The sequence below is a fragment of the Streptomyces sulphureus DSM 40104 genome, assembly GCF_000381025.1.
Taxonomy (GTDB): domain Bacteria; phylum Actinomycetota; class Actinomycetes; order Streptomycetales; family Streptomycetaceae; genus Streptomyces; species Streptomyces sulphureus.
The window spans coordinates 1-53,645 of record NZ_KB905829.1; the positions used below are offsets into that span (position 1 = coordinate 1).

A 53,645-nucleotide genomic window follows, 5' to 3' on the forward strand; every position below is an offset into this window, starting at 1 on the left:
CTCGGGGCTCGGGGCTCGGGGCTCGGGGCTCGGGGCTCGGGGCTCGGCGACGAGTGTGAGCACCCCAGCCCCGCATGGCCAAGGCCCAGCACTCACGCGCCCGACCCAACCCAAAACCCGGCGACCAGCGCCGATCACTCCCCCTCCCACACCTCCACACCGCCCAACGCCTCCCGATACACCTCCCCCACGAACTCCCCCGCCGCCTCCGCCACCACAGTCGCCGTCGACAGAGCAACCGCCTCGACAAGCGCCTCACGCCAGCCCCGCCCCCGCACCACCCCGAGCAGCAACCCCGCCACGGCCGAGTCCCCCGCCCCCGTCGGGTTCCCGCCGAGCCGCCTGGGCGGCCGGGCCCTGCGCGTACCGTCTTCCGTCACGAGCACCATGCCGTCCGCCCCCAACGACGCGGCGACCGCCCGTGCTCCACGGCGGCGCGCGTCCCGCGCCGCCCCCACCGGGTCCGTGCTCCCGGTGATCTCCACCAGCTCCGCCAGGTTCGGCTTGACGAGGTCGGGCCGAGCGGCAAGCCCTCGGCGCAGCGGTTCGCCGCTGGTGTCGAGGAGCACCGGGACCTGCGCAGCGCGCGCTTCCCGCACCAGGCCGGCATAGGCCCCGACGGGCAGCCCCGGTGGAAGGCTGCCGCACAGCGCAACGGCCTCTGCTTCACCGAGCAGCCGCCGGTACGCGTTCCGGAACGTCGCCCACTCCTGGGCCGATATCTCCGGCCCGGCCTCGTTGAACTGCGTGGTGTCGCCCGTGGTCTCGTCGACCACGGCCAGTGTGCGGCGAGTGCCGCCCTCGACGGTGACGAGTTCGTCCCGCACGCTGCGATGGTGCCCTCGTTCGGCGTCGAGCAGGGCGCGGACGGCCCGGCCCGTGTCGCCGCCGACGAAGCCGGTGACCGCAGTCGCGTACCCGAGCGCAGCGAGCACCCGGGCGACGTTGAGGCCCTTGCCGCCCGGACGCTCCGTCGCCGAGCGCACCCGGTGCGTTCCGTGCGGGTCGAGGCGGGGCACTCGGTAGGTGACGTCAAGGGCAGCGTTGAGCGTGACCGTCAGTATCACCGGACTCCCTCCCGCCGGCCGTCGGAACGGTGTGATCAAACCATCCGACCGACGCCCATGACGAGTCCCCGACAACAACCAGCCCGGCCCGCAAGCCTGTTGACGAGCCGTTTCACGCGCCCGTACGCACCCCCGGCTCGCGGACCCATGCGCCCCGCCTCATCACGCCGACGACCTCGAACTCCGCGTCGAGCACCACGAGGTCCGCGTACTTCCCGACCTCCAACGACCCCACTCGGTCCTGCATCCCCAGCAGCCGTGCCGGGGTCGCCGAGAGCGCGGCGACGACGTCCGGAACGGGCAACCCGTCCACCGTGACCGCGCGGCGGAACGCCCTGTCGAGAGTGAGCGTCGAGCCGGCGATCGACCCGCCCTCGACGAGGCGTGCGACACCGTCGCTCACCTCCACCTCGAGCGGGCCGAGCGGGTACCGCCCATCCCCCATCCCCGCCGCACCCATCGCGTCGGTGATGAAGGCGACCCGTCCAGGACCGGCGTCGCGGAATGCGAGTTCCAGGGCCGCGCGGTGCATGTGCGTGCCGTCGTTGATGAGTTCGACGGTGACGCGGTCGTCCTCGAGGAGCGCGGCGACCGGGCCCGGCGCGCGGTGGCCGAGCACCGGCATGGCGTTGAAGAGGTGCGTGGCCACGGTGGCGCCCGCCTCGACGGCGCGTCCGACCGTCTCGTAGTCGGCGTCGGTGTGCCCGACGGCGGCCCGGACGCCGAGGTCGGCGAGGAGGCGTACGGAGTCGATTCCGCCCGGAAGTTCGGGGGCGAGCGTCAGCATGACGGCGGTGCCCCGTGCGGCGTCGACGAGCCTCCGCACGTCGGCCGGGTCCGGATCGCGGAGCAGCGAGGTGTCGTGGGCGCCGCAGCGCTGCAGCGAGATGAACGGCCCCTCGAAGTGGACCCCCGCGAGGTCGCCCTGTTCGACGAGTTCACTCAACACCCGCGCCTGCTCGGACAGATCGTCGAGGGTGCCCGTGACCGTCGAGGCGACGGTCGTGGTCGTGCCGTGCGCGCGGTGCGTGTGAATGGTCCGCAGGGCTTCCTCTGCCGTGCCGGCCGAGAAGGAGGCGTTCCCGCCGCCGTGCACGTGGACGTCGACGAAGCCCGGAACGACCCAGTGGCCGGTCAGGTCCACGACCGTCGCCTGCTCATCTTCAGGGTCGACTACGGACGGACGCTTGGTGACATGGGCGATCGTGCGGTCCTCGATGGTCAGTCGGCCGCTCTCGTGCACCCCGTCAGGGAGTACGAGGCGCGCTCCGGACAGCACCGTTCGCTTACTCATCGACGTGAAACCTCCGCGGAGAGAAGATCCCAGGCGAGGAGCCCCGCGCCCAGGCAGCCGGCGGCGTCCCCGAGGGCCGCGGGCACGATTGTGGGGGGATGTTGGAACGTGACGCGGTCGCGCACCGCGTCACGCAACGGAGCGAAGAGGGTCTCACCGGCCTCGGCGAGACCTCCGCCGACGATCAGTGTGCGCGGGTCGAGCAGCGTGCAGGCCATGACGAGACCGCCGGCGAGACGATCGACCGCCTTCTGCCACACCGCCAGCGCACGCACGTCACCCGACGCGACGGCCTTCGCCGCGTCCGCCGCTGTCGCCGCGGGGTTTCCGCAGACGGCAGCCCAGTCGCGACCGACCGCGGCGGCGGAGGCGAGCGCCTCCAGACAGCCCCGCTGGCCGCAGCCGCACTCCGGACCTTCCGGATCGACGACGACGTGGCCTATCTCTCCGGCTCCTCCGTGCGCCCCCGGTTCGACCCGCCCGTCGATGCCGATCGCCCCGGCGATTCCGGTACCGATCGGCACGAAGAGAAAACGATCCGTTCCCTCGCCCGCGCCGAGCCGTCCCTCGGCGAGGCCTCCGGTGCGTACGTCGTGCCCGAGGGCGACGGGCATGCCGAGCCGCTCCACGAGGAGGGAACGCAAGGGCACTTCGCGCCAGGCGAGGTTCGCGGCGAAGGTGACGGTGCCCGTCGCCTCGTCGATCACGCCGGGCACGGCAACTCCGGCGGCGACCGGGGGTGTTGCGTACTTCTCGACGCCGGTGCGCCGCAGGTCCTCGGCGAACTCGAGTACCTCGTGGAGTACGGCGTCGGGGCCGCGTTCGGCGTGCGTGCGGCGGCGTGCCTCGTGGAGCGGTCTGTTGTCGCTGTCGATCAGGGCGGCCTTCATGCCGGTGCCACCGATGTCGAGGGCGATGACGTATTGCCGTGGGCTCACTGCACTTCTCGCTGTCGGGGCTGGGCCGGCTGCGGGCCGGCCTGGGCTGGCGGTGTGCACGTCGCGCTCGTACGCAAAGTGCCTCGGATAATCGGTCGGTTGACGCCCCACAGTCTCCCGCGAGACTGCAGAATAGGTCTAGTCCAGTAGCGGATCTTTGTCGTAGTGCGACCTGCGCGGTCCCTGTCGTGCGAGGCTGGGTTTTCTTCAACTCCTCGCTGTGGCAGGTGGGTTGTGCCGGTGGAGAGGCTGTAGTGAGGTAGGCGGCGCAAGGTGGGAAGCGGAACGGCCTGGGAGAGCTGCGTCCGCGTCACGCTGTTCTGCTCGGGGGGAGCGTGCCCAGAACGGTCGTACCGTTCGCGCACGTGGCGACCGCTCTGCATGCCCGAGCTCTCGAACGTCAGCACAGCTCGGCATGGAGGAGAGTCAGCAAGTGGAACGAAGACGGTTTTTGCGTGCGGCCGTTGCGGGCATGGGCGCGGCCTCCACGGGGGCTGCAACGACGGGCTGCGGCATCGGCGGGCCGGGCGAGACGACGCTGCGCCTCGTAGCCGCCGACTACGGTTCCCCCTCCGCGGGAGACAGCTCCCGCGGCTACTGGCAGCGTCTCGCCGACGCGTTCCAACGCGCGCACTCCGACATCAGCGTCGACGTACGGGTGTTGAGCTGGAACACCATCGAGAAGAAGGTCGCCGAGATGGTGGCCGACGACGACGCACCCGACATCGCGCAGATCGGCGCCTACGCCGACTTCGCCGGAGCGGGCAAGCTCTACAAGGCGAGCGACCTGCTGCCCATACCCGTCCAGGCCGACTTCCTCGCGAACCTGGCAGAAGCCGGGCAGGTCAACCGGGTCCAGTACGGTCTTCCCTTCGTCACCAGCACGCGGCTCTTCTTCTACAACAAGGCGCTCTTCGAAAAGGCCGGGCTCGACCCGGAGAAGCCTCCCCGCACATGGAGCCAAGTGCGCAGCATGGCGGAACGGCTCAACTCCGCCGGCGTCAAAATTCCGTACGGGCTTCCCCTTGGACCCGAGGAGGCGCAGGGCGAGGCCCTCATGTGGATGCTCGGCGCAGGCGGCGGATACACGGACAGCGTCGGGACGTACTCCGTCAACGCCGAAGAGAACGTACGCGCCCTCCGCTGGCTCCGGGAGAACCTCGTCCGGCCGGGGCTCACCCAGCCCGCTCCCCACAAGACCAACCGTGCGGAGATCTTCGAGGCGTTCGCCGAAGGGGAGGTCGGCATGCTCAACGGCCATCCCACGCTGATGCCGCAGGCGAAGCGGGGCAAGGTGGACTTCGGGATGGCCCAACTGCCGGGCGAGAAGGGGCCGGCCGGCTCCACGCTCGGAGTGGCGGACTGGATGATGGCATTCCGCCAGCACGGGAACCGCGAGGCGATCGGCACCTTCCTCGACTTCGTCTACTCGGAGAAGAACCACTACTCCTTCGTCGACAGCTACGACCTGCTGCCCGTTACCACTTCGGCCTCCGAACGCATGCGCAAGGACCGCGACCACCGTGACCTCTGGCGGTTCCTCGACCAGTTGCCGTCGGCCGACTTCTATCCGCTCGGCAAGGTCTCCTGGGCAGCGGTCAACGCGGATCTGAAGGGCAACATCGGCAAGGCGATGCTCGACGCGACCGATCCGGAGGCGCTGCTCACGGGGATGCAGCGCAAGGCTGAGGCGGAGGAAGGACAGGAGTAGTCGGTACCTTGGAGCCATGGGTACCAATGGCTCGGACGGGGCGGAGACGGGCGCCGGCGAAGCCTGTCGCCGGGCGCCGGGCGAGGAAGGGCTCGGGCCCCGGGGCGAGCCCGCCGTGAGGGAAAGCCCCGACGGTGGCCTCCGTCCGGCAGAGAAGGGCGACTTCGGCGAACTGACGGAGCTGGAGCGGGAGGTGCTCGCGTTCGAGCGCCGCGGATGGCCGAGCCCCGGGAAGAAGGAGCGGGCGATCCGGGAGCGGCTCGAGCTCTCGGCTCCGCGCTATTACCAGTTGCTCAACGCGCTACTTGACGACCCTCGGGCGTGGCGGCACGACGCGGGCACCGTGAAGCGCTTGCGCGAACGCCGGGATGCTCAGCGTCAGTTGCGTTGAGTCACGTGGTAGGGACGGTGGCTCGGGGCTCGGGGCTCGGGGCTCGGGGCTCACCCCCGACACACCACCTCCCCATGAGGCACCACAAACCACCCGTCCTCATCCCCCGCCCAGTCCAGCCAGGCCCTCCCCATCCGCCGCAACTCCTCGGCCGAGGCGTGCCCACCATCCACCGCCGACCTGGCGAAATTCGATTCCACGATCCGCTCGGCCCACAACTCCCCCCACCACTGACGTTCCTCGGCCGACGCATAGCACCAGGCCCCGGCAGAGGCACCGACCTCACGAAACCCCGCCTCCCGTGCCCAGGCGTGGAGCCGCCTCCCGGCATCCGGTTCGCCCCCGTTCGCGCGCGCCACTCGCTGATAGAGATCCCGCCACGCGTCGAGCCCCGGAAGCTGCGGATACCAGAACATCCCTCCGTAATCCGCGTCCCGCGCAGCGACGACCCCTCGACCTGTCCGCACCCGCCGCATCTCCCGGAGCGCGGCCACCGGTTTCCCGACGTGCTGCAGCAACTGATGCGCGTGGACGACATCGAACGCACCGTCCCCGAACTCCAACCTGTGCACGTCCCCAACCCGGAACTCAATATTCCGTAGCCCGCGCCCACCGGCTGCCACTTCTGCCTCACCAAGGACGGTGGAGGAGGCGTCCACCGCGACGACATGCCCGCTCGGAACAGCCTCGGCGAAGTCCGCGCTGATCGTCCCCGGACCGCACCCGATGTCGAGCACGGCGGCATCCGGCGCGATCTCTTCCAGCACGTACGCGGCCGAGTTGGCCGCGGTGCGCCAGCGGTGGGAGCGGAGTACGGACGCGTGGTGGCCATGTGTGTAGAAGGCGGTCTCTCTTCCCATGGCAGCACCGTAAGCCTGCCGCTCGCATTGCGGACAGTACCGTCTCACAATTCGATCGGCAGTGTGCGGGCCGTACCGCAGTAAGCCCGTTCGTCCACCGACGGCTACTGCGCTACCCGTTTGCATGAAGACCGCCCTGCAGAAACGGCCAACCGGCCCGCGAGGAAGGAGACTGGTCCCGACGCCCGAACCACTTCCCCGGTTCGGAACGTGCTGTGGGCGAACGACGCGAACCCGGTGGCGAAGGGCTGGAGATCATGGGCATCGATCCGAGTGAACTCACCGATGCGCAGCTAGTGAAGGAGCTGGAGACCATCCACCGGACGCGCCACGACACACTCCTGCACGGCTCGGCCGACGCCCTGAACGCACACACGGAACGCCTGCGACAACTGGAGCAGGAGTACCTGCGCCGCCACCCGGACCGCCCCGTCTCCTCCGGCAGAACCCGCGAGGGCGCACGTTCACGCACCGAGTGAGCAGAGTGATCGATCCCCACTCTGTCGCCCTTGATTCGGGCGATTCGGACGACCACCTCACCGACCGGAGCGCTGCCGCCAGGACGGTCGGAAAACCGTTGGCGCCGGCGAGAGAGCGCGCGTAACATCACCCTCTCTCCTCCCCGCCCAGCCGCGGGGACGCCGCCGCACGGAAACCGGTCGGCCCTCGGTAGCACCGCCGAGGCACCATCCCAGCCATTCGCCAGCACGGCGCCTGCTGCCCCGATCTCCGCGCGCGGCACAGGCGCGCCGTCGTGCTGCGCACGCACACCCCGGAGGCAACACCGTGAGCGCGCCCGAGATCGCACCCCCGGACGACGACGACCGAGCAGCGGCGCGGCAGCCCGACGAAGACCAGGCCCAGCCGACGCCAACCGGGACCGCCCCGCATCCGGTGGCCGACGAGCGAACTCTCACGCCTTCGACCGATGCCCTGTCGCATGAGCGAAAGCACCTCGCCCGCGCCCGCGCCGCACTGCGCGCGATGCGCCAGGACACCGAGTCGCTGAACATCTCGGACGTGGCAACCAACTGGGTCAACGCCGCCGTCCTCGCACGCGACATCGACGCCCGAGTCGCATCGCTCGCCGACCTTCCCGGCTCACCGCTCTTCTTCGGCCGCCTCGACTTCCTGCACGGCTACGCCGACATCGGCGACAGGTTCTACGTCGGCCGCCGCCACGTCCACGACACCGACGGCGACCCCCTGGTGGTCGACTGGCGCGCCCCCGTGTCCCGTCCCTTCTACAGCGCCTCCAAGACCGATCCGCTGGACGTCGCCATGCGCCGACGCTTCGGTTACACCAATGGCGACCTGTCGGCGTACGAGGACGAACACCTCACCGACCCCTCGGAGTCCGCACGTTCGAGTGCACTGTTGCAGGCCGAGATCGAACGTCCGCGCGTGGGTCCGATGCGTGACATCGTGGCGACGATCCAGCCCGAACAGGACACCATCGTCCGCGCGGACGTCGACGACACCGTCTGCGTCCAGGGTGCCCCGGGGACGGGTAAGACCGCCGTCGGACTGCACCGCGTCGCCTACCTCCTCTATGCACATCGCAAGAGGCTGGCGCGGACGGGCACGCTCGTCGTCGGGCCCAACGACTCGTTCCTCCACTACATCGCCCAAGTCCTGCCCTCCCTGGGCGAGTCGGAGGTACGGCAGGCCACGGTCGACGAGCTCACCCAGCACGCCCTCCTCACCTCCGGCGGCAAGCTCAAGGGAACGGAATCGGCTGCGTCGGCGAAGCTCAAGGGCGATGCGCGGATGGCCGAAGTCCTGCGCCGTGCCGTCTACTCCGGCGTCCGGAAGCCCGAGGAACCGCTCGTGGTCTCGCGTGGGATCCGCCGGTGGCGCATCCCCGTCGAGGAGCTGAGCAGGTTCGTGGACGAGCTCCTCGAACGAGGCTTCCACTACAACGCCGGACGGGAGGCGCTGCCGCTCCGCGTCGGGCATGCGATCCTCACCCGGGTCGAGAAAACCGGCGAAACGGCCGACAGCACGATGGAGAGGACGGTCACGAAGAACGTGGCCGTCAAGGCATTCGTCAACTCCTGCTGGCCGGCCGTCGATCCTGCCAAGCTCGTCCTCAGGCTCCTCTCCGAGCCGGAGTTTCTCGCCGAGCACGCGGACGGCATCTTCACCGCGGAGGAGCAGGAGGAGCTCCTCTGGAAGACGCCGGGCAGAGGGGTGCGCTCGGCGAAATGGTCCCGTGTCGACGCGGTACTGGTGGACGAGGCGATGTCACTCGTCGCCCGCTCCGCCTCCGTCGGCCACCTCGTACTGGACGAGGCACAGGATCTGTCCGCAATGGAGTACCGAGCCCTGGGCCGACGGTGCGCCACAGGCACGGCGACCATCCTCGGCGACCTCGCCCAGGGCACCACGCCCTGGGCGACGACGAGTTGGGAGGAAGCCATGCACCACCTGGGCAAACCGGACGCCGTGGTCGAGGAGCTGACGGACGGCTTCCGCGTACCGCGGGAAGTGATCGCCTACGCCTCCAGGCTCCTTCCGCAGATCGCCCCGACTCTCAAGGAAGCCACGTCGATCAGGGACGCCGCCGGACGGTTCGCAGTGCGGGAGCGAAGCGCCGATAAACTCGACGCCGCCGTCGTGGAGGCATGCAGGGAGGCCCTGGCTCACGAAGGCACCGTCGGCCTCATCGCTTCCGACGACCGCATCCCCGCCTTGACCACGGCCCTGCGTGCAGCCGGACTCGCCCATCTGGCTCCCGGAGAGGACACCTCGCCGCAGACGAGGCTGACCCTGGCGCCGGCCCCGCTGACCAAGGGCCTCGAGTACGACCACGTCGTACTCGACGAACCCGCAGCTGTCGTCGCAGCCGAGCCCGATCCCTGGACCGGCCTCAGGCGCCTGTACGTGGCGTTGACCCGTGCTGTGTCCGGGCTGACCGTGGTCCATTCCGCGCCGCTGCCGGAGGCACTCCGGTAGGGCTCGGGGCTCGGGGCTCGGCGACAAGCTACACACCGCCAGCCCCCACCCTCACCCGCCCAGCAACCCCCGCCACACACCGACCTCCCCCGGATCAACCCTGCCCGACCATCCCCCTCTCCGAGCAGCACCACCGATATGGAAGGCATCCAGCCCCTCCGCCAACAGCTCCGGCACATGCCGGAGCTGGAGCCCACCCCCGACCATCAGCCGCGGCCCGTACCCCGGTTCCCCCGTCCGCGACCGGCGCGCTTCACTGCGGAGCACATCCAACCCGCTCCCCACACCGTCTGCCGAACCCGCCGTCAGGTAGGTATCGAGCCCCGGGAGGTCGCCGAGAGAGGCGAGCCGTTTCCGCAGACCATCCCTGTCGGCAGCCCGGTCGATGGCTCGGTGGTAGGTCCAACGACAGCCCGCGACAGCCTCGTTCAAAGCGGCGAGCACCGGGATGTCGGGGAGCCCGGCCTCATCGAGGTACCCGAAAACGAACTCAGACGCTCCCTCTTCGCGCAGGGCACGGGACTCCGCACACAGGCTCTCGAGCTCCCGCTGCCCGGCCATCCGGAAGCCGTTGGCGGGCCGGAGCATCACGCGAACGGGAATGTCGACAGCAGCGACGACACGGGCGACCGTCTCCCTGCTCGGCGTGAGTCCGTCCTCCTCGATCGCCGAAACCAGTTCGAGGCGGTCCGCCCCTCCGGCCTGCGCAGCACGCGCATCCTCGGCGTCGAGCGCGATCACCTCAAGAATTGGTCTAGACATATACCACAGAGTGCCATACCCCGAGTTTCCCCGGAAGACAGCACCGCGCCCGACGACGACAATTGGCCCGTGAGCTCCACAGAACCGGAAGACGACGCCGTTCCCCAGCCGACCGACGACCTTCTCGCCGCCTGGACGGCCCTCCTCATCAGCGCTCGCGGCGGCACAGCACATCCAGACCCGACGCCGTACGGAGCCGACCTCCTGCAACGCTGGTCAGAACCGCAACGCCATTACCACTCAACTACGCACCTCCGCACCGTCCTTGATCAGGTGGCCCTGCTGGCCCCGGAGGACCCGCGGCGCGAGGGGAGCCCCTTCGACCGGGACACCGTGCTCCTGGCGGCCTGGTTCCACGACGCCGTCTACCGCCCCGACCGCAGCGAGAACGAGGACCGCAGCGCCCGCCTGGCAGAACGCGCCCTCCCGGAAGCGGGCGTCGACGCATCCCGTACAGCGGAGGTCGCCAGGCTGGTCCGGCTCACCACCTCGCACGCCCCCTCGCCCGACGACGCGGCAGGCGCCGTCCTCTGCGACGCGGACCTGTCCGTACTCGCAGGCCCGCCCGAGGCGTACGCCCGATACGCCGCACAGATCCGGCAGGAGTACTCGTTCGTCCCGGAAGCCGTCTTCCGCACGGCCCGGTCAGAGGTGCTAGCTCAACTCCTCGCACTTCCCAGAGTGTTCAGCACCCCCTACGGCGCGGAACACTGGGAGGAAGCCGCACGACACAACGTACAAACGGAACTCGACCTACTGGCGGCCTGACGACAGGTTCCAACTTCGCGGGGAATGCAGCACGTTGATCGGCCGGTTGGCCTCACCTGCCCGCGGACATCACGCCGGCTGACGGAAACAGACCCGATACACCCTCCGGAGTGCCTGCCCAGCCTCCAAGCGGCCAGGCCGCTCCCGTAGGCAGACGTCGCATGCCCCTCGCCGTGTACGTGCTGGGGATGTCCGTCTTTTCGCTGGGTACCTCGGAGTTCATGCTCGCGGGCATCCTCCAGCCCATAGCCCGCGATCTCGGCGTCTCGATTCCCCGAGCAGGACTTCTGATCTCGGCGTTTGCGATCGGCATGGTCCTCGGCGCGCCACTTCTGGCGGCCGCGACACTACGGCTTCCCCGACGCGCCACGCTTCTCACCTTCCTCTTCGTCTTCGTACTCGGACAAGTCGCCGGAGCCTTGGCTCCGACGTACGAGGTGCTCTTGGCTCACGTCTCGTCAGTGCACTGGCGTGTGCGGGTTCCTGGGCTGTCGGCACAGCCGTGGCGGTGTCGCTCGTCCCGGACGGCGTCAAGGCGCGTGCCTTGGCCGTGATGGTGGGCGGGTTGAGCGTCGCCAATATCGCCGGGGTGCCGGCGGGATCGTTCCTCGGCCAACACGCGGGGTGGCGTGCCTCGTTCTGGGGCGTCGCGATACTGGCCGGACTCGGCATCACGGGCGTCGCGCTGCTGGTGCCTCGGACGGCTGCACACGTCGGGACGGAGGCTCCGAGACTGCGCCGTGAGGCACGCATCCACCGCGACCGCCGGGTCTGGCTCGCAGTCGGCACCATCGCATGCAACGCCGCGGCGACCTTCGCCCTCTTTTCGTACCTCGCGCCGCTGCTCACCGAAGTGTCGGGGTTGGTTGGGGCGGCGTCCCGACCGTGCTCGTCCTCTTCGGGATCGGCAGCCTCATCGGCACTCTTCTCGGCGGCCGCACTGCCGATTCCCACCTCTTCGGCACGATGTACGCCGGTATCACTGCCACTGCGGCGGCCCTCGCGCTGCTCGCAGCGCTCGCTCCGTCCACGTACGGGGCCGCCGCGCTCACACTCGCGCTCGGGGTCGCTGCCTTCACGACGGGACCGGTCTTCAACGCCCGGATATTCGATGTCGCCTCCTCGGCGCCGACGCTTGCCGGAGCTACGGCCACCTCGTCTTTCAACCTCGGCAACACCGCAGGTCCCTGGCTGGGGGGGACTCGTCATCGGCGCCGGGCTGGGGTACCGGACGGTTGCCCTCACCGGGGGCGTACTCGCGGCGGGCGCCGTGCTCCTCACAGTCCTGGCGGCCCGAACGGATCGTTGTGGTGGCCGCGGATGAAATCGGCCGGCCTCAGGAGCGGCACGGCGACGGCTGCTCCGACTGCCGGGTTCCTTCGGCTTGCGGGCCGCGGCGCTTCGGTCGTCGCAAACCGGCTTCCGTGAGACGGCGGAGCAGTTCCTTGCTGCCCACTTCCCGGGCTCCTGCTGCGACGGCTGTCTCGTACCGGGCACTGGGCAGGTCGTAGTGGTCGCGGTCGAAGGCCCGACGCGGGCAGCCGAGCGCTTCAGCGAACGCGTGCAGCTCTTCGTAGGAGGCGTCGCTCACCAGGTGCGACCACATACGGCCGTGGCCTGGCCAGGTCGGGGAGTCGATGTAGATCGTCACGTCAGCGCCTCGGGATGCGCTCCGAGCCCTGAGCCCCGAGCCCCGGGGCACAGCGCTCCGAGCCCCGAGCCTCGAGCCCCGGAAAAAAGAGCCCCCAGCGCCGAGCCCCGAGCTCCGGGCCCCGGGAGGCGACGCCAGGCCGCGCGAACGCAACTGAGCCCCGAGCCCCGACCCCAAGAAAGCTCAAAGCCGAGCCCCCAACTGCCCGATCCGTGCCACAGCAGTGGACGTCTCCGAACAGACCCACTGCGGGTCCTCCCCGAGCTCCGGCTGCACATCGAGAGCATGGGGATCTCCACCACCGCACACGGGACACAGGGGCCACCGTCCGTACCTGTCCAACAGGGCATCCTGAACGTCCTGCGCAACCAGCCCCGCAACGAAAACGACACCTTCCGGCCACTGCTCGACCCACCATCGACGGTGCGACACCGCCTCCTCCACCAGCGAGACGATGTCGGCCTCCGCAACCCTGCTCGCATGCAGGTCGGCCAGAATCAGGGCCCGCGCAACGTGAAGCCCCCTCTCCAACGAGGACGGTTCGCTCGCGGACTGCCCGAATGCCGGTTCATGGTCTTCCATACCTTCCATTGCACCAAACCGAGGAACCGAACGGCCCGCACGGACAGCCGGAGAGCCGTACACGTCATGCACCGTTGACGGAAAGCTCCGCAGAAAATATCTTCCGTCTGTGGCCGGAAATCTGAAGGAAAATTTCACCAGCGTTCCGAAGCAGGTCTCGGCTGCCCCGCCCGTCCGCGGCCGATCGGAAACGGACCGCTCCCCGAGCCCTCCCGCCCCGGAGGCCCTGGCAGCCAAGGTACGAACCATGGCTCCCACCATGACCCGCTCCATGCAACGCGTCGCCGAAGCGGTGGCCTCCGACCCGGCAGGGTGTGCCCGACTCACCGTCACAGGTCTCGCCGAACGCACCCGCACCAGCGAAGCGACCGTCGTCCGCACCTCCCGGCTGCTCGGCTACCCGGGCTACCGCGACCTCCGCCTCGCCCTCGCCGGCCTCGCCGCCCACCTGCAGTCGGGAGCGGCCCCCTCGGTCACCGCCGACATAGCCGTCGACGACTCGATGGCCGAAGTGATCGCCAAGCTCGCCCACGACGAACGCCAGACCCTCGCCGACACCGCCGCATGCCTCGACGCGTCCCAACTCGACGCAGCAGCGACGGCCATGGCAGCAGCCGGAAGGGTGGACGTCTACGGGGTCGGCGCTTCATCCCTGGTCGGCCAGGATCTCGCCCAGAAGCTGCTGCGCATCGGCCTCATCGCGCACTCCCATACGGACCCGCACCTGGCGGTCACCAACGCCGTCCAGCTCCACCCCGGAGACGTCGCCGTGGCGATCACGCACTCGGGGCGAACCGGCGACGTCATCGAGCCGCTGCGGACCGCCTTCGAGCACGGCGCGACCACCGTCGCCGTGACCGGTCGCCCGGACGGCGAGGTCACGCAGTACGCCGACTACGTACTCACCACCTCGGCAGTCCGAGAGAGCGAGCTGCGACCGGCTGCCATGTCGAGCCGGACGGGCCAACTCCTCGCCGTCGACTGCCTTTTCGTCGGCGTCGCGCAACACACCTACGAGACGGCGGCGCCGGCCCTGTCCGCCTCGTACGAGGCGCTGGCGCACCGGCACGTTCCGCCGACCAGACCCCGTTGAGCGTTCTTGCCCCATCCTTCGGCCCGAACCGTGCACAGAGAGAGCCGCGCACCATGAGCACCGAACCTCCAGCAGCCCCTACCGACAGCGCTTCCGACTCCCGGCCGACCGGCGCGCTCCAGGAGCAGCTGGCCCACCTGACAACCGAGGCATACCGCAGCGAACTCGCCGAGATCGACCGGCTGCCGACCCTCGACATCGCGAAGCTCATGAACACCGAAGACGGATCGGTCCCGACCGCCGTAGCGACGCAGCTCCCGACGATCGCCGCAGCCATCGACGCCACCGCCGAGCGGATGTCGCAAGGAGGCCGACTGATCTACGCGGGCGCCGGCACCGCCGGGCGCCTCGGGGTCCTCGACGCGAGCGAGTGCCCACCGACCTTCAACACCTCGTCCGACCAGGTCGTCGGCCTCATCGCCGGCGGTCCCGGTGCTCTGCGGACGTCCGTCGAGGGGGCGGAGGACAGCCCGGAACTGGCCGACGCCGACCTTGAGCAGCTTGCGCTGGGGAGTCGGGACACGGTGGTGGGCATCTCCGCATCCGGGCGCACTCCGTACGCCGTCGGAGCTGTGCGGTACGCGCGCTCCCAGTACGGCGCGCTCACCATCGGCCTCTCCTGCAACGCGGGCTCACCGCTTGCTGCCGCCGCCGACCACGGAATCGAGGTCGTGGTCGGTCCGGAGCTGCTGACCGGCTCGACGAGACTGAAGGCCGGGACGGCGCAGAAGCTCGTCCTCAACATGATCTCCACGCTCACGATGATCCGCTTGGGCAAGACCTACGGAAACCTCATGGTGGACGTGCGCGCTTCGAACGAAAAGCTCCGCGCCCGCTCCCGACGCATCGTGGCCCTGGCCACCGGCGCGGAGGACGAGGAGATCGAAAGGGCGCTGTCCGCCACGGACGGCGAGGTGAAGAACGCCATCCTGATGCTGCTCGGCGATGTCGACGCCACGACAGCGACGCGCCTCCTCACCTCCTCAGGCGGCCACCTGCGCAAGGCACTTGAAGCCGGACGCGTCTGAACAACAGCGCCACGAGCGCGAGGCCCACCTCTGCCGTCTGCATGACGCGCCCGCACGTGCACATGCAGCTTTGTCCGCCGCTGCCACCCGGATGCCATGAATTCGGCAGGCCGACCTGCGTTCCGCGGTCCGCCGCCGCACCATCGGCAGCACCGGCCACGACGGTCGGCGTCCCACGACCAAGGACGCCAGCATGAGCAAAGACGAGAACCGCGAGCTAGCCGAAAAGATCCTCCCTCTGGTCGGCGGAGCTCGGAACGTGACATCCGTCAGCCAGTGCATGACGAGGTTGCGTCTGAGCCTGGACGACAGGTCACTCGTGCAGGACGCCGAGCTGCGCATGTTGCCGGGGGTTCTCGGAGTGGTCGAGGACGACACGTATCAGATCGTTCTCGGCCCCGGGAAGGTCGCGCGCGTGACGCCGGAGTTCGAGCGTTTGGCCGCCGGGAGTGCCCAGTCGACGGTGACGCGGAAGGGGCGTCGAGGGAAAGACGTCGCGGAAGAACCGAACTCCGGGCCTCAAACCCGGAACTCCGAGCCCCGAGCCCCGACGCCTCAGCTCCGAGCCCCGGGCCTCGGCCGAGACTCCAGTTCCCCCGAGCCCCGAGCCTCGAGCCCCGGTTCCGATGCTCTGGCGGCGGAAGGCGAAGCCATCCGTACTGCCCAGAAACGAAGGAACGCCACCCCGCTCAAACTGATGCTCCGAAGGATCGCGAACATCTTCGTGCCACTCATCCCGGCACTCATCGGCTGCGGCATCGTCGCTGGCTTCAACGGACTTCTGACGAACCTGGGTTGGGCCTCGTCCGTGACGCCCGCCCTCACAGCGATATCAAGCGGTTTCATATCGCTCCTAGCCGTGTTCGTGGGGATCAACACCGCGAGGGAGTTCGGTGGCACCCCAGTGCTGGGTGGGGCAGCCGCCGCAGTCATCGTCTTTCCTGGAGTCACCGACGTCTCGGCCTTCGGCCACAAACTGGCCCCCGGGCAGGGAGGCGTTCTGGGCGCTTTGTTCGCGGCCCTCCTGTCCGTCCAAGTCGAGAAGTACACCAGACGATGGGTCCCTGAGGCCCTGGACGTGCTGGTGACCCCTACCTTGACGGTCCTCGTATCCGGCCTCGTCACTCTCTTCGGTCTCATGTACGTGTGCGGCGAGTTGGCGACGGGCATCGGGCACGCCGCGAACTGGTTGCTGGCACACGGAGGCACCGCGGCGGGGTTCGTTCTCGGCGGGCTGTTCCTGCCCCTGGTAATGCTAGGGCTGCACCAGGCACTGATCCCCATCCATACGACACTGATCGACCAGCAGGGGTACACAGTGCTCCTCCCGGTACTCGCGATGGCGGGCGCCGGCCAGGTCGGAGCGGCAATCGCCATCTACTACAAGCTCCGCCGCAACTCATCGATCAGGACGACCATTAAGTCCGCACTTCCCGCGGGGTTCCTCGGCATCGGCGAACCGCTCATTTACGGCGTCTCCTTGCCTCTCGGCCGCCCCTTCGTAACGGCGTGCATCGGCGGCGCTTTCGGCGGCGGAGTGGTCGGCCTCTTCTACCAGCTCGGGACCTCGGTGGGGTCTGCTGCGATCGGCCCTTCGGGATGGGCACTCTTCCCTCTGCTCAAGGGGGACCACGGCCTCGGACCGGTTGCAGCGGTCTACGCGTTCGGACTCACTGTGGGTTACGTGGCGGGATTCGTCGCCACATACCTCTTCGGATTCAGCCGGGCGATGCTGTCGGATCTCAACGCCGAGCCGACGCCCAGTTCCGCGGAGAACACTTCGACCGTCGAGAAGTCCACGTCACCGAGCACAGCCCACGTCACCGAACCAACGTACGGCGACGAAGGGGACACAGGCACGGAGGGCCCCGAGCCGGAAGGACCGGAAGGAGATCAACCACAGCCCAAAGCTCCAAGCCCCGTGTAACGGGCACGAGGAGCGTCGGGAACCACGGGCTGCAGATCCTGACCGGGCCCCACCGCGGCAATGCCGAAGCAGCCGACCGGCTCCGCTATTGCCTGCTCACGATGACCTCGCCTCGGCACATACGTTCCGCCTGGCCGGCAAGGATGGCTGCCCGTGTGCGAGCGCGGCCGCGCTAGCCCTGCTCAGGCCCTCCGCGCTCTCACAGCATGTTGACGATCTAGAGGAAAGCCAGAAATCGAACTTCCATCTTGACCACGCTGGCGGGCTTGCACTTCAAACGCAAGACCTTCTGCCTCACATACCTTGAAGAGGCGGCACAACCGCTGCGGCATCAAGTAAGCGCTTGGCCAACCACGTTGTCGAACAAGGCGCGAGGGCTCGGTTAGCCCCTGCAGTTCGGAAAATTTCTCCGGTCCGCGTTCACCCCTGCGGGGGAGAGCCGTACCGTGAAGCCCGGGAGGTGTGGGAGTATTCCGGAGGAGGCGCTCCGGAGACGGAGTTCCTCAATATCCCTCCGGGGAAGCCGTGTCCGCCTTTTGGTAGTACATCACGGGGGTTCGACCACAGGGCGGGCACGGCATAATTACTCCGGAACTTGGATGACTTCCAAGTCCGGCTGGAGATCGACTCCCGGCTGAACGAGGGGCGTAGCGCTCGTTTTCGACAGCGCCCAAAATAATTCCCCCGTTGTGTGCTGCTGCGGTTTCGGTCCGCAGCACAGCAGACGTCCGTTGCGGCACCGCCGCAAGGAATCCAAGCCGGAAGTCCGATGACCCGTACCCCGCCTGAATGGGAAGCCCAACGACCGGAGCCTCGTCCGGTAGGAAAAAGCAAGGGCCTGCGTTGGGCCTTCGGAATGCCGATGGCCGTTCTCAATCTCGTTGCATGCGCGACCTGTTACCAGGCCGTGAGTGCATCTCCTCATGAACAGCGTGGCGACTTTATCCTCACTCGCATCGAAGGCATGTGCTGTATGACCTTCGCGTGCGCAGCACTGGCCATCTGCCTGTCGTGCGTCCCACTCGCGCGTCAGGTCGTGAGCAGGTGGTGGATGGCAGCTCCTCTGACGCTGGCCCTGATCGCAGCCACTCGATGGGCTTCACTGTTTCAGCCCTACTCCGAGTCAAGCGGAATGTGAACGACATCCGGTTGAGCGACAGCTTGAGGACCATGGAAATCGAACCGACGTCTCTGGCCAGGCGATTTGCCTGGATCAAAGCGTAAGTTACAGCGTCCCCACCGCCGACGTCGGTTCGGTGAAAGGCTCGACCGGCGTGCGGCAACCGCCTTGTCACAACGTGCGACTTCGGGTTAGCTGACGAACTTCGTACGGGTCCCTCACGGTCGTAGTGACGGCAGCCGCACGACCACAGTCACGGAGGAGGAACAGCGGTGAGGCAGTCCGGCACGCCCATCCCTGACCATGAGTGTATTCATCACCATCCTATGGCCCCTCGGGGATACGGAAAACGTAACGCTCCCGGCCAACAAGGCCGCAGCACGGGCGATTTCAAGCATCTCCCCGAGAGAGAAGCGAGCCTGGCGGCGTTCATCGACGCGCTTCCAGTTGGTGCCGCAATGGGATACAAGACCCTGGCGAAAGCACTGCCGGCGCTGGGGCAGGCTGCATGCCGCACTGCACTGCGTGAGCTGTCGCGCGCCGGACACCTCCGTCGATACCTCGAAGCAGTAAAGCCGAGCATCACCAACGGTCTGCGCTGGGTCACAAGAACCTTCTTCTCACGGAGCCCGCGCGACCAGACGTGGTGGGAATCGTTCCGCATCAGGAACGGCCTGTTGCCGCTGAACAACGAGAGTCGGCAAAATGACCGCGCAACGAATCCAGTCACACGTCCATCTCGAACTGATCTCGACGTCCGACTCGTTCGCCCTTGCCGAAAGGTGGGGTTCGAGACCTTGGAGAGCAGAAGAAGGACAGACGCAGACCAGGAAAGGCCGCCTATCCCCTTCCTGACAAGGCACGAAAGCGCTGTCCCGCCAACTGTCGGGGAGCAGTTGGAACTACCCTTGCCGGGGCAATGCGTTCAACGCGGCGGGCGCATTACCCACCCTGGGCGACGAGCGGCCAGACACAGCTCCGGTCCAACTAGCCGTCCCGCTGGACGTCGGCCCAAACCGCCGCCCAACAGCCGCGCGGGAGCGGGTAGAGCGCACCATGCCGGCAGTTCCCACCGCCTACAAAGCGCTCGGGAGTCACTCGAAGCAAAGGGATGCCCCAAGCAACACGACCGCTCGGCACGAACCATTCTGGGCAAAGCGTTTTTCACAATTCGTGATTGGTTCTTCCCCACCAACTAAACCTAGCTTGGGGCGACTTCAGCAAAGAAGAGCCAGCCACTCCTCCACGAGCCCACACTCGACCACTACTTTTTCTCGGGCAGACACCCTTGCCTTGGGCGTGTCACCAAAGCCCGCCAGAAACTCCGCCCCGAGCCCCGAGCCCCGAGCCCCGACGACCAACGCCCGAGGGCGGGCACCCGTTTCGGGTACCCGCCCTCGTGTCGACTCCCAACACCGGCCCTTCCGGACCGCCCGACGAACGTCGGATCAGAAGTCCATGCCGCCCATGCCACCGGCAGCAGCAGCATCCGCACCGGCTGCAGCCTTCTCCGGCTTGTCGGCGATGACAGCCTCAGTGGTGAGGAAGAGCGCCGCGATGGAGGCAGCGTTCTGCAGCGCGGAACGCGTGACCTTCGCCGGGTCGATGATGCCCTCGGAGACCATGTCCACGTACTCACCCGTGGCGGCGTTCAGCCCGTGGCCCACCTTCTGGTTGCGGACCTTCTCGACGATGACGCCACCCTCGAGACCGGCGTTGACCGCGATCTGCTTGAGCGGAGCCTCCAGCGCGAGCTTCACAGCCTGCGCACCGGTGGCCTCGTCGCCCTCGAGGTCCAGCTTCTCGAAGGCCGACGTCGCCTGCAGCAGAGCCACGCCACCACCGGCGACGATGCCCTCCTCGACAGCCGCCTTGGCGTTGCGCACCGCGTCCTCGATGCGGTGCTTGCGCTCCTTGAGCTCCACCTCGGTCGCGGCACCGGCCTTGATGACGGCGACGCCGCCGGCCAGCTTGGCCAGACGCTCCTGAAGCTTCTCGCGGTCGTAGTCCGAGTCCGAATTGTCGATCTCGGCACGGATCTGCGCGACGCGGCCTGCGACCTGGTCGCTCTCGCCCGCACCGTCGACGATGGTGGTCTCGTCCTTGGTGATGACGACCTTGCGGGCACGGCCGAGCAGCTCCAAGCCGGCGTTCTCCAGCTTGAGGCCGACCTCCTCGGAGATGACCTGACCACCCGTGAGGATGGCGATGTCACCGAGCATGGCCTTGCGACGGTCGCCGAAGCCGGGGGCCTTCACCGCGACGGACTTGAAGGTGCCGCGGATCTTGTTGACGACGAGCGTCGACAGCGCCTCGCCCTCGACGTCCTCCGAGATGATCAGCAGCGGCTTGCCCGACTGCATGACCTTCTCAAGCAGCGGAAGGAGGTCCTTCACGTTGCTGATCTTGGAGTTGACGATGAGGATGTACGGGTCCTCGAGCTCCGCCTCCATGCGCTCCATGTCGGTGGCGAAGTACGCGGAGATGTAGCCCTTGTCGAAGCGCATGCCCTCGGTGAGCTCCAGCTCGAGCCCGAAGGTCTGCGACTCCTCGACGGTGATGACGCCTTCCTTGCCGACCTTGTCCATCGCCTCGGCGATGAGCTCGCCGATCTGGGTGTCAGCGGCGGAGATGGAGGCGGTGGAGGCGATCTGCTCCTTCGTCTCCACGTCCTTGGCCTGCTCCAGCAGAGCGGTGGAGACCGACTCGGTGGCCTTCTCGATACCGCGCTTCAGAGCCATCGGGTTGGCTCCGGCCGCGACGTTCCGCAGGCCCTCCTTGACGAGCGCCTGGGCCAGGACGGTCGCGGTGGTGGTGCCGTCACCCGCGACGTCGTCGGTCTTCTTGGCGACCTCCTTGACCAGCTCAGCGCCGATCTTCTCGTAGGAGTCCTCCAGCTCGATCTCCTTGGCGATCGAAACGCCGTCGTTGGTGATGGTGGGGGCGCCCCACTTCTTCTCCAGAACGACGTTGCGGCCCTTGGGCCCGAGGGTGACCTTGACGGCGTCGGCGAGCTGGTTCATACCGCGCTCAAGGCCGCGCCGCGCCTCCTCGTCGAACGCGATGATCTTGGCCATGTGGTGTGGTCCTCCCTGGGTTCCCCATGCATGGCAAGGGAAGGGTTGGATTTCTCCGGACCGCGCTGGCGCCCGCGACGGACGGCCTGCGACCTGACGGCTCCTTGCTCCGCCAGGACCCGGACCTCACCGACCCGGTCCTTCTTGTGCTGCTCCCGCTCGGGAGAGCGGGCTGTCACTCTCATCGCGAGAGTGCTAACGCCCATAATTAGCACTCGACCCCTGTGAGTGCAAGCGGCCCAACAGCTTCCGTTCGTCCCGGCCCTGGGAGCTACCCACGACGTGTCCGGACACGCGCGAGGGGCCGCACCCGTAGATGCAGCCCCTCTTGAAGTCTGCGCAGTGTGGTCGGCGTGCTCGGTGCTCAGCCGGTCACACGGACCATGTCCGCCTGCGGCCCCTTCTGACCCTGAGAGATCTCGAACTCGACCCGCTGCCCTTCATCCAGGGTGCGGTAACCGTCCATCTGGATCGCGCTGTAGTGGACGAACACGTCCGCACCACCGTCGACCGCGATGAAGCCGTATCCCTTCTCCGCGTTGAACCACTTGACGGTGCCCTGAGCCATTCCTAACTCCCCTATTACTGGCCCTTGCGCGGGCCCGCACTTCGCGAACCCGGGTCAGAACTCACCTCAAGAACCCCGGCATGCGAGGCCCGGAAGTGTGCGCCGGAACGCGTCGACCGACGCTGAATGTATCTGCCCGGACGCCCTGTGCAACAGGTCAATCAGACGAGAAATGAGGAGCCGACAAAAGGGGCATTGAGGCTCAACTCATGCTTTACCGGAGCAAGTTACACTGCTCAAGCCGGTACGACTCCGACAAAAAGCACCGGTGAATCCGCATGCAAGGACGGCGCTTCCTTCAGGTGCGAAGCGCTCGAAAGCGGGGTACGTGACCACCCTACCGCCTCCTCAAACATCGAATCGCCCGCCCCGGTTCGAAGAGCCGGAGCGGGCGATTCGGCGATGCGCGGCCAGTGTTGTCAGCAGCCGCCTGCCACTGCCGGGATGATCGAGACGCCTGCGCCGTCCGGAGTCGGCGTCTCCAGTCCCTGCTCGAACCGGACGTCGTCGTCGTTGACATAGACGTTGACGAAGCGACGGAGCTTACCCTCGTCGTCGAGCACGCGGGCGCCGATGCCGGTGTGGTTCTTGTCCAGGTCGCTGAGGACCTCCGAAAGGGTAGCCCCCTCAGCGGACACCTCGGACTGACCGCCGGTGTAGGTACGGAGAATGGTCGGGATGCGGACCTTGACGCTCATGGGTTGCCTTCCGTTGCGCAGGGGCGGTTCAGATGTGGTCACTTCACGCAGCCGGACTCAGGCCAGCCCGGCCGCGTGGAACGATTCGAGGTTCGGCTTGATGACGGCGGTCGGCCCGGTGGTGGACGCGACCGCGTCCAAGGTCTTGAGGCCGTCACCGGTGTTCAGCACGACGGTCGTCAACGAGGGGTCCAGACGACCGTCCTCGATCAGCTTGCGGGTCACGCCCACCGTGACGCCGCCGGCGGTCTCGGCGAAGATGCCTTCAGTCCGCGCGAGCAGCTTGATGGCCTCGACGATCCGTTCGTCGTCGACATCTTCGACGGCGCCGCCGGTGCGGCGTGCGATGTCGAGGACGTACGGGCCGTCGGCGGGGTTACCGATCGCGAGCGACTTTGCGATCGTGTCCGGTTTTACGGGACGCACAACGTCGTGGCCCTCCTTGAAGGCTCGGCTGACCGGAGAGCAGCCCTCCGCCTGGGCGCCGAAGATCCTGTAGGGGCGGTCCTCGACAAGGCCGAGGTTGATCAGCTCTTGCAACCCCTTGTCGATTTTGCTCAGTTGTGAGCCGGAAGCGATGGGAACGACAAGCTGGTCGGGGAGCCTCCACCCCAGCTGCTCACAGATCTCGTAGGCGAGCGTCTTGGAACCCTCGGCGTAGTACGGCCTCAGATTGACGTTGACGAACCCCCACCCCTCACCTGCCGGGTCTCCGATCAACTCCGAGCAGAAACGGTTGACGTCGTCGTAAGTCCCTTCGATGCCGACCAGTTCGCCGCCGTAGACGGCCGCCATGACGACCTTGCCCTGTTCGAGGTCGTGCGGGATGAAGACACAGGAGCGAAGGCCGGCCCTCGCCGCGGCGGCACCGACTGCTCCCGCAAGGTTGCCCGTGGAGGAGCAGGAGAGGGTGGTGAATCCGAAGGACCGAGCCGCTTCGACGGCGATGGCGACCACACGGTCCTTGAACGAGTGGGTCGGGTTGCCCGAGTCGTCCTTGATGTGGAGTTCACCTGTGACGCCGAGCTCCTGGCCGAGGCGCTCGGCACGGACCAGCTTGGTGAAGCCGGGGTTGGTGCTCGGTTTGTCGGAGACATCCGCAGGGACGGGCAGCAGGGGCGCGTACCGCCAAATGCTGTTCGGCCCCGACTCGATCTGCTCACGCAAAGCCTGCGCGTCGCCCGCGGGGTGGTCGTAGGCGATCTCAAGCGGACCGAAACAGACCTCGCACGCGAAGATCGGACCGAGAGGGAAGCGCTCTCCGCACTCACGGCAGGAGAGTGCGGCGGCGGGGCCGAGATCCGGTCCGGAGGAACCGCTCGTAGTGCTGGTCGTTGCGGAATCCGTCTGCACAGCCATGGAGGCGAGGCCCTTTCTCCTCATCTTCCCCGGGACGTATCTCGCCCCAGGCCGGAATTGGCACCATCTCCACGGCGGCCTCGCAAGGAATGAACTCTGCGATCTGCGCGTTTTCCGAAAAACGCAACGCCGGGAGGGTTGCCGGGGCTTCAACGGGCCGTTCCCTCTGCCCCTCTGGATGAGCTGCTCTATGGCACCGGCCTTGGGACGACCGGGCGTTTGTCAACGCACCCCGGCCTGCATCGGCCGGATGCGCTGTTCAAGACTGTAGCTGAAGCCCCCGGTGATCGAGATAGCCGTCCGATGCGCGAGATCGATCACAGACGTCGAGCTTCGGCCTGGCAGTTGTACCGAGCTGGTCGGTTGCTTGCATCCCCGGTCCAGGACGGCCGTAGCACGTCGCCGAAGGTTCCCGTACCCGCTCAAAGGTGGGCGCGGCATGGACTGAAGGAGTACAGGTGCTGGACGAAGTGAGCCGCTGGCTGTCGCGGCGCTCCCTCCGTGCTGCTGACTACCCGATCGAGGACCTCGTGGCCGCGAAGCGCTCGCCGACGCTCGGCGACGGCACAGGGGCAACCACTGTCAGCGTCGTGCTTCCGGCGCTCGACGAGGAGGACACCGTCGGCGACATCGTCACCGTCATCCGGGAACAGCTGATGCGCCCCGAGCTTCCGCTCGTCGACGAACTGGTGGTGATGGACTCGGGCTCGACGGACCGCACTGCGGAGGTGGCCGCCGGGGCCGGAGCCAAGGTCGTCAGGCGGGAAGAGGTGTTCCCCGGGACGCCGGTTCTTCCGGGGAAGGGCGAAGTGCTCTGGCGCTCGCTGGCGGCTACACACGGTGACATCGTCTGCTTTGTCGACGCCGATCTCAGATCCTTTTCACCCGACTTCGTCTCCGGGATCGTGGGGCCTTTGCTCGTCGACCCGGAACTGCAACTCGTCAAGGCGATGTACGACCGGCCACTCGGCGACGTCCCGGGAGAATACGGCGTCCCCGCCGCGATGGGGGGCGGTCGGGCCACGGAGCTCGTCGCGCGTCCGCTGCTCAACCTGCACTTCCCGCTGCTTTCGGGCTTCGTGCAGCCGCTCGGTGGCGAGTACGCCGCTCGACGTGGCCTTTTGGAGCGGCTGCCCTTCCCCGTCGGTTACGGCGTCGAGATCGGGTTGCTGATCGACGCGCTGCGAGTCGCCGGCCTCGATGCGCTGGCCCAGTCGGACGTGGGAGTGCGGTATCACCGGCACCAGGACGCGCAGGCGCTCGGGCGGATGGCCACGGCGATATACGAGACGGTCGAGCAGCGCCTGGGGCGGTCCGAGCGTAGGGGGTGGGCGGGGAACGAAGGAGGCGTGGAGCTCGTCCAGTTCGAACGGGCGACGGGCGGGGGGTTCTTGGCACGGGGGCACGTGGTTGATGCGCGTTCGCGGGCAGCAGTGGTCGATCAGTCTGAGTACCGGAGTGGGGAGCGGCGGGAGGAGTGATGTCGGGGCTCGGAAACCTTCGTAGCCCCGAGCCCCGAGCCCCGAGCCCCGAGCCCCGAGGCTCACCCCTCTCCGAGCAGCTCCTGTGCGTCCGTGATGCGGTATGCGTAGCCCTGCTCGGCGAGGAACCGCTGGCGGTGCGCGGCGAACTCCTGGTCGACCGTGTCCCGGGCGACGACGGAGTAGAAGCGCGCCTCGTGCCCGTCGGCCTTCGGCCGGAGGACTCGCCCGAGACGCTGCGCCTCTTCCTGCCGCGACCCGAAGGTGCCGGAGACCTGGATGGCCACGGTCGCCTCGGGAAGGTCGATGGAGAAGTTGGCCACTTTGGAGACCACGAGGCAGTCGATCTCGCCCTCGCGGAAGGCACTGAAGAGCTTCTCGCGCTGGACGTTGGTGGTGTCGCCCTTGATGACCGGGGCGCCCAGGTGCTCGCCGAGCTCGTCGAGTTGGTCGATGTACTGCCCGATCACCAGCGTCTGCTCCCCCTGATGCTTTCTGACCAGGGCTTCCGTGACGTGCTGCTTGCTGGCGGTCGTGGCGCAGAACCGGTACTTCTCGTCGGATTCCGCTGTCGCGTAGGCGAGCCGCTCGGAGTCCGTGAGATTGACCCGTACCTCGACGCAGTCGGCCGGTGCGATGTAGCCCTGCGTCTCGATCTCCTTCCACGGGGCGTCGAAGCGCTTCGGCCCGATCAGCGAGAAGACGTCGGACTCCCGGCCGTCCTCCCGTACGAGGGTGGCGGTGAGGCCGAGGCGGCGGCGTGCCTGAAGATCCGCCGTGAACTTGAAGACGGGAGCCGGCAGCAGATGCACCTCGTCGTAGACGATGAGACCCCAGTCCCGGGAGTCGAAGAGCTCCAGGTGCGGGTAGACGCCCTTCCGCTTGGCCGTGAGTACCTGGTATGTCGCGATCGTGACGGGGCGGATCTCCTTCCGCGTCCCGCTGTACTCGCCGACCTCCTCCTCGGTCAGGGAGGTCCGTCGCACCAGTTCGTGCTTCCACTGGCGTGCGGAGACGGTGTTGGTGACGAGGATCAGCGTCGTCGCCTGCGCCTCGGCCATGGCCCCTGCACCGACGAGCGTCTTCCCGGCTCCGCACGGCAGTACGACGACTCCGGACCCGCCGTGCCAGAAACCCTCCACCGCCTGCCGTTGGTACGGACGGAGCTGCCACTCGGTTTCGTCCAGGGCGATGGGATGGGCCTCTCCGTCGACGTAGCCGGCCATGTCCTCGGCCGGCCAGCCGAGCTTGAGGAGGACCTGCTTGATCTGCCCGCGCTCCGACGGGTGGACGGCGACGGTGTCCGGATCGATGCGCGTACCGACGAGGGGCTGGATCTTCTTGGAGCGGAGGATCTCCTCCAGCACGGGACGATCGGTTGTTTCCAGTACGAGACCGTGCGCGGGGTGCTTGTTGAGCGTCAGGCGACCGTAGCGGCCCATCGTCTCTGCGATGTCGACGAGCAGTGCGTGCGGGACGGGGTAGCGGGCGTACTCGACGAGCGCGTCCACGACCTGCTCGGCGTCGTGACCGGCCGCACGGGCGTTCCACAGTCCGAGCGGCGTGACGCGGTAGGTGTGGATGTGCTCGGGCGCCCGCTCCAGTTCGGCAAAGGGCGAGATCGCCCGGCGGCACTCCGCGGCCTGCTCGTGGTCGATCTCGAGCAGGAGCGTCTTGTCGCTCTGAACGATCAATGGGCCACCTGGCACGTGCTTCTCCTCCGATCACGGACGGTTCGAGGCCGCCTCGCCTTTCGAAGCGGTGCACTCGGGGCTCGGGGCTCAGGACCCCGGGGCTCGAAGCTTCAGGCACCCGGGGCTCGGGGTCCCGCACCGAACCCGGAGCCTCGGCTCCGGTCCCCGGAGCTCGGGGCTCAGACCCCGGACTCACGGCTCACGGAACCGGAGCTCGGGGCTCGGAGCTCGGGGCTCAAAGCCCTCGTGCCCGGAGCTCGCGGCCCGGAGCTCGGAGCCCGGCACCGCCGGCTGAGCCCCGGCCCGCCCTGCTGAAACCGCGGCTTGAGGCTCAGCGCCCAGCTCTCGGTACGCGGGACTCCGCCCCGAAGCTCACCCCGATCCCCGGAGCGGCCCCGAGGCTCGAAGCGAACCAGCGCCCAGCCCCCAGCCAAGCGTCCAGTGTGCCGCATCTCCAACCCTCGCCGACGCGAAAGCCATCCCTAGACCCGGGCCGCACCCTTGATGCCGCATGCACAACAACGCGCACCACCCTCCCCATTCCGGCCACCCACCGCTCGTCCTGCGCTACGCACCCCAACCGGACCACACCAGAAATCGATCACCTTCGACCCACAACCGACCAGCCACGCCACCGCACCACGACACAGCCCTCCCACAGCCGAAAGCCCCGCAGCCGACCCCCGCTCATCCCCCGGAAAGCTCCGCCACCCCCGTGATCCGATGGAGCGGATACGTCCGCACCTCCTCCGCAGTGTGGTCGTACCCGGTGACGAAGCCGCCCTCGACGCGTACTGGCGCGAGTACACGCTGGCTGGCGGCCCCATCGGCGTTGACGTAGCCGATCCATACTTCGCCCCCGCTGAGGGCAGCCGACTGCATCGTCGCGAGCGTCTCGGCGGCCGTCGTACGCGGCAGCTCACCGGTGAAGCCGGCCTGCCGCTGGCCGCGAGCGGGCGACACCGCTCCGGCTCCCGCGGCCGCCGCGTGATCGCCCGCCCGTACGGCGCGGACGGCCGCTTCGAGCAACGCCGGGTCCGGGAGGGGCGGCCCATCCGGCACCGGACGCGGTGGCGTGCGCTCCGGCGCGCGGTGACGTTCCGCCCGGGCGACGACGACGTCTCCCGTCGCCGACTCGGCCGCAGGCGCGTACCCCATCTCGCGCAGCCGCGTGAGGAGTTGGTCCGGCGGCGCCGGCGAGGCGAGCACGGTCGGCGCGAGGAGGCGGAGCCGTAGCTGGGCGCCGCGCTTGTCGGCGAGGATCTCCGCCAGCAGGGTGTCGTCGTCGCACCGCAGGTACGAGGAGGCGGCTCCCACGCGGAGGGCGCCGTGACGACGTGCCACGTCGTCGATGAGGTAGGTGAGGGGCTGCGGAACCGGGGTCCGCGCATGCGCGGCGAGGAAGGCGTGGATGTCGGCCGCGCTGCGCCCCGCGTCGAGCCCGCGGCGTACGGAGGCGGGGGAGAAGCGGTACACCGTGGCACCGCCCTTCGACTCGATGTCCGCCAAAGAGCCGAGGACGTCGGCGAGTTCACGTTGGAGCGGCCCGGGGGCCACGGCGGTGAGGTCGGCCTGGAGGAGGACGTGGTCGAGCGGCTCCGGCAGCAGAGGGGCGAGCGCCTCGGCAGCCGCCGGGGCGCCCTCTCCCTCGGGCGGCGCGAGAAGGGGGCGTGCGTATCCTGCCAGCGCGCCTCTGCCCGTGACGCCGAGGGACTCGGCCTCCTTCAGCGTCCAGTCGGCGAGAGCGCGGCGCAGCTCGCCCGAGGCGCCGCCGCGGAGGGGCTTCTCCCAGTCGAGGCGCGCGAGGACGGAGTCGGGTTCCGGTGCGGTGCCCGGCTCGGGCTCGGCGAGCAGTTCGAGCGTGCGACGTCGTATCTCGGGGGCGGGACCGCGGTCGAGGCCCGGACCGAGCGCGGCGTATCCCCGGCCCTTCGCGTCACGTTCGCCGACGAGCCCGGGGAGCCGCGTCCCGTCGAGCCAGGCGCCGACGAGCCGGACCCACTTCAGGTGCTCCGGCGCACGAAGCCAGTCGTCGTACTCGGGGGTGGGCGCGAAGCGCTCGTCCTCCTCGCCGTCGGCCGTCACGAGCCCTGCGGCGTAGGCGAGTTCCACCCAGAACGCCGCGACGGGCTCGGGCAGCTCGAGCGCGTGCGCCGTGCGTTTGAGCTCCCGTACGCCGAGTCCGCCGGCGCGCAGCACCGGCGGCGGCTCGGCCTCCCACGACGAGAGGAGTTCCTCGACGACCGCGTTGGCCGCCAGCGCCTGTCCCGCCGCGGCCCCGTCGACGGACGCGACGGTGTGCGTGCGCCGCGCGGTCAGCTCCGGCGGGACGGGGCGCAGTTCGCGGTGTGCGCGCCCGCCGCGGAGGTGGAGCGCCACCTCGCGCGGGAGGACGACCGTGGAAGGACCGCTGCGCACGAGCAGCCCCCGGTCGAGGAGCCATCGGATCGGCGCGGAGACCGGCCCCTCGTCGGCCCGCCCCGTGCGGGAAGCACCGTCCCGCTGCTCGACGGTGCCGTACGGCGGCCCCCACTCCAGCCGGCCGAGGATCTCCTGCGACTCCGCAGGCGCCTGGGCGAGGAGCGCCTCCATGGCGGTGCGGTCGGCGAAGAGAGCGGTCAACGCATCGAGAGCGCTCACTGGATCGTGCGTTCCCGGGAGACCGGTGTGCGAAAGGATCTCCTGCAGGCGCCCCGGTGACATCCCGGCGACGGCTTCGGCGAGCGTCGGCCCCAACCCCGTGGGCGAGCCGCCCTGGCCCGGACGGCCGGGCCCGAGGAGCTCGCGCGCGGTGCGCACCAGCCGGAGCCGGTCGTCCGGGCCCCAGAGCAGGGCCAGTCGACGGAGCCGGTCCAGCGCGCCGGGGAGCGCGTGTCCGGCGTCGGGGAGCAGGGACCGCAGCGTGTCGAGGTCGCAGGGGTCGGGCGCGACGGCGAGTGCCTCGGCCGTCTGCAACGTGAAGGCGTCGAGGCGTTCGACGGCGCGGACGATCGACGCCCGCGTACCCGCCCTCGTCGCGAGCTGGGTGAGGTCGGCCGGGACGGGGGAGAGGAGGTCCGCCCTGGCGCGGAGCAGGGCGGCGAGGGACGCGTCGTCGCGTGCCCTGAGCTCGTCGGCGAGCGTCCGCGGGGATGTGCCGCGGCGGTCCCGGCCGTCGGCCGAACCGTCGGTGTGCTGCTGCTGCGCCTCGCTCATCTCTCCCACGTTAGCTGCGCGCCCGGGAGCAGTGGAGTGCCGAACGGTTCTCTCCCGTGACGGACGGAGGGGCAAGGGGCGCAGCGCCACGCTGTGCGGTCGCGGTACCGTCGGTCCGGACGCGCATGGCGGGGTCCCGCTCGGCGGGGCGGGCGAGGTCGTTGGGGCAGCGGTGGGGATCGAGAGCGAGCAGCTCGTATTCGACTATCTGAGCAAGGTCGGCGACCTTGCGCACGGCACGTCGTTGACGGCGACCGAGCGCGCCCGCCTCGTCGGCGACCTGCGCAGCAGGATCGACCGCATGCGGGCGGAGGAAGGCGGCGCACAGAGCAAGGCCGCCGTCCGGCGCATCCTCTCCCGGCTGGGCAAGCCCGAGGAGGTCGTCTCCCGCGCGGGCGAGGAGGAGGTCGCCGAGCCACGGCACACCCCCGTCGACGTCGGAAAGAGACTTCCGGGACAGCGCACCCGGCGGCTTCCGTTCCGCGGCCGGTCGACAGAGGAGGGCGAAAGCGGGCCGTCGGTCCCGTCCCCCCGCGACGGCGACACGCAGCAGAAGCCTCCCGGATTCCCGACGTCCACGGGCGCCGCACCCCCGCATCTCGCCGGACTCGACGAACTCGGCCCCGAGGAGTCCGATCCCGACTGGTGGCGACTGGACTCCGGCACACGCGGCGGGCCGTTCGACACCGGCCCGTACAACGCGCGGCCGAGCGACGAGGGAGCATCCCCCGGCGGTTCGGAGGACATCGTTCCGGGGTTCGTCGGGGGCATCGAGCTGCCCGAGATCTGGCGCCAGCCGGCGTCCGAGGAGGAGCCCAAGAAGGGGCCTTCGCTGGAGAAGGCGCCGGCGGACACGGGCGTCGAGCAGGACACGGCGGAGAGCGACGCCGCGGAGACGGCACGGCGCGGTCCCGCCGGCGCTCTGCGCGGCCTGCTCCGCAAGCGGGTGGCGGTCGGGCCGCGGCACGGCGGGATCGTGGAACTCGCCGCCGTTGTGCTGCTGTTGGCGGGGGCAGCGCTCGGGTCGCCCATCGCGCTCGCGGTGGGGTGGCTCGCCGCGTGGTGGGCGCCGAAGTTCAGCCGTACGGAAGCGAAGTGGGCCGCGTTGGGGATGCCCGGGCTCGTCGCGATCGGCACAGGGGTGTGGCTCTGGGGGCGGCTCGACGGGCGTTGGGGGGAGCCGCTCGCCGAGGGGGCGGACGCGCTCGGCGAGGTGGTGTCGGGGGCGCTGCCCGTGGTGCTCCGGGTGGCGGCCGTCGCCAGCGCCGTGTTCCTGCTGTGGAGGGCGCGCAGGCAGGCGTAGCGGTCGGGCTCCGGCGGCCGGCGCGGGCCCTGCCAGGCAGAATGGCCGCATGGTTGATCCAGCTTCGAACACCGTGCCCGCGGTCGGCTTCGATCTCGACATGACGCTGCTCGACACCCGCCCGGGCATCCGCGCCGCCTACGACGCGCTCGCCGAGCGGACGGGGCAGCACATCGACAGCGCGCTCGCGATCACGCGGCTGGGCCCGCCGCTCGAGGTCGAGCTGGCCGAGTGGTTCCCGGAGGAGGAGATTCCGCGGATCGCGCAGGTCTACCGAAGCCTCTATCCGCAGTACGCGATCGAGCCGAGCTCCGCGATGCCGGGCGCGCGGGAGGCGGTGGCCGCCGTCCGCGAAGCCGGCGGGCGGGTGGTCGTCGTCACGGCGAAGTACGAGCGGAACGCCAAACTCCACCTCGACCACCTCGGGTTGACGCCCGACGTCCTCGTCGGCGATCTGTGGGCCGAACGCAAGGCGGAGGCGCTCAGAGCCCACGACGTGGGCGTCTACGTCGGCGACCACCTCGGCGACGTCGCAGGTGCGAAGACCGCGGGTGCCCTCTCCGTCGGCGTCGCGACGGGCCCGATCCCGGCCGACGACCTGCGCGCGGCCGGGGCCGATGTCGTCCTTCCGGAGCTGACCGCGTTCGCCGACTGGTGGCGCGGCTACGTGGCGTCCTGACGACCGGAGCTCAGCGTTCCGGCGGGACGGTCGCCTCGCGCGCCGCCCGCCGCTGCGCCGCCGCCGTACGCACCACGCCCGCGGCCGCGACGAGGAACCCGACCCCCATCAGCATGCAGACGAAGTACGCGACGGAGGGGAAGCGCTCCGTCCCGAGGAAGAGCGGTGCGACGGTGACGACCGTCGCGACCGCGCCCACGAGGAAAACGATGCCGCCGATTCGTACGAGAAGATCACCGGCGGAAGGAGTTTCAGCGTTCACCCGCCCAGGGTAGGCCCGTCTTCAAGTACGTGGGGGAACCCCCGGCGGCGCCTTGCAGCCGGGCCCTGGGCCATTAACCTTGGTCGATGCGGGTCCTGCGATCCGCTCAACGGCTCTCGGAGTCGATATCGCGTAGGTTTCGCGCATTTCCCGCATCCGCGAACGGGTTCGCCCGCCGAGTACGAGACGAGGACACGTGCCTACCGGCAAGGTCAAGTGGTTCAACAGCGAGAAGGGCTTCGGCTTCCTCTCCCGCGACGAGGGAGGGGACGTTTTCGTCCACTCCTCGGTACTCCCCGACGGGGTGGACTCGCTGAAGCCGGGCCAGCGCGTGGAGTTCGGCGTCGTCGCCGGTCAGCGTGGGGATCAGGCGCTCTCCGTCGCACTGCTTGACCAGCCTCCCTCCGTCGCGGCAGCGCAGCGGCGCAAACCGGACGAACTCGCCTCCATCGTCCAGGACCTGACGACGCTCCTCGAGGGCATCTCCCAGTCGCTCGAACGCGGCCGCTACCCGGACAAGCAGTCCGGCCGACAGGTCGCCGGGATGCTCCGGGCCGTCGCGGATCAACTCGACGTCTGACGGCCGGCGCCCGGCGCGCCGGACGCCGGCTCGAGGACTCCGCTCAGGGGAAGCTGAGCTGCTCCGACTTCAGATGCGGTACGAGCCCCTCGTCCGCCGCCCTGGCGAGCAGGCCGCGGACCGCTGCGTAGCCGTCGGTCCCCAGATCGGCGGTGAACTCGTTGACGTAGAGCGCGATGTGCTGGTCGGCCACGTCGCGGTCCATTTCCTGCGCATGCTCCGCGACGTACGGGCGGGACGCCTCCGGGTCGTCCCACGCCATCCGGACGGAGCGCCGTACGGACTCGGCCAGTTGCTCCAGGACCTGTGCGCCCAGTGAGCGCTTGGCGACGATGGCGCCGAGCGGGATCGGGAGGCCCGTCGTGGTCTCCCAGTGCTCGCCCATGTCGGCGAGGGAGTGGAGGCCGTAGCGCTCGTACGTGAAGCGGGCCTCGTGGATGCAGAGGCCGGCGTCGACGGCGCCGTCGCGGACCGCCGGCATGATCTCGTCGAAGGGCAGGACGACGACCTCGCCCACGCCGCCGGGCACCTCCGAGGCGGCCCAGAGCCTGAAGAGCAGGTAGGCGGTGGAGCGTTCGCTGGGGACGGCGACCTTGGCGCCGGCGAGGTCGGCGGGGCGGCGCGGCTCGCGGGTGAGGACGAGCGGGCCGCAGCCGCGTCCGAGTGCGCCGCCGCAGGGGAGCAGCGTGTACTCGTCGAGCACCCAGGGGAGCTCCGCGTACGAGATCTTGAGGATGTCCAACTCGCCGCGTTCGGCCATGCCGTTGGTGCGGTCGATGTCGGCGAAGGTGACGTCGACAGTGGGGGCTCCGGCGACGCGTCCGTGCGCCAGCGCGTCGAAGACGAAGGTGTCGTTGGGGCAGGGGGAGTAGGCGATGGTCAGAGGGTGGGGAGGGGTGGGCATCGGGAGGCTCCTGGATGGGTGTGGGCTGGTTTTGGGACCGGGTTGCGTTGGGGGCGTGGTGGGTTGGGGGCCTTGTACGGGTTCTGGCTTCGGGAGTGGGGGTTGATGCCGAGCCTTGGATTGAGCTCCGGGCTTCGAGCTCCGGGGCCTGAGCTCCAAGCTCCGAGCTCCGGGTCCTGAGCTGACCTTCCCGTTTCACAACGGCCCTCGAGCTCCGGCCTGTGCGGGGCTCAAGCTGCAGTCTCCGGAGCTTCGAGCCATGGGCTGGGAGCTTCAGGACGGCGGGCCGGACCCCGAGCTCCCAGGAGTCGCGGCTTGAGCTCCGCGTTCCGAGCCCCGAGCTCCGAGGTTTGGCCTGCGGGCGGCGCCTCGACTGCGTTGCGAGCCCCGCCCTGACTCCCGACGAAGCTGAGCCGGGAGCGTCGACTGAGCCCCGGGCTCCGAGCTCCGAGCTCCGAGCTCCGAGCCCCGGGCCCCGAGCCCCGAGCCAAACCCTCACCCCCACCCCACCAACACTCCCGCACCCCCCCGAAACACCCCACGCAGCCCCTCCAACGCCCCCGCTATCCCCCAGCTCCCCCGGTCGCGTGGCCCCACAGCGTTGGAGACGGTGCGAAGTTCAACGACGGGAACCCCATGCGCGGTAGCGGCCTCGGCTACACCGAACCCCTCCATGCCCTCGGCAGCCGCTTCCGGATGGCGCTCCGTCAGCTCCCGGGCGCGGTCGGCGGTGCCCGTGGCGGTCGTGACGGTGAGGACGTCGCCGAGCACACCACCGGTCGCAGCGGCCACGGCGTACGCCAGCCGGCCCGGCGGGTGGTGCTCGGAGGTGCCGAACCCGAGCTCCGTCACCGGCAGGAACCCGTGATCGGCGGTCTGCGCCCCGAGATCGGCGGCGACGATCTTCCGCGAGACCACCGCGCCTCCCATGCACAGTCGGGAGCGCTCCACCGGCCGTCCCGAGCCCGCGCCGCCTGCCGCCCCGGTGGCGGAGCCCGCGACCCCGCCGACGTCGAGACCGTCGTGCACGTCGCCCGCTGCCGCACTGCCGCAGTCCGTAAGGAACCCTCCGCCGATCCCCGCGGAGACGACGAGGCCGTACCCGGCATCTTGGCCTCCGGCAACCGCCGCCGCGGTCAAGGCGGTTGCCGCCCCCGCGGCCGCAGCGGCGGGGCCTGCCCCGACGGCGACAGCATCGAAGACGGACGCCTCCCGACCCGCATCCGCCCGCACCGAAACGGCGATGCGCCGCATCTCGTAGCCGCCCGGCAGGTGAAGCGACCGCACCTCCGACCGCTCGCCGACACCCGAGCCCCCTGGCGAGCCCTGCGCGGCTCCCCAGTCGAGAATCCCCTGCTCCACGGCCTCACGCTCAGCGGAAACGGCGGTGACCACAAGTACTCGGCGACGACCGCTCACCACAGCACCGGCCCTCGAAGCGCAAGCGCCGTCCCTTGCAGCGAACCCGGGCCGTTCAACAGGCCGGGCCTCAGGACTCGTTCTTGAGCTTCAGGTGCCAGACGCCCTTGGCGGTGCTCCCGTCCGTCTCGACGATGGCGAGGCGGGCCTGGTTGCTCATCGAGGTCTGGCCCGTGGGGCTCTGCTGCTGGAAGAACGCCTCGCCCGGCAGCGAGTAGTAGGTCTTGTTGATCGGCTGTGTCACGGGCTGCCCGTCGATGTAGATCGACCAGCCCGTCTCGGCCACGTCCGGCTCGACGCCCACGCGGAGCTTGTCGCCGGTTCCGATGGCGAAGGTGTCGCCCTTGTTCTCCTTGAGGCAGTTGTCGAACTTCGACTGTGCGAGCGCCTTGCCGTCGTTGTAGCAACTCGCCTCGCTGGAGACGGAGTTGCCGCCGACCGTCGCCGTCGTCACCGGGGTGGGCGCGGAACAGCCGGAGAGCGCCAGGAGGCCGAGGGAGGCGGTGCCGACCGCCACGGCGGTGCGCACGGTGCGTCGGGACGGAGACGGCATGCGGTCCTGCCGCGTGGCAATGCTCATGTCCGCAGGCTACCGGGCGGTTGTGGTCAGGCTACGCGGGGGTGCGGCGTGCCGCGGCGCGCTGCGGAGACGAGTCCCCGTACGGACGTGAGGCACCCCAGCGCGACGATTCCCGCCGCGACCGCCATCCCCAACGTCCCCCACAGCGGTAGTGCGATACCGACGGCGCCGCCCGCGACCCAGGAGCACTGGAGCAGCGTCTCGGAGCGCGCGAAGGCGGAGGTGCGGACGTGTTCGGGGACGTCGCGTTGGATGAGTGCGTCGAGCGAGAGCTTGCCGAGCGCCTGCGCGACTCCCGCGGTCGCGGCGACGGCGGCGACGGTCGGCGTCTTGAGGAGTACGGCCGAGAGGACGGCGACGCCGACGGCCGCACAGAGCACGCAGACGATGATCGCTTCGGGCGCCCGCGACCTGAGCCAGGCACCGATCGCCGTCCCGACGGCGTTGCCCGCCCCCGCGGCCCCGGCGACGAGCGCGAGGAGGAACGCGGGATGGTGCCCGTCGAGCGGCTGTTCGCGGAGGAGGAAGGCGAGGAAGAAGGTGAGGAACCCGGAGAGCGCCCGGAGCGAGGCGTTGGCGGCGAGCCCGTGCACGACGGAGCTGCCGACGGTACGCAGCCCCGGCCGCCGCCTGCGGCGGGCAGCGGCCTTGGTCTCGTGCGCGGCCTGCGGCTCTCCGGTGGCGAGGAGTGCAGTGCCCTCGCCCTTGGCCGAGTCGACCTTCGGGTCGAGCAGGAAGGAGAGGAAGGTCCCGAGGACGAAGACGGCGAACGCCCCGTAGAGCGGCCACGCTTCGCCGACGAGGTGGAGTCCGGCCGCGACGGGTGTGGCTGCGCCGGTGGCGAGGAGCCCGGCGAGGGTGACGCGGGAGTTCGCCTTCACCAGGGGGACGCGCGCCGGCAGCAGTCTGGGCACGACGGCGGAGCGTACGACTCCGTACGCCTTGGAGGAGACGAGCACCCCGAGCGCCGCCGGGTAGAGCTCGATCCCTCCGCCGGCCACCGCTCCGGAGAGCGCGAGCGCGAGCAGCGCTCTGGCGAGCATGGCGGCGGCCATGGCGGCACGCCTGCCGTGCGGGATGCGGTCGAGGAGCGGGCCGATGACGGGGGCGAGCAGCGCGAAGGGCGCCATCGTCACGAGGAGGTAGAGGGCGACCCTGCCGCGTGCCTCGCCCGTGGGCACGGAGAAGAAGATCGTTGACGCGAGGGCGACGGTGATGAGCATGTCGCCTGCCGAGTTGACCGCGTGGAGTTCGATGAGGCGCCCCAGCCCGGACTCTCCCGCCCCCTGCGCGTGGGTGGCGCGGCGGATGCGTCGCGCCAGGGCGGCCGGCGGCCGGCGCAGCACGCGGCCGATCCCTCGGAGCTTCTCGGCAGCCACGACCCACAGTGTGCACCCGGACGCGGTTGGGCACGGCATCCTCCGCGGAACCCGTGGGGTAGCGTGGGTGGACGGTGCGCTCCGCACGGCCCTGAGCGCGGGCGCGGACGTCGCAGCGGCCCAAAGGTCCCGCTCCGTCCCTCTCCCGGCGCTTGCCGGCCGCCGTCGGACCGCGCATGCCGACAACGGCGCTACAGCGTAGGAGAGACGATTCTTGTGAGTGCTGCATGAGTGCCGCGACGCAGAGCCCCAAGCGGAGCGCGCGGAGCCGCCGCACCCCGGACCGGCTGTGCGCCGAGGCCGTCGGCCTCGCGAAGGAGGCCGTCGAGGAGGTGGCGGGTCCCGGCGCCGTCGGCGAGTACGTCGAGGCGGTGGCCGACGGGGACCGGGTGGTGACGCACTTCTTCGAGTCGCGTCAGCCCGGCTACCGGGACTGGCGCTGGGCGGCGACCGTGGCGCGCGCCTCCCGCGCGAAGGTGGTCACGGTCGACGAGACGGTGATGCTGCCGGGGCCCGACGCGCTGCGCGCCCCCGAGTGGGTGCCGTGGAGCGAGCGGCTGCGCGCAGGCGACCTCGGCCCCGGCGACCTCCTGCCGACGGACGCCGACGACCTGCGCCTGGAACCCGGCTTCTCCGGCGAGGAGGCGCCGCCCCCCAACTCCGCCGTCTCCGCGGAGGCGGAGCGCGCGCAGGAGGCCCGCGAGTCCGACGAGTTGACGGCGGCCGAGGACTTCGGCGACGTCAGCCCGGTCGGCGAGGACCTCGGCGAGACGGAACTGCGCACGGGCTCGCCCGCCGCGCCGGCGCCGATCCCGACGCGTGCGCGGATCGCCGCCGTCGCGGAGGACCTCGGGATGGGGCGCGCCCGCGTCCTGTCGCGGTACGGGCTGCACACGGCGGCCGACCGCTGGGAGGAGGCGTACGGGCCCAAGTCCCCGATGGCGCAGGCGGCGCCGGCCGCGTGCGTGAGTTGCGCGTTCCTCGTGCCGCTCGGCGGCTCACTGCGGCAGGCGTTCGGCGTCTGTGCCAACGAGTTCAGCCCCGCCGACGGCCACGTCGTCTCCTTCGCCTTCGGCTGCGGCGGGCACTCCGAGGCGGCCGTCATGCCGAAGCCGCCGCAGCCTCCGCCGCCCGTCCTCGACGAGACCCGGAACGACGTCCTCGAACTCGGCGACGCCGAGCAGGCCGTGGACGCACCGGCGCCGGAGGCCGACGCGGCACCGGAGGAGAGCGAGGACAAGCCCCGCTCGGGCGGTGGGAAGTCGTCGAGGAGCCGCCAGCGCCGCAGGCGCTGAGCCGCCGGTTCGGGCCGCAGTGCGCCGGCCGGGCCCGTCATGCCGTACCGTCACCGGGCAGACGGCATCCGAGGCGACCCGGGACGACGAGGAGAGTGCGGCGTGGACGGCGGCGGAGCGGTACCTGTTGGGCGCGCCCCGGAGGCGGACCCGTTCGGCACGGCCGCGTTGCGGCGCGGAGTCCTCGACGGTTGGGCCGCCTCGGCCGCGCGGTTCCGTGAGGACGCCAACGCGGAGCAGGACCTCGTCCTCGGCGGCTACCGGGATCGCCTCGTCGTCGAGTTGGCGCAGAACGCTGCCGACGCGGCGGCACGCGCCGGCGTCGCGGGGCGGCTCCGGCTGACCCTCTCCGACGGCGTGCTCGTCGCCGCGAACACGGGGGCTCCGCTCGACGCCGAGGGTGTCGCCTCGCTCGCGACGCTGCGTGCTTCGGCCAAGCGCGACGAGGCGGGCGAAGAGCGGGCCACGGTGGGCAGGTTCGGGGTCGGCTTCGCTGCGGTCCTCGCCGTGAGCGACGAGCCGGCGGTGGTCTCCCGTACGGGCGGTGTGCGCTGGTCCCTGGGTGAGGCGCGCGAGCTCACCGCCGAACGCGGCACCGACGCACCGCAGTTGCACGAGGAGCTGGCACGCAGGGACGGCCATGTGCCGCTGCTGCGGCTGCCGTTGCCGGCCGAGGGCGCTCCGCCCGAGGGTTACGAGACGGCGGTCGTGTTGCCGCTCCGGGACGCGGCGGCCGAGGAGTTGGCGCTGCGGCTGTTGGAGGGCGTCGACGACGCGCTCCTGCTCACTCTCCCCGGCCTCGCCGAGGTGGCGATCGAGGTCCCGGAGGGCACGGGACCGCAGCAGGAGGGCCCGTCGCTGCGCACGCTCACCCGGACCACCGAGGAGCCGGGACAGCAGGCGGAGAGCGGCGAGGCGGTGCTGGGCGAGACGCGTATCGACGACGTCTCGCCGCGCGGGACCGCCGTGACGCGCTGGCGCACCGCTTCCCTCGTCGGCGAGGCGGGGGCCGAGCTCCTCGCCGACCGGCCGTTGGAGGAGCGTCTGCGCCCCGAGTGGTCGGTCACCTGGGCGGTGCCGGTCGGCGACGACGGCGGTCCGCTGCCCCCGCGCACGGTGCCGCGGGTGCACGCGCCGACGCCGACCGACGAACCGCAGGGCGTCCCCGCGCTGTTGATCGCTTCCTTCCCGCTGGAGCCGACCCGGCGCCGGGTCGCGCCGGGACCGCTCACCGAGTACCTCGTGGAGCGGGCGGCGGAGTGCTACACGGAGCTGCTGCGCGGCTGGCGTACCTCTGCCGCCGGCATCCTCGACCTCGTCCCCGGGCAGCTAGGAACGGGCGAACTCGACGGTGAGGTCCGTGCGTCGGTGCTGCGCCGGCTGCCCGCCACCCCGTTCCTCGCGGGTGCGGCGAGGGAGGACGGGGCGCCCGCCGTGCTGCGTCCGCGGGACGCCGAACTCGTCGAGGGGGCGGGCGCCGCGACGGTCGAGGTGCTCGCCGAGCTCTTCCCCGCGCTGCTGCCCGCCGGGCTGGAACACCGTTCCGAGCTGCGGGTGTTGGAGGTGCCGCGGATTCCGCTGGCGGACGTCGTCGACCGTCTCGCCGGCGTCGAGCGCGGCCCCGAGTGGTGGTGGCGGCTGTACGACTCGCTCGCCGGCATCGACCCGGACCGCCTGAGCGGCCTTCCGGTGCCGCTCGCGGACGGCCGGACGACGATCGGTCCGCGTCACGTCCTCCTGCCGCAGCCGCCGCGCGAGGGCGTCACGGAGTCGGCAGAACCCGCGCGCCTTGCCGGGCTCGGCCTGAAGGTGGCGCATGTCGCCGCAGCACATCCGCTGTTGGAGAAGCTCGGCGCGACGCTCGCCACCCCGCGGTCCGTCCTCACGACACCGCAGGTGCGCGCGGCCGTTGCCGGGTCGCTCGACGCCGACGAGGTCTGGGACCCGGAGCAGCAGGGCCCGGACGCCGAGGAGTTGGCGGCGACCGTCCTCGCGCTGGTGCGCGACGCGGGCCTCCAGCCGGGGGACGAGCCGTGGCTGGCGGCGCTCGCTCTCCCCGACGAGGAGGGCGAGTTGGCGCCCGCCGGCGAGCTCGTCTATCCGGGCAGCCGCTTCCAGCAGGTGATCCGCGAGGGCGAACTCGGGGTGTGCGACGCCGCGTTGGCCGAGGAGTGGGGCGAGCAGCCGCTCACCGCCGTCGGCGTGCAGGCGGAGTTCGCCCTGGTGCGTGCGCGGGACGTGGTCCTCGACCCGGACGAACTGGAGCCGCGCGACACGGAGTTCGCCGAGCCCGACGACCCGGGCCTCCTCGACGCCGTCGACGTGTGGTGCGAGGACGCGCTCGACCAGCTTCCCGAGTACCCGCTGCCGCCCGTCGCCGCCGAGCTCGTCGCCGTCCGCGACCTCGACCTCGTCGACGACGAACGCTGGCCGCAGGCGCTGGGGATGCTCTCCGAGCCGCCCCTGCGCGAGGCGCTCACCGAGCCCGTGCGCGTGTTGCCCGCGAGCGGCCCCGTCGCCAACGTCCGTGCCTACACCGCCTGGTGGCTCCGCGGGCACCCGGTCCTCGACGGGCGGCGCCCCGCCGGGCTGCGTACCGCGGGCGGCGACCCGCTGCTCTCGGGGCTCTACGAGGAGGTCGACACGGGACCCGTCGCCGACGCCGGCGTGCTCCGCGCTCTCGGCGTGCGCACGACGGCGTCCGCCCTCCTCGACGAGCCCGGCGGTGCCGCCGAGCTCCTCGCGCGTCTCGCGGAGCCCGAACGCCCCGTGGAGGCCGCGCAGTTGCACGGCCTCTACGGACTGCTCGCCCTGCTCGACCCGGACGAGGTCACCCTCCCCGACGAGCTCCGCGCGGTCGACCCGTCGAGCGCCGGGACCCTCGTCGTCGACGCTTCCCGTGCCGTCGTCGCCGACGCGCCCGATCTCCTCGCGCTCGCGGGCGACCGTCCCCTCCTCCCCGTACCGCCGCGGTACGCACGGGAGTTGGCGGAGCTGCTGGAGGTGGACAGGTTGAGCCGTGCCGTCCCCGGCGCGGTCTCCGGTGCCGCGACGGAGCGCGAAGTGCCGGCACAGGTGAGGGTGGTGCTGCCCGAGGCGCCCGCGAGCTACTTCGAGTACGACGAACTCCGCGTCGACGGCGTCGAGTCCGACTGGCGCGTGACCCCGGACGGCGCCGTGCACGCGGCGACCTTCGAGGGCCTCGCGGCAGGGCTGGCGTGGCGCACGGGCCTGTGGAGCCGGCGCTTCGAGACTGCGGCGCTGCTGGAGGACCCGTCGCGTGACGCGGAGTTGGCGCAGGCGCGCTGGTTCGACTGACGGGCCCCGGGCTCAGGCCCGGGCACCCCCCGCCGCGATCCCGGCGAGGACGAGTTCCCAGCCTCGCCCGAACTCCTCCTCCCGCTTCTCGACCTGGGAGAAGGACGAGGCGAGCAGCGGGTACTCCGCGGTGCGCGAGGCGAGGTGCCCGGCGACGGCCGTGCGGGCCGCCTCCTCGTCCGCGCGGTGTCCCCACACCGCCTCGGCCTGCGCCGAGCCGATGACGTAGTGGCTGACGACGCCGGCCGCCGCGGCGAGCCCGGACTCGTCGAAGCCGGCGGAGGCCAGCGCCGCGTACGCGTACTCCGTGGCGCGGAGCGCCTGCGGCCCGGCGAGCGGCCGCGTTCCGGCGAGGTGGGCCGCCCACGGGTGGGCGAGGAGGACGGCGCGGAGCCCGGTGGCGAAGGCGGTGAGGTCGCGGCGCCAGTCGTCGCTCGGCGGGGGCGGGTCGAGTTCGCCGAGTACCGCGTCGAGCGCCAGGTCGAGGACGTCCTCCTTGGTGGCGACGTGCCAGTAGAGGCTCGTCGCGTGGGCGTCGAGGCGGGCTGCGAGGGTGCGCATGCTGAGCTTCTGCACCCCTTCGCCGTCGAGGAGTTCGACGGCGGCGGCTGTGATGCGCTCGCGTGAGAGCTGCGGCCGCGCGCGTCCGGTGCGCTCCTCGCGGAACCACACCGCTCCGGCTTCGCCCTTGGTCACTTGTTGCCTCCCCGCCTCGGATCGCCTTCCGGGAGCCTACCTACCAGCCGACAGCGCTTGCCTTCTCATACACTGTTGGATAGCGTCCGTCAGTGTTGGACAACCGAGGGAGACGCCGTGGACGAGACGACGCAGCCGACCCGCGACCGCTCCGCCGAGAGGCCGGGCCACCCGCGCCGCTGGTCGATCCTCGCCGCCCTCTGCGCGGCGCTCCTCCTCGTGGTGGTCGACAACACCGTCCTCCACGTCGCCCTGCCCGCGCTCGGACGGGCCTTCGACGCCTCGATCGGCGACCTCCAAGGGGTCCTGGAGTCGTACGTCGTGGCCTTCGCGGGACTGCTCATCACCGCCGGCGTCCTCGCCGACCGGTACGGCAGGCGACGCGTGCTGCTCGTCGGACTGCTCGTCTTCGGTGCCGCCTCCGCGCTCGCCGCTGCGGCGCCCGGCATCGGGTGGCTCGTCGCCGCGCGCGCCGCCATGGGCGTGGGGGCGGCCCTGGTGATGCCGTCGACGCTCGCCGTCCTCGTCGACGTCTTTCCGCCGGGGGAGCGCGCCCGCGCCTTCGCGGTGTGGAGCGCGGTCGCCGCCGTCGCCATGGCGGGCGGGCCGCTCCTCGGCGGTGCGCTGGTGGACGCCTGGAGCTGGGCCGGGGTCTTCCTCGTCAACGTGCCCGTCGTCGCGGTGGCTTGGGTCGGGGTGGTGCGGCTCGTCCCCGAGTCGCACGGGGATCGGGCGCGTCGGCTCGACCTGGCGGGGGTCATGCTGCTGACGGCGGGGCTGGGTGCCGTCGTCCTCGCCGTCGTCGAGGTGCCGGAGCGGGGTGCGGACGCGCGGGTGCTGGGGAGCGGGGCGCTCGGCTGCGTGCTGCTCGCGGTGTTCGCGGCGCGCACGAGGCGGGTGGCGTATCCGCTCGTCGACCTCGGGCTCTACCGGGACCGGCGGTTCTCGGGGGCGAGCTTCGCGGTCGCCGTGCTCACCGTCGCGACCGGCAGCATTCTCTTCGTCCTCGCGCAGTACCTCCAACTCGTCCTCGGACTCGGTGCGTTCGAGACAGGGCTCGCCGCGGTGCCGCTCGCCGCAGGCGTCGTCGTCGGGTCGTTCTTCGGCGGGCGCGCTCCCCGGCGGTTCGGCGAACGTGCCTGCATCGTCGGCGGGTTCGTGGTCACCGCTGCGGGCTTCGCGGTCCTCGCGACGCTCGGTACGGGGAGTCCGCTCGCGGCCGTGGGCGCGGGGCTCGCGCTGGCCGGGCTCGGCTCCGGCCTCGGGGGGCCCGCCGCGACGAGCGCGGTCCTCGGCGCCGTGCCGCCCGAACGCGCGGGAGCCGGCGCCGCGCTCAACGACACACACCAGCAGCTCGGCATCGCGCTCGGCGTGGCGCTCCTCGGCAGCCTCCTCGCCGCCGTGTACCGGGTGCGCCTTCCCGAGAGCGTCCCCGACGGCGCGCGCTCCTCGCTCGCCGCGACCCTGCGCCACACGTCGCACGCGGGAGACGCCGAACTCGCCTCGGCGGCGCGTGCGGCGTTCGTCGGCGCACAGTCGACGGTGCTGTGGACGGCGGTGGCCGTCGCGCTCGCCGGCGCGTGCGTCGCACTGCTGACCCTGCGGGAGCCCCGGGAATGAAAGCGGGGCCGGTGGCTGCACCACCGGCCCCGCTCCAACGCGCCTGCTACACGGGGAACTTCTTCCCGACCAGGCGCCAGACGAACTCCAGCGCGACGCCGGCCACCACCGAAATCCCCACCGCCGTCCACGGCACCGTCGTGCCCACCAGCTTCAGCGCGAAGAAGTCCTGGAGGAACGGCGTCACCAGGACCACGACGAACGCCACGCCCATCGTCAGCACCAGGCCGATCCGCCACCACGTGTAGGGGCGGGCGATGATCGCGAGCACCCACATCGCGATGAGGAAGAGCGTCAGCGTCGCGGCGCTCGTCTCCGCGGAGAGCGCTCCCGTACCGCCGTACTGGCTGCGCGCGAAGAGGTACGAGCAGAACGTCGCGGTGCCGGCGACGAGGCCGGCGGGGATCGCGTACCGCATCACCCGGCGCACGAAGTGCGGCTTGGCCCGCTCCTTGTTGGGCGCCAGCGCGAGGAAGAACGCCGGGATACCGATGGTGAGCGAGGAGAGCAGCGTCAGGTGCCGCGGCAGGAACGGGTACGGCACCTGCCAGAGGATCACCAGCAGCGCGAGGAGCACCGAGTAGACGGTCTTGGTGAGGAACAGGTTGGCGACCCGCTCGATGTTGCCGATCACCCTGCGGCCCTCCGCGACGACCGAAGGGAGCGTCGCGAAGCTGTTGTTGAGCAGGACGATCTGCGCGACCGCCTTGGTCGCCTCGGAGCCCGAGCCCATCGAGACGCCGATGTCGGCGTCCTTCAGCGCGAGCACGTCGTTGACGCCGTCGCCCGTCATCGCGACGTGGCGTCCGCGGGACTGGAGGGAGCCCACCATGTCCCGCTTCTGCTGCGGCGTCACCCGGCCGAAGACGGCGCCGTCCTCGATCGCGCGGCCCCGCTCCTCCTCGTCGTCGGGGAGCTTGCGCGCGTCGACGGGCGAGTCCGCGCCGGGGAGGCCGAGTTCGCCGGCGACGGCACCGACCGAGACCGCGTTGTCCCCGGAGATGACCTTCGCCCTGACGTCCTGCTCGGCGAAGTAGGCGAGGGTCTCGGAGGCGTCGGGGCGGAGGCGCTGTTCCAGCACGACGAGCGCCGCGGGCCTCGCGTCCTCGGTGATCCGCGGGTCGTCGAGGCCGACCTCGGTCCCCGCCTCGGCGAGGAGCAGCACCCGGAGACCCTGTGCGTCGAGGTCGGCGACCTCGGCGAGCGCCTCCTCGCCAGGGGCGAGCAGGACGTCGGGGGCGCCCAGGAGCCAACTGCGCGCCTGTCCTTCGGAGGCGTCGTCGACGAACGTGGCGCCGCTGTACTTGCGGGCCGAGGAGAACGGCAGCGTCGCCGTGAGCCGCAGACCGGCCCCGCGCTCCGACGGGTACGCGTCGGCGATCGCCCGGAGGCTCGCGTTGGGGTGCTGGTCGGAGGCGCCGAGTGCGGCGAGGACGCGCTCGTACGCCGCCCGGTCCTCGGACTCCGGTTGCCCGAGGAGCCGCAACTCCCGTACGTCCATACCCCCTTCGGTGAGCGTCCCCGTCTTGTCGAGGCAGACCGTGTCGACCCTGGCGAGCCCCTCGATCGCGGGAAGCTCCTGGACGAGGCAGTGCTTGCGCCCGAGCCGGACGACACCGATCGCGAAGGCGACCGAGGTGAGCAGCACCAGTCCCTCGGGGACCATCGGCACGATGCCGGCGACCATCCGCCGGATCGCCTCGCTCACGTCGTGCTTCTGCACGACGAGCTGGCTGAGCACGAGGCCGATCGCCGCCGGGACCATCATCCAGGTGATGTACTTGAGGATCTGGCTGATCCCGCTGCGCAGTTCGGAGTGGACGAGCGTGAACCGGGAGGCTTCTTCGGCGAGTTGCGCCGCGTACGCCTCCTTGCCGACCTTCGTCGCGGTGAAGGCCCCGCTGCCGGCGACGACGAAGCTCCCCGACAGGATGCGGTCGCCCGGCTGCTTGACCACCGGGTCGGCTTCGCCGGTGAGGAGCGACTCGTCGACCTCCAGCCCGTCGGCCTCCGTGACCTCGCCGTCCACGGGGCACTTGTCGCCAGGTGCGAGCTCCACCAGCTCCCCCAGGACGATCTCCCCCGTCGGGATCTCGACCTTGGCGCCCTCCCTGCGCACCGTCGGCCTCGACTCCCCGATCACCGCGAGGCTGTCGAGGGTCCGCTTGGCGCGCAGCTCCTGGATGATGCCGATGCCGGTGTTGGCGATGATGACGAAGCCGAAGAGCCCGTCCTGGATCGGACCGACCACCAGAATGATCAGGAACAGAACGCCGATGATCGCGTTGAACCGCGTGAAGACATTGGCGCGGACGATGTCGGCGGTCGACCGACTGCTGCGCACCGGTACGTCGTTGACCTCGCCGCGGGCGATCCGCTCGGCGACCTGGGACGAGGTGAGCCCCGTCGCGGGGGTGTCGGGAGCGTCCGGCGCCCCGTCGGCGGCGCGGTCCTCGGAGGGTCCCGCTTCGGTGCCTTTCGGGTGCGTCATGTCCCGACCGCGCCCTCGGCGCTCGGTCGGGGCGCGTACACACCGCGCCCCGCTGTCCTGCGAGTCGACTGGGGCCACATGTTCCGGCATCGCTCCTTGACTGGGGTGGTGGTGCACGCCCGGACCGCCGTCGGCCTGCGGTGCGGGTGGGCCGGTTGGTGCGGGTACTGCGAGAGACGCTCCGGGCACCGGCTCCAGTTGCCCGGTGGGGCGGGGCGTCGGAGCGCCGCCCTCCTCGGCTCAGGCCGAGGAGCCGGACGAGGCGGCAGGACCGGGGTCGGCGGGCCCCGAATCGGCGGCGGCCCGGCGGATCGCCGCGTCACGTCGCCGCACGTACCAGATGCCGAGGCACCCGAGGCCGGCGCCCGCGGCGCAGGTCCACACCCACCAGGTGTGCCCGTGCTCGTCGAACCATCCGTAGAAGGGGAGCTGCACGAGGAACAGGACGAACCAGACGAGGGTGCCGCCGATGACGGTGCCCACGACGTTGCCCTCCAGTGGCTCGGGCGCCTCGTGTTCGCCGTTCGTCCACTTGCCCATCAGGCCCATCGCCCTCGGCTCCCTCTCTCCGGTTCTCGGCGCTGCCCCGTATCTTTCAGCCACCGGACGCGAGTTCGTGCACCGGGGTGCCCGAAGCGTGGTACTGGTCCTGTATGGAAGGCCGCCGGCTGTTGCCGATGTGACCCTCCGCGCTGGGTTGGTGGCTGTGCGCGGCTCGCAGGTTCCGCACTTTCCTGCTCGAAGCTGGATTCCACCCTAACCAGCCGTGGAACGGTTCTACGCGCGGAGATGGCGATCACTCGACTCGTTTGTTCATACTGATGCCTGTTGGATCTGACTGGATTCTTTCGTTGGATGACCCGAGATGATCTAACTCTCCGCCCCCCAGGCCCAGTTCCCTCCGAGGTCATGCATGCCTTCTTCGGCCAACCCGGTCGATACTGAGAGCAAGGATTCTCAGCCGCCCGCCCGCAGCAACGCCTTCGATCGCTTCTTCCAGATCTCCGCACGCGGCTCCAGCGTGACCAGGGAAATCCGGGGCGGTCTCGCTACCTTCTTCGCGATGGCCTACATCATCGTGCTGAACCCGATCATCCTCGGCGCCGGCACCGATAAGTACGGTCACCAGCTCGACAACGCGCAACTCGTCACCGCAACGGCACTTATCGCCGGTCTCACCACCGTCCTGATGGGCGTGATCGGGAACGTGCCGATCGCGGTCGCCGCGGGCCTCGGCATCAACGCGGTCGTCTCGCTCCAGCTCGCCCCCAAGATGAGCTGGCCCGACGCGATGGGCATGGTCGTCCTCGCCGGCCTGGTGCTGATGATCCTTGTCGCCTCGGGACTGCGGCAGCGCGTCATGGACGCCATCCCCAACGGGATGCGGCGGTCGATCGCGATCGGTATCGGCCTCTTCATCGCGCTGATCGGGCTCGTCGACTCCGGCTTCGTGACGAGGAACCCCGACGCCGCCAACACCACCGTGCCGCTCGGTCTCGGCCAGGGCGGGCAGCTTCAGGGCTGGCCCGTGCTCATCTTCGTCCTCGGCCTGCTGCTGATGTTCGTCCTCAAGGTCCGCAAGGCGAAGGGCGCCATCCTCATCGGCATCGCCGTGATGACGGTGGTCGCCATCGTCGTCAACAGCATCGCCGTCATCCCGGACGACGCGTGGGGGCTGGCCGTCCCCACGGTCCCCGACTCGCTGGTGGGCACCCCCGACTTCGGGCTCATCGGACAGGTCAGCCTCTTCGGCGGCTTCCAGGAAGTGGGCATCCTCACCGGCTGCCTCTTCGTCTTCACCGTCCTGCTCTCCGGGTTCTTCGACGCGATGGGGACGATCATCGGGGTCGGCGAGGAGTCGGGGCTCACCGATGACAAGGGGCAGCTTCCGGGGATGGGGCGCATCCTCATGATGGACGGCATCGGCGTCGCCGGCGGTGGACTCGGGTCCTGCTCGGCGAACACCTGCTTCGTCGAGTCGACGGCGGGCGTCGGCGAGGGGGCGAGGACGGGGTTCGCCAACCTCGTCACCGGTGGGCTCTTCCTGCTCGCCCTGATCTTCACGCCGTTGGCGACCGTCGTGCCCTCGCAGGCGGCGACGCCCGCGCTCGTCGTCGTCGGCTTCATGATCATGGCGTCGAACGTGCGGGGCATCGACTGGGACGACCTCACCGTCGCCGTGCCCGCGTTCCTGACGATCATCTCGATGCCGTTCACGTACAGCATCACCAACGGGATCGGCGTCGGTGTCGTCGCGTTCATCGCGCTTCGGGCCGCGACCGGGCGTATCCGCACGGTGCCGTGGCTGCTCCACGTCGTCGGCTTCTTCTTCCTCGTCTACTTCCTGCTCGATCCCATCGAGCAGGTGCTCGGCGTGAAGTAGCCGTTCGCGTACAGGCTCACTGCCGGTCGGTCCTCGGGGGATCGGCCGGCAGTGTCGTGCGCGGTTCAGTTGTGGTCGGGCTCGCCGTAGAAGCGCTGCGTCTCCTCGACCGCTGTGCGGAAACGCTCGTCGAAGTCGTCTCTGACGAGTCTGCTGAGAACGTAGTCCTGGATCGTCATGCCGCGCTTGGCCGCATGCTCGCCGAGCCTGTCGAAGAGCTCGCTCTCGACGCGCAGGCTGAGCACTTTCGTCTGGACGTGCGAGGTCGTCGGCGTCATATCTCCACCGTCCCGGCCGCTTGCGCGGATCTGCCGATTTTCCGTGCGAGCTCACTCGTACGTGTGAGCCCCATGGGAGGCGGGTGGTCAACGGCGGTGAGGTGGTTCCGAGTTGGTCTTTAGTTCAGGTAATGAGTTACCCTAAGGACATGCCGGAACAGCACGCTTCCCCTCGCGGCGCGGCCGAGGACGAGCAGACAGAGAGCGTGGACGCCGTCGCAGCCGGCGTCACCGGAGCCGACGCAGAGGCGGTCAACGCCCTGCGCTCCGCCGTGATGCGCCTCTCCAGGCGCCTCAGGCACCAGCGCGTCGACGAGACGCTGAGCCCGGCCGAGATGTCGGTGCTCGGCACCCTCGCGCGGTGCGGCTCCGCGACACCGAGCGAGCTCGCCCGCAAGGAGTACGTACAGCCGCCCTCCATGACCCGCATCGTCGCGATGCTGGAGGCGAAGGGGCTGGTCCGGCTGGAGCCGCATCCCGACGACCGCAGGCAGAAGGTGGTCATGCAGACCGAGCAGGCCGAGTCCATGCTCGCTGCATCACGGGCGAAGAGGAACGCATGGCTTGCCGAACTCGTCGTCGAGCTCGACGACGAGGACTGGGCCACCCTGCGGGCCGCCGCACCCGTACTGGAGAAGCTCGCACGTCTGTAAGGAGAACGTCGAAGCCGAGGAGGCGAACCCGGATTGAGTACGGGCCACGGAGCACACTCCGCACCCGGACCAGAGGACGAGAACAACAGCCGTAACCCGCAGCCTGCCGGCCCCCGCGCGCAGGGAGCCGATGCTCGCGAGCCCGATCTCCGGAAGATCGAGGGGGCGCACGACAAGGCCGGGAAGCCCTCGATGTTCAGCTCGCTGCGCATCCGCAACTACCGCCTCTTCGCCGGGGGGCAGGTCGTCTCCAACACGGGGACGTGGATGCAGCGCATCACCCAGGACTGGCTGGTGCTCAGCCTCACGGGCTCCTCCACCGCCGTCGGCGTCACCACTGCGTTGCAGTTCCTGCCGCTGCTGCTCTTCGGCCTCTACGGCGGCGTGATCGCCGACCGGTACGCGAAGCGGCGGCTCCTGGTGATCACCCAGACCGTGATGGGACTCACGGGGCTGGCGCTCGCCGTCCTGACGCTCAGCGGGAACGTGCAGGTCGGCCACGTCTATGCGTTGGCGTTCGTCCTCGGTCTCGTGACGGTCGTGGACAATCCGGCCCGGCAGACGTTCGTCTCCGAGATGGTCGGTCCCGATCAACTCCGCAATGCGATCTCGCTCAACTCCGCCAACTTCCAGAGCGCCCGGCTCATCGGTCCCGCCGTCGCCGGTGTGCTGATCTCCGCCGTGGGGAGCGGATGGGCGTTCCTGCTCAACGGGGTCTCCTTCATCGCTCCCGTCTGCGCGCTGCTGGCGATGCGCCGTGCCGAACTCCACCCGACCGAGCCCGTCGCGCGGAGCAAGGGGCAGCTCCGTGAGGGGCTGCGGTACGTGCGCGGGCATCCGGAGCTGCTCTGGCCGATCGTGCTGGTGGGGTTCATCGGCACCTTCGGGTTCAACTTTCCGATCTGGCTGACCGCCTTCACGGACAACGTCTTCCACAGCGGCCCAGGAACGTACGGGCTGCTCAACTCGCTGATGGCGATCGGCTCCGTCGCCGGCGCCCTGCTCGCCGCGCGGAGGCGGGCGGCCAGGATGCGGATGCTGCCGCTCGCGGCGCTTCTCTTCGGTGTGCTGGAGATGGCCGCTGCGGTCTCGCCCTCTTTCTGGCTCTTCGTCGCGTTGATGGCGCCGATCGGGATCGTGGGGCTCACCTTCAACGTCACGGCCAACGCCAGCGTGCAGATGGCCTCGGACCCGGCGATGCGGGGGCGTGTGATGAGCCTGTACATGATGGTCTTCATGGGCGGTACGCCGATAGGCGGGCCGATCATGGGGTGGATCACCGACACCTACGGGGCCCGGATCGGCTTCCTGAGCGGCGGGTTGATCTCCGCCGTGATCTCGGTCACCGTCGCGCTCGTCCTCGCGCGGGTGAGCGGTCTGCGGCTCCGGGTCGACCTGCGGCGCGGTCATCGGCACGTGCGGTTCGTGCCGGCCGAGCGGGAGAAGCAGGTCGCCGGGGTGGTGTGAGCCGGCCGGGGTGGTGCGCCGGGGGTCGCGGTCGTGCGGCGGGTGCGCGAGGGTCTCCTCATGAGGCTCTTCGCCGCCCTGCTGCCGCCGGAGCACGTGCTCGCCGAACTGGTGCGCCCCGTACGGGAGTTGCAACGGCTGCCCGGTGCCGAGCGGCTCCGGTGGACGCCGCGGGCCGGCCGGCACTGCACCCTCGCCTTCTACGGGGAGGTCTCCGAGGAGCAGTGCGAGCGGCTCGTCGGGCGTCTGGCGCGGGCTGCGGGGCGCAGCGAGCCGCAGCGGCTGCGTATCGCGGGCGGTGGGCGGTTCGGTGACCAGGTGCTGTGGGCCGCGGTGCGTGCGGTCCCCGAGGAGTCGGACGCCGGGGTGCGCCGGCTCGCGTGGGCCTCGGCTGCTGCTGGGAGGCGAGCCGGTGTGACGGTGCCGGAGGGGCGCGGTTTTACGGCGCACCTCACTTTGGCGCGTGCGCGGGGGCGCGCTGGGGCGGTCCGGCTCGCGCCGTTCGTCGAGAGGCTGGACGCGGTGGCCGGTACCCCGTGGAGGGCCGATGCGCTCGCCCTGGTGTGGTCGAAGCTGCCCGTCGGCGGGGTCGAGGGCGAGCAGCCGCGGTACGAGACCGTGGCGACGTGGCCGCTCGGGAGCGGGCGTACGCGGGCGTGAAGGGGAAGAGCCGGGCTCCGGGAGGGGAGTTATACCCACACCGTTACGGTAGGGGTGTGGATGCGAAGACCAGAATGCGGATCGTGAGTGGGGCGCTCGTCGTGCTCTTCGTCGTGGTGGCCGTGGCAGCAGCGTTCGGCAACTGACGTCCCCAGCCTGCCGGTTCGGAAGGAACCCCGGGTGAGGTACGTCGTCTGCCGGGGCCCCGCGGCGGCCGCGGGGCCCCGCGACGTCACCAGGCGAACGCCTCCGGTGCGGGGCCCGGGCCTGGGAAGGTCTCGTCGAGTGAGGTGAGCAGCTCCTCGTCGAGCTTCAATTCGACGGCGCGCAGCGCCGAGTCCAGTTGTTCCTGGGTGCGCGGGCCGACGATCGGGCCCGTCACGCCGGGGCGGGTGAGCAGCCAGGCCAGCGCCGTCTCGCCCGGTTCCAGACCGGCCTTGTCCAACAGGTCCTCGTATGCCTGGACTTTGGCGCGCACCTTCGAGTTCGCCAGGGCGTCAGCGGAGCGGCCCGAACTCGAACGCGACGAGCCGCCCTCGTGCTCCCTGCGGATCGCGCCGCCGAGCAGGCCGCCGTGCAGCGGCGACCAGGGGATGACGCCGAGGCCGTACTCCTGCGCTGCGGGGATCACCTCCATCTCCGCCCTGCGCTCGGCGAGGTTGTAGAGGCACTGTTCGCTGACCAGGCCGTACATGCCGCGGGCGGCGGCCTTCTCGTTGGCCTGGGCGATGTGCCAGCCGGCGTGGTTGGAGGAGCCGGCGTAGAGGATCTTGCCCTGCTGGACGAGGACGTCGATCGCCTGCCAGACCTCTTCCCACGGGGTGGTCCGGTCGACGTGGTGGAACTGGTAGAGGTCGATGTGGTCCGTCTGCAGGCGGCGGAGGCTGGCGTCGACCGCCTGGCGGATGTTGAGGGCGGAGAGGCGGGACTGGTTGGGCCAATCCTCGCCGTCCGTCCCCATGTTGCCGAAGACCTTCGTGGCGAGGACCGTCTTCTCGCGTCGGCTGCCGCCCTTGGCGAACCAGTTGCCGATGATCTCCTCGGTGCGGCCCTTGTTGGGGCCCCAGCCGTACACGTTCGCGGTGTCGAAGAAGTTGACGCCTGCTGCGTGGGCGGCGTCCATGATCGCGTGGCTTTCGGGCTCGTCGGTCTGGGGGCCGAAGTTCATCGTGCCGAGCACGAGTCGGCTCACCTTGAGTCCGGTACGTCCGAGCTGCGTGTACTCCATGACCGTAGCCAAGCGGCTGGAGGGGGCTCGAAGCAAGCGGTGGACAAGGCTTTGGGGAGTGGCGGACTAGGGAAGGCGGGCGGGGGGAACTGCGGCCTGAGAAAGTGAGGTTGAGCTTCGGGGCGTGGGTGGGGATCGAAGGTTACGCTCCGAGCTTCGGGGGGCAATCCTCGCTGCCGAGCCCCGAGCCCCGAGCCCCGAGCCCCGAGCCCCGAGCCCCGAGCCCCG

The 53,645-nt window shown here is 70.2% G+C and carries 42 protein-coding genes, 1 pseudogene and 1 riboswitch; of the genes and pseudogenes, 20 read left to right on the forward strand and 23 right to left on the reverse strand.

Annotated features, from left to right (window positions below; genetic code table 11):
* Positions 1-134: 134 nt before the first annotated feature.
* From F603_RS0129555 to F603_RS0129565, 3 genes are all read right to left on the reverse strand, one after another.
* Complete coding sequence (locus F603_RS0129555; protein WP_019549539.1) at positions 135-1,067, reverse strand: 1-phosphofructokinase family hexose kinase; 933 nt, start codon at positions 1,065-1,067, stop codon at positions 135-137.
* A gap of 112 nt (positions 1,068-1,179) precedes the next feature.
* A complete protein-coding gene (gene nagA / locus F603_RS0129560; protein ID WP_037957386.1) occupies positions 1,180-2,361 on the reverse strand; it encodes an N-acetylglucosamine-6-phosphate deacetylase in 1,182 nt (393 codons plus the stop codon).
* Positions 2,358-3,299, reverse strand: a complete 942-nt coding sequence (locus F603_RS0129565) for an ROK family protein (protein ID WP_019549541.1) — start codon at positions 3,297-3,299, stop codon at positions 2,358-2,360. Before F603_RS0129565 ends, nagA begins: the two co-directional genes overlap by 4 nt.
* Before the next feature lie 433 nt (positions 3,300-3,732).
* Between F603_RS0129565 and F603_RS0129570 the strand changes: the two genes are divergently transcribed.
* Positions 3,733-5,010 (forward strand): extracellular solute-binding protein, encoded by a 1,278-nt coding sequence (locus F603_RS0129570; protein WP_469818377.1) that lies wholly within the window; start codon positions 3,733-3,735, stop codon positions 5,008-5,010.
* 16 nt (positions 5,011-5,026) lie between these two features.
* Positions 5,027-5,401 carry a DUF3263 domain-containing protein gene (locus F603_RS0129575; protein WP_019549543.1) on the forward strand — a complete coding sequence of 125 codons (375 nt, stop codon included), beginning with the start codon at positions 5,027-5,029 and terminating at the stop codon, positions 5,399-5,401.
* A 50-nt stretch (positions 5,402-5,451) separates the two neighbouring features.
* Here F603_RS0129575 and F603_RS0129580 read toward each other — a convergent pair whose 3' ends face one another.
* Positions 5,452-6,261, reverse strand: a complete 810-nt coding sequence (locus F603_RS0129580; protein WP_019549544.1) for a methyltransferase domain-containing protein — start codon at positions 6,259-6,261, stop codon at positions 5,452-5,454.
* Between the two features lie 215 nt (positions 6,262-6,476).
* Between F603_RS0129580 and F603_RS0129585 the strand changes: the two genes are divergently transcribed.
* On the forward strand, positions 6,477-6,740 hold the full coding sequence (locus tag F603_RS0129585; RefSeq protein ID WP_019549545.1) for a DUF6158 family protein: 264 nt from the start codon (positions 6,477-6,479) through the stop codon (positions 6,738-6,740).
* Positions 6,741-7,047: 307 nt separating this feature from the next.
* Positions 7,048-9,219, forward strand: a complete 2,172-nt coding sequence (locus F603_RS0129590; protein ID WP_019549546.1) for a HelD family protein — start codon at positions 7,048-7,050, stop codon at positions 9,217-9,219.
* Between the two features lie 51 nt (positions 9,220-9,270).
* On the opposite strand, the gene F603_RS0129595 is transcribed toward F603_RS0129590, so the two are convergent.
* Positions 9,271-9,981, reverse strand: coding sequence for a copper homeostasis protein CutC (locus F603_RS0129595; RefSeq protein WP_019549547.1), 711 nt, complete (start codon positions 9,979-9,981; stop codon positions 9,271-9,273).
* A gap of 69 nt (positions 9,982-10,050) precedes the next feature.
* Between F603_RS0129595 and F603_RS0129600 the strand changes: the two genes are divergently transcribed.
* Positions 10,051-10,749 carry an HD domain-containing protein gene (locus F603_RS0129600; protein WP_019549548.1) on the forward strand — a complete coding sequence of 233 codons (699 nt, stop codon included), beginning with the start codon at positions 10,051-10,053 and terminating at the stop codon, positions 10,747-10,749.
* Positions 10,750-10,937: 188 nt separating this feature from the next.
* A pseudogene (locus F603_RS36635) lies at positions 10,938-11,671 on the forward strand (MFS transporter); the annotation flags it as partial.
* A 414-nt stretch (positions 11,672-12,085) separates the two neighbouring features.
* Here the strand turns inward: F603_RS36635 and F603_RS0129610 are convergent.
* Positions 12,086-12,400 carry a DUF4031 domain-containing protein gene (locus tag F603_RS0129610; RefSeq protein WP_019549549.1) on the reverse strand — a complete coding sequence of 105 codons (315 nt, stop codon included), beginning with the start codon at positions 12,398-12,400 and terminating at the stop codon, positions 12,086-12,088.
* A gap of 183 nt (positions 12,401-12,583) precedes the next feature.
* Positions 12,584-12,982: a hypothetical protein gene (locus F603_RS0129615; protein WP_019549550.1), complete on the reverse strand. Its 399-nt coding sequence runs from the start codon at positions 12,980-12,982 to the stop codon at positions 12,584-12,586.
* A 226-nt stretch (positions 12,983-13,208) separates the two neighbouring features.
* Between F603_RS0129615 and F603_RS0129620 the strand changes: the two genes are divergently transcribed.
* The 3 genes from F603_RS0129620 to F603_RS0129630 all read left to right on the forward strand — a co-directional run bounded on the left by F603_RS0129620 (position 13,209) and on the right by F603_RS0129630 (position 17,030).
* Positions 13,209-14,075 carry a MurR/RpiR family transcriptional regulator gene (locus F603_RS0129620; protein WP_078503792.1) on the forward strand — a complete coding sequence of 289 codons (867 nt, stop codon included), beginning with the start codon at positions 13,209-13,211 and terminating at the stop codon, positions 14,073-14,075.
* Between the two features lie 53 nt (positions 14,076-14,128).
* The gene (gene murQ, locus F603_RS0129625) at positions 14,129-15,103 is read left to right on the forward strand and encodes an N-acetylmuramic acid 6-phosphate etherase (protein ID WP_019549552.1); all 975 of its coding nucleotides are present in this window, start codon (positions 14,129-14,131) and stop codon (positions 15,101-15,103) included.
* Positions 15,104-15,296: 193 nt separating this feature from the next.
* The gene (locus F603_RS0129630) at positions 15,297-17,030 is read left to right on the forward strand and encodes a PTS transporter subunit EIIC (protein WP_019549553.1); all 1,734 of its coding nucleotides are present in this window, start codon (positions 15,297-15,299) and stop codon (positions 17,028-17,030) included.
* A gap of 2,568 nt (positions 17,031-19,598) precedes the next feature.
* Here F603_RS0129630 and groL read toward each other — a convergent pair.
* The 4 genes from groL to thrC all read right to left on the reverse strand — a co-directional run bounded on the left by groL (position 19,599) and on the right by thrC (position 23,852).
* Positions 19,599-21,227 carry a chaperonin GroEL gene (groL, locus tag F603_RS0129635; protein ID WP_019549554.1) on the reverse strand — a complete coding sequence of 543 codons (1,629 nt, stop codon included), beginning with the start codon at positions 21,225-21,227 and terminating at the stop codon, positions 19,599-19,601.
* 364 nt (positions 21,228-21,591) lie between these two features.
* Positions 21,592-21,795: a cold-shock protein gene (locus F603_RS0129640; protein WP_016472377.1), complete on the reverse strand. Its 204-nt coding sequence runs from the start codon at positions 21,793-21,795 to the stop codon at positions 21,592-21,594.
* Positions 21,796-22,214: 419 nt separating this feature from the next.
* Entirely contained in the window at positions 22,215-22,493 is a 279-nt protein-coding gene (locus F603_RS0129645) for a MoaD/ThiS family protein (RefSeq protein ID WP_016906494.1), read from the reverse strand.
* Between the two features lie 57 nt (positions 22,494-22,550).
* Complete coding sequence (thrC, locus tag F603_RS0129650; protein WP_019549555.1) at positions 22,551-23,852, reverse strand: threonine synthase; 1,302 nt, start codon at positions 23,850-23,852, stop codon at positions 22,551-22,553.
* 17 nt (positions 23,853-23,869) lie between these two features.
* Positions 23,870-24,037: riboswitch (SAM riboswitch) on the reverse strand.
* Positions 24,038-24,310: 273 nt separating this feature from the next.
* On the opposite strand from thrC, the gene F603_RS0129655 reads away from it, so the two are divergent.
* Entirely contained in the window at positions 24,311-25,333 is a 1,023-nt protein-coding gene (locus tag F603_RS0129655) for a glucosyl-3-phosphoglycerate synthase (RefSeq protein ID WP_019549556.1), read from the forward strand.
* 62 nt (positions 25,334-25,395) lie between these two features.
* Here the strand turns inward: F603_RS0129655 and F603_RS0129660 are convergent, their stop codons facing one another.
* On the reverse strand, positions 25,396-27,042 hold the full coding sequence (locus tag F603_RS0129660; protein WP_342665941.1) for a DNA repair helicase XPB: 1,647 nt from the start codon (positions 27,040-27,042) through the stop codon (positions 25,396-25,398).
* A 672-nt stretch (positions 27,043-27,714) separates the two neighbouring features.
* Positions 27,715-30,222, reverse strand: a complete 2,508-nt coding sequence (locus F603_RS0129665) for a helicase-associated domain-containing protein (RefSeq protein WP_019549558.1) — start codon at positions 30,220-30,222, stop codon at positions 27,715-27,717.
* Between the two features lie 172 nt (positions 30,223-30,394).
* Here F603_RS0129665 and F603_RS0129670 point away from each other — a divergent pair, with 172 nt between their 5' ends.
* Positions 30,395-31,525 carry a hypothetical protein gene (locus tag F603_RS0129670; protein ID WP_019549559.1) on the forward strand — a complete coding sequence of 377 codons (1,131 nt, stop codon included), beginning with the start codon at positions 30,395-30,397 and terminating at the stop codon, positions 31,523-31,525.
* Positions 31,526-31,574: 49 nt separating this feature from the next.
* Positions 31,575-32,204 (forward strand): HAD family hydrolase, encoded by a 630-nt coding sequence (locus F603_RS0129675; RefSeq protein ID WP_026328836.1) that lies wholly within the window; start codon positions 31,575-31,577, stop codon positions 32,202-32,204.
* Between the two features lie 10 nt (positions 32,205-32,214).
* Here F603_RS0129675 and F603_RS33200 read toward each other — a convergent pair whose 3' ends face one another.
* On the reverse strand, positions 32,215-32,466 hold the full coding sequence (locus F603_RS33200; RefSeq protein WP_037957395.1) for a hypothetical protein: 252 nt from the start codon (positions 32,464-32,466) through the stop codon (positions 32,215-32,217).
* A 196-nt stretch (positions 32,467-32,662) separates the two neighbouring features.
* Between F603_RS33200 and F603_RS36345 the strand changes: the two genes are divergently transcribed.
* Positions 32,663-33,046: a cold-shock protein gene (locus F603_RS36345; protein ID WP_016906518.1), complete on the forward strand. Its 384-nt coding sequence runs from the start codon at positions 32,663-32,665 to the stop codon at positions 33,044-33,046.
* A gap of 43 nt (positions 33,047-33,089) precedes the next feature.
* On the opposite strand, the gene F603_RS0129690 is transcribed toward F603_RS36345, so the two are convergent.
* The 4 genes from F603_RS0129690 to F603_RS0129705 form a co-directional block, all read right to left on the reverse strand.
* Positions 33,090-33,950, reverse strand: coding sequence for a 1,4-dihydroxy-6-naphtoate synthase (locus tag F603_RS0129690; RefSeq protein WP_019549562.1), 861 nt, complete (start codon positions 33,948-33,950; stop codon positions 33,090-33,092).
* A 495-nt stretch (positions 33,951-34,445) separates the two neighbouring features.
* Positions 34,446-35,345: a futalosine hydrolase gene (mqnB, locus tag F603_RS0129695; protein WP_019549563.1), complete on the reverse strand. Its 900-nt coding sequence runs from the start codon at positions 35,343-35,345 to the stop codon at positions 34,446-34,448.
* Between the two features lie 94 nt (positions 35,346-35,439).
* Positions 35,440-35,949 carry a hypothetical protein gene (locus F603_RS0129700; RefSeq protein ID WP_026328837.1) on the reverse strand — a complete coding sequence of 170 codons (510 nt, stop codon included), beginning with the start codon at positions 35,947-35,949 and terminating at the stop codon, positions 35,440-35,442.
* A 26-nt stretch (positions 35,950-35,975) separates the two neighbouring features.
* Positions 35,976-37,328 carry an MFS transporter gene (locus tag F603_RS0129705; RefSeq protein WP_019549565.1) on the reverse strand — a complete coding sequence of 451 codons (1,353 nt, stop codon included), beginning with the start codon at positions 37,326-37,328 and terminating at the stop codon, positions 35,976-35,978.
* Positions 37,329-37,555: 227 nt separating this feature from the next.
* Here F603_RS0129705 and F603_RS33205 point away from each other — a divergent pair, with 227 nt between their 5' ends.
* Positions 37,556-38,623: a DUF3027 domain-containing protein gene (locus F603_RS33205; RefSeq protein ID WP_019549566.1), complete on the forward strand. Its 1,068-nt coding sequence runs from the start codon at positions 37,556-37,558 to the stop codon at positions 38,621-38,623.
* 102 nt (positions 38,624-38,725) lie between these two features.
* Positions 38,726-41,941, forward strand: a complete 3,216-nt coding sequence (locus F603_RS0129715) for a sacsin N-terminal ATP-binding-like domain-containing protein (RefSeq protein WP_019549567.1) — start codon at positions 38,726-38,728, stop codon at positions 41,939-41,941.
* 12 nt (positions 41,942-41,953) lie between these two features.
* Here F603_RS0129715 and F603_RS0129720 read toward each other — a convergent pair whose 3' ends face one another.
* Complete coding sequence (locus F603_RS0129720; RefSeq protein WP_019549568.1) at positions 41,954-42,637, reverse strand: TetR/AcrR family transcriptional regulator; 684 nt, start codon at positions 42,635-42,637, stop codon at positions 41,954-41,956.
* A gap of 117 nt (positions 42,638-42,754) precedes the next feature.
* On the opposite strand from F603_RS0129720, the gene F603_RS0129725 reads away from it, so the two are divergent.
* Positions 42,755-44,257 carry an MFS transporter gene (locus tag F603_RS0129725; RefSeq protein ID WP_019549569.1) on the forward strand — a complete coding sequence of 501 codons (1,503 nt, stop codon included), beginning with the start codon at positions 42,755-42,757 and terminating at the stop codon, positions 44,255-44,257.
* Positions 44,258-44,303: 46 nt separating this feature from the next.
* Here F603_RS0129725 and F603_RS0129730 read toward each other — a convergent pair whose 3' ends face one another.
* Together F603_RS0129730 and F603_RS0129735 are read right to left on the reverse strand one after the other, a co-directional pair.
* A complete protein-coding gene (locus F603_RS0129730) occupies positions 44,304-46,748 on the reverse strand; it encodes a cation-translocating P-type ATPase (RefSeq protein WP_019549570.1) in 2,445 nt (814 codons plus the stop codon).
* Positions 46,749-46,988: 240 nt separating this feature from the next.
* The gene (locus F603_RS0129735) at positions 46,989-47,288 is read right to left on the reverse strand and encodes a DUF2530 domain-containing protein (protein ID WP_026328838.1); all 300 of its coding nucleotides are present in this window, start codon (positions 47,286-47,288) and stop codon (positions 46,989-46,991) included.
* Positions 47,289-47,661: 373 nt separating this feature from the next.
* Between F603_RS0129735 and F603_RS0129740 the strand changes: the two genes are divergently transcribed.
* Positions 47,662-49,131: an NCS2 family permease gene (locus tag F603_RS0129740; protein ID WP_026328839.1), complete on the forward strand. Its 1,470-nt coding sequence runs from the start codon at positions 47,662-47,664 to the stop codon at positions 49,129-49,131.
* 65 nt (positions 49,132-49,196) lie between these two features.
* Here F603_RS0129740 and F603_RS0129745 read toward each other — a convergent pair whose 3' ends face one another.
* Positions 49,197-49,409: a hypothetical protein gene (locus F603_RS0129745; RefSeq protein WP_019549573.1), complete on the reverse strand. Its 213-nt coding sequence runs from the start codon at positions 49,407-49,409 to the stop codon at positions 49,197-49,199.
* Positions 49,410-49,684: 275 nt separating this feature from the next.
* On the opposite strand from F603_RS0129745, the gene F603_RS0129750 reads away from it, so the two are divergent.
* Genes F603_RS0129750 through thpR form a run of 3 tightly spaced genes read left to right on the forward strand, consistent with a single transcriptional unit; the run spans position 49,685 to position 52,189 of the window.
* Entirely contained in the window at positions 49,685-50,062 is a 378-nt protein-coding gene (locus tag F603_RS0129750) for a MarR family winged helix-turn-helix transcriptional regulator (protein ID WP_425427032.1), read from the forward strand.
* A 33-nt stretch (positions 50,063-50,095) separates the two neighbouring features.
* A complete protein-coding gene (locus F603_RS0129755; protein ID WP_019549575.1) occupies positions 50,096-51,529 on the forward strand; it encodes an MFS transporter in 1,434 nt (477 codons plus the stop codon).
* A gap of 60 nt (positions 51,530-51,589) precedes the next feature.
* A complete protein-coding gene (gene thpR, locus F603_RS0129760) occupies positions 51,590-52,189 on the forward strand; it encodes an RNA 2',3'-cyclic phosphodiesterase (protein WP_037957422.1) in 600 nt (199 codons plus the stop codon).
* Positions 52,190-52,421: 232 nt separating this feature from the next.
* Here the strand turns inward: thpR and F603_RS0129770 are convergent, their stop codons facing one another.
* Complete coding sequence (locus tag F603_RS0129770) at positions 52,422-53,417, reverse strand: aldo/keto reductase (protein WP_019549578.1); 996 nt, start codon at positions 53,415-53,417, stop codon at positions 52,422-52,424.
* Positions 53,418-53,645 lie beyond the last annotated feature (228 nt).

Excerpts from the sequence above, each read along its gene's own strand:
- nagA (WP_037957386.1), bottom strand. The coding sequence starts at position 2,361 with ATGAGTAAGCGAACGGTGCTGTCCGGAGCGCGCCTCGTACTCCCTGAC.
- F603_RS0129575 (WP_019549543.1), top strand. The coding sequence starts at position 5,027 with ATGGGTACCAATGGCTCGGACGGGGCGGAGACGGGCGCCGGCGAAGCC.
- F603_RS0129580 (WP_019549544.1), bottom strand. The coding sequence starts at position 6,261 with ATGGGAAGAGAGACCGCCTTCTACACACATGGCCACCACGCGTCCGTA.
- F603_RS0129595 (WP_019549547.1), bottom strand. The coding sequence starts at position 9,981 with ATGTCTAGACCAATTCTTGAGGTGATCGCGCTCGACGCCGAGGATGCG.
- F603_RS0129615 (WP_019549550.1), bottom strand. The coding sequence starts at position 12,982 with ATGGAAGACCATGAACCGGCATTCGGGCAGTCCGCGAGCGAACCGTCC.
- murQ (WP_019549552.1), top strand. The coding sequence starts at position 14,129 with ATGAGCACCGAACCTCCAGCAGCCCCTACCGACAGCGCTTCCGACTCC.
- F603_RS0129630 (WP_019549553.1), top strand. The coding sequence starts at position 15,297 with ATGAGCAAAGACGAGAACCGCGAGCTAGCCGAAAAGATCCTCCCTCTG.
- groL (WP_019549554.1), bottom strand. The coding sequence starts at position 21,227 with ATGGCCAAGATCATCGCGTTCGACGAGGAGGCGCGGCGCGGCCTTGAG.
- F603_RS0129640 (WP_016472377.1), bottom strand. The coding sequence starts at position 21,795 with ATGGCTCAGGGCACCGTCAAGTGGTTCAACGCGGAGAAGGGATACGGC.
- F603_RS0129645 (WP_016906494.1), bottom strand. The coding sequence starts at position 22,493 with ATGAGCGTCAAGGTCCGCATCCCGACCATTCTCCGTACCTACACCGGC.
- thrC (WP_019549555.1), bottom strand. The coding sequence starts at position 23,852 with ATGGCTGTGCAGACGGATTCCGCAACGACCAGCACTACGAGCGGTTCC.
- F603_RS0129665 (WP_019549558.1), bottom strand. The coding sequence starts at position 30,222 with ATGAGCGAGGCGCAGCAGCAGCACACCGACGGTTCGGCCGACGGCCGG.
- F603_RS0129675 (WP_026328836.1), top strand. The coding sequence starts at position 31,575 with ATGGTTGATCCAGCTTCGAACACCGTGCCCGCGGTCGGCTTCGATCTC.
- F603_RS0129690 (WP_019549562.1), bottom strand. The coding sequence starts at position 33,950 with ATGCCCACCCCTCCCCACCCTCTGACCATCGCCTACTCCCCCTGCCCC.
- F603_RS0129700 (WP_026328837.1), bottom strand. The coding sequence starts at position 35,949 with ATGAGCATTGCCACGCGGCAGGACCGCATGCCGTCTCCGTCCCGACGC.
- F603_RS33205 (WP_019549566.1), top strand. The coding sequence starts at position 37,556 with ATGAGTGCCGCGACGCAGAGCCCCAAGCGGAGCGCGCGGAGCCGCCGC.
- F603_RS0129730 (WP_019549570.1), bottom strand. The coding sequence starts at position 46,748 with ATGACGCACCCGAAAGGCACCGAAGCGGGACCCTCCGAGGACCGCGCC.
- F603_RS0129735 (WP_026328838.1), bottom strand. The coding sequence starts at position 47,288 with ATGGGCAAGTGGACGAACGGCGAACACGAGGCGCCCGAGCCACTGGAG.
- F603_RS0129740 (WP_026328839.1), top strand. The coding sequence starts at position 47,662 with ATGCCTTCTTCGGCCAACCCGGTCGATACTGAGAGCAAGGATTCTCAG.
- F603_RS0129745 (WP_019549573.1), bottom strand. The coding sequence starts at position 49,409 with ATGACGCCGACGACCTCGCACGTCCAGACGAAAGTGCTCAGCCTGCGC.
- F603_RS0129750 (WP_425427032.1), top strand. The coding sequence starts at position 49,685 with ATGCGCCTCTCCAGGCGCCTCAGGCACCAGCGCGTCGACGAGACGCTG.
- thpR (WP_037957422.1), top strand. The coding sequence starts at position 51,590 with ATGAGGCTCTTCGCCGCCCTGCTGCCGCCGGAGCACGTGCTCGCCGAA.
- F603_RS0129770 (WP_019549578.1), bottom strand. The coding sequence starts at position 53,417 with ATGGAGTACACGCAGCTCGGACGTACCGGACTCAAGGTGAGCCGACTC.